This window comes from Bacillus cereus, from assembly GCF_002577405.1.
Classification (GTDB): Bacteria; Bacillota; Bacilli; order Bacillales; family Bacillaceae_G; genus Bacillus_A; species Bacillus_A cereus_AU.
Map to the genome: position 1 here is coordinate 171,589 of NZ_NULR01000009.1, position 50,821 is coordinate 222,409.

The window sequence follows — 50,821 nt, forward strand, 5'->3', positions numbered from 1 at the left end:
AAGAAAAAGAGGCGGACGTATGGTTAAAAAAGAAAATACGGTCGTATTGTTTCCTCAACTATCAGAACGCTATATTGATGAAGGTTTTTTAGCGCTGAAAGAGCGGAAATTCGAAGATGCATTGCGTTGCTTTGAAATATTACGTCAGTATAATGCGGAAACGGAACAAACGGAATTAGCTTCAGTTATTTGTTTGCTAGAATTAAAACGTATGGAAGAAGCGAAAGACAAATGTGAACAGTTGCTTGAAACAGGAGCTGTATTATTTGGTGATATTCTTGAAACGTATGTGACTATTTTAGTTCAAACAAATGATTACGAAGGTGTTATTGAAACTGTTGAAAAGGTTCTGCAAACGAAAGACATAATGCCGGAGCAAAAGGAAAAATTAGCGCAGATCGCTTTATTTGCAGAAGGGATGCTAAATGAGGAAGATGCGTCATTAGTGGATTCTAATTTTGATTTGGATGAGTTTACTAATGGGATTTTTGGTGAAAACTTTGGGCAAAAGTTAAGAGCGATTCAGCAACTTTCGTTAAAAGACTTGGATCTTGCATTACCTGTTTTAAAGAAATTTTTAATAGACGAACAGCAGCACCCTTATTTGAAAACTTCTATTTTGTATAAAATGATAGAAAATCAAGTAGAAGAAGAGATAGAAGTAGAAAAGTTTGGAAATATGATCAAGGTAATTCCAGCATTTACAGGTCATAATGAGGAGCAATCCGATAACATTATACATAAATTATCAAGTCGATTAGAGCAAAATTATCCCGATATATTGGATGCGATGGTTACATATTGGAAAGAATTGCAAATTGCTGTTTTCCCATTCGCTCTATTAATGGATAAAGTAGAGATTTGGGCTGCTGTTTTAGAGAGAATTGGAAGAAAGCGTTTCGGATTGGCTATTGATGAAGAAGAACTTATGACAGCATACAACATTGAATTAGAAGAGTTCCATATTGCCTATCAATGGTTATTACGTGTTGAAAGAGAAGGATATTTGCCCGTATAATTATGAAAAAGAATTGTTCAGTTCTTGAAACGAGCATATTCTATGTTATAATGTAAGGGTTGCAAAAGGCAGAAATCTGCCTGTTTGTAAGAGAAGAGAAGTATAATTCTCTTACTTAATATGTTTCATATTATTCTCGAACAAAATATACCGTAATTGTCTTTTAGACAATTAGTAGATTGGAAAATTATATCTGAAAGCTTTTGCTAGAGGATTATTTGTACATTTGTTATTTCAAAAAAGAGATAATGAATATTTTAATCTATAGAGGTATGTGCATACATTATTATAGTTGGAGGGAAAGAATAAATGTCTACAAAATGGGAAAAATTAGAAGGTAACGTTGGCGTTTTAACAATCGAAGTTGATGCTAAAGAAGTAAACAACTCTATCGACGCTGCGTTCAAAAAAGTAGTAAAAACAATTAACGTACCAGGTTTCCGTAAAGGAAAAATGCCTCGTCCGTTATTCGAACAACGCTTTGGTATTGAATCTTTATACCAAGATGCTTTAGATATCATCTTACCAAAAGCATACGGTGAAGCAATCGATGAAGCTGGTATCTTCCCAGTTGCTCATCCTGAAATCGACATCGAGAAGTTCGAAAAAAATGCTAACCTTATCTTCACTGCAAAAGTTACAGTGAAACCTGAAGTTAAATTAGGTGATTACAAAGGTTTAGCAGTAGAAAAAGTTGAAACAACTGTAACTGACGAAGATGTAGAGAACGAATTAAAAGCTTTACAAGAGCGTCAAGCTGAACTAGTTGTTAAAGAAGAAGGAACTGTTGAAAACGGTGATACAGCTGTAATCGACTTCGAAGGTTTCGTTGATGGCGAAGCATTTGAAGGCGGAAAAGGCGAAAACTACTCTCTTGCAATCGGTTCTGGTACTTTCATCCCAGGTTTCGAAGAGCAAGTAATTGGTCTTAAATCTGGTGAGTCTAAAGACGTTGAAGTATCATTCCCAGAAGAGTACCATGCTGCTGAATTAGCTGGCAAACCAGCTACATTCAAAGTAACAATTCACGAAATCAAAACAAAAGAACTTCCTGAGTTAAACGACGAGTTCGCTAAAGATGCTGACGAAGAAGTTACAACTCTTGATGAATTAAAAGCAAAACTTCGCACAAACTTAGAAGAAGGCAAAAAGCACGAAGCTGAGCACAAAGTACGTGACGAAGTAGTAGAATTAGCTGCTGCTAACGCTGAAATCGACATTCCAGAAGCTATGATCGACACTGAGTTAGATCGTATGGTTCGTGAATTCGAGCAACGTTTAAGCCAACAAGGTATGAACCTTGAGCTTTACTACCAATTCACAGGTACTGACGCTGACAAATTAAAAGAGCAAATGAAAGAGGATGCACAAAAACGTGTAAGAATCAATCTTGTTCTTGAAGCTATCATTGAAGCTGAAAACATCGAAGTTACTGAAGAAGAAGTAACTGCAGAAGTTGAAAAAATGGCTGAAATGTACGGTATGCCAGTAGACGCTATCAAGCAAGCTCTTGGAAGCGTAGACGCTTTAGCTGAAGATATTAAAGTGCGCAAAGCTGTAGACTTCTTAGTAGACAACGCTGCATAATAAAATAACAAGGCGCGATTTTAATCGTGCCTTGTTTTATAAATATAGAAATATATTTATAAAACTTTTAGATGAAGAAGGAAAAGTTCCTTTGTAAGTCGAATATACATATTTCAAAAGTTTTAAAATTTTTTTATTTGTACATAACTAGTCATATTATTTGTATTTCTCGCCACGTAGTGACATAATATGTATTTACATACGATACATTTATCGTGTACATACGAAGGCAAGAGATTAGCACTTTGTAAGGGGTGTGAAAATATGTTTAAATTTAATGATGAAAAAGGTCAATTAAAATGTTCTTTCTGTGGTAAAACACAAACGCAAGTTCGAAAGCTAGTTGCAGGTCCAGGTGTTTACATTTGTGACGAGTGTATCGAACTTTGTACTGAAATTGTACAAGAGGAGCTTGCGAAGGACGAAGAAGTAGAATTCAAAGATGTACCGAAACCGGTAGAAATTCGTGAAATCTTAGATGAGTATGTCATCGGACAAGATAACGCGAAAAAAGCACTAGCGGTAGCGGTATATAACCATTACAAACGCATTAATTCTAACAGCAAAATTGATGATGTAGAATTGGCGAAGAGTAATATTTCACTTATTGGGCCAACTGGTAGTGGTAAAACATTATTGGCACAAACATTAGCGCGTATTTTAAATGTTCCATTTGCAATCGCGGACGCAACATCTTTAACAGAAGCTGGATATGTAGGGGAGGATGTAGAAAACATCTTACTAAAATTAATCCAAGCAGCTGATTATGATGTAGAGAAAGCGGAAAAAGGAATCATTTATATTGATGAGATTGATAAAGTGGCACGTAAGTCCGAAAATCCATCAATTACACGTGATGTATCTGGTGAAGGCGTACAGCAGGCACTTCTGAAAATTTTAGAAGGTACTGTAGCAAGCGTTCCACCTCAAGGTGGTCGTAAGCACCCACATCAAGAGTTTATTCAAATTGATACAACGAACATCCTATTCATTTGTGGTGGAGCGTTTGATGGCATCGAGCCTATTATTAAACGTCGCCTTGGTGAGAAAGTAATTGGATTTGGTGCTGAGAAGAAAAATGCTGATGTAAATGAGAAGCATGTTTTATCTCACGTTTTACCAGAGGATCTTTTAAGATTCGGTTTAATTCCGGAGTTTATCGGTCGTCTTCCAGTTATTGCGAACCTAGAGCCGCTTGATGAAGATGCTCTTGTAGATATTTTAACGAAGCCGAAAAATGCACTTGTTAAGCAATTCCAAAAATTATTGGAGCTTGACGATGTTGAGTTAGAGTTTGAAGAAGGTGCACTAGTTGAGATTGCGAAAAAAGCAATTGAACGTAAAACAGGTGCTCGTGGACTTCGTTCTATTATTGAAGGCTTGATGCTTGATGTAATGTTCGAACTTCCATCTCGCAAAGATATCGAGAAGTGTATTCTTACGAAAGAAACAGTAGCTGATAATGAACCGCCGAAATTGGTGTTACAAGACGGTACTGTACTTGATACAAAAACATCTGCATAATGCGAAGAAGAAACAGCAATTTTTATAATTGCTGTTTTTCTTTATGTTTAGCACGATTCCTCCCAGGAAATACTAAAAGGTAAAACATAGCGGGAGGAAATAAATGATGAGCTGGACAAATATATTTTTAGTTGTTCAACTTGTTTTTGGTGTAATTGTCGGATTGTATTTTTGGCATTTACTTCGAAATCAACGAACACAAAAAGTTTCAATTGATCGAGAATCGAAAAAAGAATTAGAACAACTTCGTAAAATGCGCGAGATTTCTTTAACAGAGCCACTTGCAGAAAAGGTGCGTCCTACATCCTTTTTAGATATTGTAGGGCAAGAGGACGGGATTAGGTCGTTAAAAGCGGCTCTTTGTGGTCCGAACCCGCAACATGTCATCATATATGGCCCGCCAGGTGTTGGAAAAACAGCGGCAGCACGTCTTGTATTAGAAGAAGCGAAACGAAATCCGAAATCTCCATTCCGTACGAATGCAACATTTATCGAACTTGATGCGACAACAGCAAGATTTGATGAACGTGGTATTGCAGACCCTTTAATTGGTTCAGTCCATGATCCGATTTATCAAGGTGCGGGTGCAATGGGGCAAGCGGGTATCCCGCAGCCAAAAAAAGGTGCTGTAACAGATGCGCATGGAGGCATTTTGTTTATTGATGAGATTGGCGAATTACATCCGATTCAAATGAACAAAATGCTAAAGGTGTTAGAAGATCGGAAAGTGTTTTTGGAAAGTGCATACTATAGTGAAGAAAATTCGATGATTCCAACATATATACATGATATTTTTCAAAAAGGTTTACCAGCCGATTTTCGCTTAGTTGGTGCAACGACGCGTTCGCCAGAGGAAATTCCTCCTGCAATTCGGTCGCGTTGTTTAGAGGTGTTCTTCCGTGAGTTAGACACAGAAGAAATTCAAAAAGTAGCGAAGAATGCAGCTGATAAAGTGGAAATGCAGATAGGTGAGAACGGTATTGAAATGATTGGAATGTATGCAAGAAATGGACGAGAAGCAATTAATCTTGTACAAATTTCTGCTGGTATGGCGATAAATGAGGAACGCTCTTTCATTAAAGATGAAGATATAGAGTGGGTTGTTCATTCTAGTCAGCTTACACCGAAATATGAAAAACGTATTTACCCTATTCCAAGAATTGGTCTTGTAAACGGACTTGCTGTATACGGACCGAATACAGGTGCTTTATTAGAAATTGAGGTAACAGCTATTCCTGCAAAAGATAAAGGATCGGTAAATGTTACCGGAATTGTAGAAGAGGAAAGTATTGGTAGTCAAACGAAATCGATTCGCCGTAAAAGTATGGCGAAAGGTTCTGTAGATAATGTATTAACAGTACTTCGTTCTCTAGATGTATTGCCGGAAGGATACGATATACATATTAATTTTCCAGGTGGTATCCCGATTGATGGGCCTTCGGCAGGAATCGCTATGGCAACAGGTGTATATTCAGCGGTGCATCGTACGTATGTGAATAATGAAGTAGCGATGACAGGTGAGATAAGTATACACGGAGAAGTGAAGCCTATTGGCGGTGTGTATGCAAAAATAAAAGCAGCGAAAAAAGCAGGGGCTAAGAAAGTTATTATTCCAGCTGAAAACATGCAACCTTTTTTGTATACAATAAAGGGAATTGAAATCATTCCTGTTCGTAAGTTAAAAGAAGTATTTGAGCTAACGTTTATGCAGGAAAATATGCATCGTGGGCTTGATGTGCATACAGCTGGAGACGAAACAGATGCACAATCAATGTGAGAGTGGATAATAATAAAATTTGCCAGACTTCGTTTAAGTTTGTATGCTTAAGCGGAGTCTTTTTTCTTTTCATAAGGGAGAAAAAACAAGGGATTTACAATTGCTGAGAATCTCTGCAATTGCATCTAGATGTATTGTAATATAAAATAGTTGAACAGGAGTTTAATTTATTATGGAGGTGCTATGTCTAGTATGAATACGAATGAAAGAATCGTACCCCTCCTACCATTAAGAGGCGTTCTCGTATATCCAACGATGGTTCTGCATCTTGATGTAGGACGTGATAAATCGATACAAGCACTAGAGCAGGCGGCAATGGATGAAAATATCATCTTTTTAGCAATGCAAAAAGAAATGAATATCGATGATCCGAAAGAAGATGACATATATAGTGTAGGTACAGTGGCGAAAGTGAAGCAAATGTTAAAATTGCCGAACGGTACGCTTCGTGTCCTTGTAGAAGGTTTACATAGAGCAGAAGTAGTGGAGTTTATTGAAGAAGAAAATGTAGTGCAAGTTGCTATTAATACGGTAATTGAAGAAGTAGAAGATGATTTAGAAGAGAAAGCTCTTATGCGTACGTTACTAGAGCATTTCGAACAATATATTAAAGTTTCGAAAAAAGTTTCAAATGAAACATTTGCAACGGTAGCTGATGTAGAAGAACCAGGAAGACTAGCTGATTTAATCGCTTCTCATTTGCCGATTAAAACGAAGCAGAAACAAGAGATTTTAGAAATTGTATCTGTGAAAGAACGATTACATACACTTATTTCAATTATTCAAGATGAGCAAGAATTACTTAGTTTAGAAAAGAAAATTGGACAAAAAGTGAAACGTTCAATGGAACGCACGCAAAAAGAATACTTCTTACGTGAGCAAATGAAGGCGATTCAAACTGAACTTGGCGATAAAGAAGGCAAGGGCGGGGAAGTTGAAGAACTTCGTGAGAAAATTGAGCAGTCGGGAATGCCTGAAGAAACAACGAAGGCTGCACTGAAAGAATTAGATCGTTATGAAAAGTTACCAGCGAGTTCTGCGGAGAGCGGTGTTATTCGCAATTATATTGATTGGTTACTGGCGCTTCCCTGGACAGAAGCAACAGAAGATATGATTGACCTTGCTCATTCTGAAGAGATTTTAAACAAAGATCATTACGGTCTTGAAAAAGTGAAAGAGCGTGTACTTGAATATTTAGCTGTACAAAAATTGACGAACTCATTAAAAGGACCTATTCTTTGTTTAGTAGGCCCTCCAGGGGTCGGGAAAACTTCATTAGCGCGTTCAATTGCAACATCATTGAATCGTAATTTTGTCCGTGTATCTCTTGGTGGTGTACGTGATGAATCTGAAATTCGTGGTCACCGTCGTACGTACGTTGGAGCAATGCCAGGACGTATTATTCAAGGTATGAAAAAGGCGAAAACAGTTAATCCAGTCTTCTTATTAGATGAGATTGATAAAATGTCTAACGATTTCCGTGGAGATCCATCAGCAGCATTACTTGAAGTGTTAGATCCAGAGCAAAACCATAACTTCAGTGATCATTACATTGAAGAACCATATGATTTATCGAAAGTTATGTTTGTAGCAACTGCTAATACACTTTCAAGTGTTCCAGGACCGCTGCTTGACCGTATGGAAATTATTTCAATTGCTGGCTATACAGAGCTTGAAAAAGTTCACATTGCTCGTGAGCATTTACTGCCGAAACAATTAAAAGAGCATGGCTTACGAAAAGGTAATTTACAAGTACGTGATGAAGCGCTTCTTGAAATTATTCGTTATTATACACGTGAGGCTGGTGTTCGTACGCTAGAGCGCCAAATCGCAAAAGTTTGCCGTAAAGCAGCGAAAATTATCGTAACAGCAGAACGTAAACGTATTGTTGTGACAGAGAAAAATATTGTAGATCTACTTGGTAAACATATATTCCGTTATGGACAAGCAGAGAAAACAGACCAAGTCGGAATGGCAACCGGGTTAGCGTATACAGCAGCAGGTGGCGATACACTTGCGATTGAAGTGTCTGTAGCACCAGGTAAAGGGAAATTAATTTTAACAGGAAAACTTGGGGATGTTATGAAAGAATCCGCACAAGCAGCATTTAGCTATATTCGTTCTCGTGCAGAAGAGCTTCAGATCGATCCAAATTTCCATGAGAAAAATGATATTCATATTCATGTTCCAGAAGGAGCAGTTCCAAAAGATGGACCGTCAGCAGGTATTACGATGGCAACGGCACTTATTTCTGCGCTAACAGGTATTCCTGTAAGTAAAGAAGTTGGTATGACGGGTGAAATTACACTTCGTGGTCGTGTATTACCAATTGGTGGATTGAAAGAAAAAACATTAAGTGCTCATCGCGCAGGCTTAACGAAAATTATTTTGCCAGCAGAGAACGAGAAAGATTTAGATGATATTCCAGAAAGCGTAAAAGAAAATCTTACGTTTGTGCTTGCATCTCATTTAGACGAAGTATTGGAGCACGCATTAGTAGGAGTGAAACAATGAAAGTAACAAAAGCAGATATTGTAATTAGTGCTGTTAAACCAGAACAATATCCAGACAGTGATTTACCAGAAATTGCATTAGCAGGTCGTTCAAATGTCGGGAAGTCTTCCTTTATTAATAAAATTTTAAATCGTAAAAAGTTAGTGCGTATTTCTTCTAAACCAGGGAAAACGCAAACGCTGAACTTTTTCTTAATCAATGAAATGATGCATTTTGTTGACGTTCCAGGTTATGGATATGCGAAAGTATCTAAATCGGAGCGCGCGGCATGGGGCAAAATGATTGAAACGTACTTTACAACACGTGAGCAATTAGACGCAGCTGTATTAGTAGTTGATTTACGTCACCAACCAACAAAAGATGACGTGATGATGTATGATTTCTTAAAGCATTATGAAATCCCAACAATTATTATTGCAACGAAGGCCGATAAAATTCCGAAAGGGAAATGGCAAAAGCATTTAAAAGTTGTAAAAGAAACGCTTGCTGTTGAAATTGGCGATGAAATCGTTCTATTCTCTTCTGAAACAGGACTTGGAAAAGAAGAGGCGTGGAAAGCAATTCATAAAATGACAAAAACAAAAAACGCGTGACGAATGTCGCGCGTTTTTTTTCTTTATATATACTAACGTACGTTTAATGTAACCTCAATATTTCCTCTTGTTGCTTTCGAGTAAGGACATACACCGTGAGCGGCTTCTACAAGTTCTTGTGCTTCGCTATGTGAAACGCCAGCGACATGTACATCAAGTACAGCAGATAGCCCGAAACCACCATCTGTATCTTTTCCGATAGAAACGTGAGCAGTTACTTCTGTACTTTCCACTTTCACACGCTTTGTACGAATGACAAGTTGCAATGCGCTATCAAAACAAGCTGCATAACCAGCAGCAAATAGCTGTTCTGGATTTGTTGCCTCTCCGCCTGCACCACCTAGTGCTTTCGGCATTTTTACATCAAGATTTAATATGCCGTCATCTGAAACTACTTTCCCGTTTCTTCCACCTGTTGCTGTTACTGAAGCAGTATATAATTTATCCATCTTTATTCCCCTTTTCGATCATTAATTATTTTCATTGTTTCAATTAGTTTATTTAATTGAATTAGTAAAGAACGATATTCTTGCTCTGTAATTCCTAAATTTGTAGCCATCGTTGTCGGTAATGAACAAGCCTTTTCCTTTAAATCTTTACCTTGTTCTGTTAATTCGATACAAACTTTTCGCTCGTCTTCTTTGGAACGAACACGTTTTACAAGCTGTAATGATTCCATTCGTTTTAACATAGGTGTTAACGTACCGGAATCTAAAAATAGACGTTCTCCAATTTCTTTTACTGTTAGCCCATCTTGCTCCCATAGTACGAGTAACGTAATGTACTGGGGATACGTAATGCCCATTTCTTCTAAGTACGGTCGATAAAAGCGAGTAACCTCTCTAGAACAAGCGTAAATAGAAAAACAAAGTTGATTATCTAAATGCAAAGGATTTTCCGTCATGAGTAACTCCCTTCTAATTAAGTTGTGCGCAATTTAATTTTGTAAAATCAATATAACGAAAAAGAAATACAATGTCAAATGCATTGTATTGAAAAACTATATTTTGGAACAATCCTACATATTTTCCTTCATAATGAAAGAAGATAGAAAAGATGATGTTATAATTTATATGGAATAGTTTCCATCACTTGATTATGAGGACTTTTTTTGGTAACGTACAAATAGAGTTGTTAATTTATAATCATTATAAAGTAGAAGTTTTTAATTAGTTTTACGGAATCTCCTTCATTACATACGGAGAGTAAATAAAAAAATAATCGGTTGTTCACACGATTGTCAGATTCATAAGAGGAAAGTTGTATTATGATAGTAGATAAAGTGATAAAACGGGTGAAGGGGGACATGCTGCGTGCATATTCTTGTTGTTAGTGTAAATTATCGAACAGCCCCTGTAGAATTTCGTGAGAAACTCACATTTCAGGCAGCAGAGCTAGAGCAAGCAATGACTACATTACAAAATCAAAAGAGCGTGTTAGAGAATGTCATTGTATCAACTTGTAATCGCACTGAGATTTACGCTGTTGTCGATCAATTACACACGGGACGGTATTATATTAAGAAGTTTTTAGCTGATTGGTTTCAGCTTGAAATAGAAGAAGTCGCACCATACTTAACTATTTTTGAACAAGAGGGTGCAATAGATCATTTATTCCGCGTAACGTGCGGTTTAGATTCTATGGTAGTTGGAGAGACACAGATTTTAGGTCAAATAAAAGATAGCTTTTTAGAAGCGCAACAAGTAAAGGCGACAGGTACAATTTTTAATGAATTGTTTAAGCAAGTGGTTACGTTAGCAAAACGTGCGCACTCAGAAACAACCATTGGTGAAAGTGCAATGTCTGTTAGCTATGCTGCTGTTGAGCTCGGAAAGAAAATATTCGGCGAGTTAACAGATTGTCACGTGCTTATTCTTGGTGCTGGTAAAATGGGTGAACTTGCGCTGCAAAACTTATATGGAAGTGGAGCTCGTAAAGTAACAGTTATGAATAGGACGCTTTCAAAAGCAGAAGTAATGGCTGAGAAGTATATGGGACATGCAAAGCCTTTAAGTGAATTGCAATGTGCATTATTAGAAGCGGATATTTTAATTAGTTCAACGGGTGCATCAGAGTACGTCATTACGAAAGAGATGATGACGAAAGTAGAGAAAATGCGCTCTGGTCGTCCGTTATTTATGGTTGATATTGCAGTACCACGTGATATTGATCCTGCGATTGATGAGTTAGAAGGCTCTTTCTTATATGATATTGATGATCTGCAAGGTGTAGTGGAAGCAAACCGTGCTGAGCGTTTGAAAGAAGCAGAGAAAATTCAATTTATGATTGAAGAGGAAATGGTTTTATTTAAAACGTGGTTAAGTACACTTGGTGTTGTGCCATTAATATCGGCTCTTCGTGATAAAGCGCTAGCGATTCAAAGTGACACGATGGAAAGTCTTGAGCGAAAAATACCAAATCTTAGTGACCGTGAGAAAAAAGTAATTAGTAAGCATACGAAAAGTATTATCAATCAATTGTTAAAAGATCCAATTTTAGTAGCGAAGGAAATAGCTGCTGAAGATGGGGCGACGGAAAAACTAGCTTTATTTGCGAAGATTTTTGATTTAGAAATGGAAGAAGTAGAGAGTCGTGCGGAAGAAGTAAAACATAAAAGAGCGTGGACACCATCCGTTCCATCTTTATAATTTGGAAGGATGATCGGATGAGTTTTTTTAATAACAGCATTATTTATCATATTGCAATTATTTTATATGCTTGTAGCATTAGTTTATATTTTATAGATTATTTCCAAAGTAACCGAAAGGCGAACCGATTTGCTTTTTGGTTACTTTCGATTGTATGGGTTCTGCAGTCTATTTTTATGTTGCTTAGGGCTACGGATTCAGAAACGAATCCTATTTTAACTTTATTATCAGGGATTTATTTTTATGTTTGGTTATTGATTACGATGTCATTAGTCATTAACCGATTTATGCGCATTGACTTTTTAGTCTTTTTTACAAATGTTGTAGCATTTGGCGTAAGCGCTTTTTCTATTTTTACACCGCTCGGAAAGATGTCGCCAGTACTTGCGGAGCAATTGGTTTCAGAGCTTGTATACGTGCATGTCGGTATGGCGATTATTTCTTATGCAACGTTTACTGTATCGTTTATTTTTTCTATTATGTATTTATTGCAATATCGGCTATTAAAAAAGAAAAAATGGAATGCGAGATTAAGAAGATTAGGCAATTTGCCGAAGCTTGAATCTATGTCTTACGGATTAAATTTATTTTCTGTTCCGTTTTTCTTATTAGCAATTATATTAGGATGCATATGGGGATATACAAAATTGGATAATTTCCATTGGTATGATACGAAAGTAATCGGGTCTTTTGTCGTTCTATTTGTATATTGCACAGGTTTATATTTACGAGCGGCAGATGTGTTGCAAGGTAAGAAAATTGTGCTGTGGAATATCGGGGCATTTCTCGTAATACTAGTTAACATTTTTCTATTGAGCAGTTTATCCAATTTTCACTTTTGGTATTTATAATGAGGAGAGAGAATTATGCGCAAAATTATTGTAGGTTCACGAAAGAGTAAACTAGCATTAACACAAACAAATTGGTTTATTGATCAGTTAAAAGCGTTAGGTTTACCATATGAATTTGAAGTGAAAGAAATCGTCACAAAAGGTGATGTTATTTTAGATGTTACTCTTTCAAAAGTAGGCGGAAAAGGTTTGTTTGTTAAGGAAATCGAACACGCGTTACTTACGAAAGAAATCGATATGGCAGTACATAGTATGAAAGATATGCCAGCTGTACTTCCAGATGGATTAACGATTGGTTGTACACCAAAGCGCGTTGACCCTCGTGATGCTTTTATTTCAAAAAACGGAGAATCATTTAAAGACTTAGCAGAAGGCGCGATTTTAGGAACGAGTAGTTTGAGACGTAGTGCACAACTACTAGCTGCGAGACCAGATTTACAAGTGAAGTGGATTCGAGGGAATATCGATACACGTTTACGTAAGTTAAAAGATGAAGATTACGATGCAATTATTTTAGCGACAGCTGGATTACAGAGAATGGGCTGGGACGGGGAAGTTATTACTGAACATTTAGATGAAACGTTATGTGTACCAGCTGTAGGACAAGGGGCATTAGCGATTGAATGTCGTGAGGATGATAAGGATTTACTGCAGTTGTTAGCGCATATGAATGATGCCGTAACAGAGAGAACAGTAGCAGCGGAGCGAGTATTTCTTCATAAACTTGAAGGTGGATGCCAAGTTCCAATCGCTGGATACGCAACTCTTACAGAAAACGATGCAATTGAATTAACAGCTCTTGTCGGTTCTATGGACGGTTCTGTTTTATTGAAAGAGACAGTAGTAGGCGCTGATCCAGTGGAAGTAGGACTAGAGGCAGCGGACCGTTTAATTAAACAAGGCGCAAAAGAACTTATTCTTGCTGCAAATAAGGAGCAACAATAGGTATGAACGCTCTCGCTGGTAAAACGGTATTGATTACACGTGCCCAGCATCAAGCGAAACAAATGAGTGTAGCAGTGAAAGAACAGAGCGGAATTCCATTGGAAATTCCGCTTTTGCGTATGGAAGGTATGTCTTCTAGGCAAATTCAACATATAGCAGAGCAACTACATTCGTATGACTGGGTTATTTTTACGAGTAAAAATGGTGTAGCTTTTTTTCTAGATAATTTGAGAACGAAACTCCCTGCAGCAATTAAAATCGCTGCGGTAGGCGTGAAAACAAAATTAGAGTTAGAAAAGCGGGGCTATCACGTACACTTTGTTCCAACTTCATTTGTTGCAGAAGTATTTGCAGAAGAGTTTGTAAAAGAACTAAGAGGGAATGAGCGTATTTTATTTCCGAAAGGGAACTTAGCAAGAGATGTAATCCCAGTTAAACTTAGGGAGTTTGGTGTTTTTCTAGATGAGTTAATCGTATACGGTACGAAAGCAAATGTAGAGAAAAAACAAGAACTGATAACAGCGTTGAAATTAGGGAGAGTAAATATTATTACATTTACGAGCCCTTCAACTGTTACTAGCTTTGTTCGTTTACTTGAGGGCACAAACTGGAGAGAATGGATAAAAAAATGTACAATTGCTTGTATAGGTCCTATTACGGAAAAAGAGGCGAGTCTTTATTTTCCGCATGTTATTGTGCCGAAAGAGTACACTGTAGAAGCATTGCTACAATGCATTTGTGAATCTATAAAATAAAAGAATGGGGATAGAAATCTATGAACTCTTTACAATTTAATCGTCATCGTCGCTTAAGACAAAGCGGTAATATGCGTGCGCTTGTGCGTGAAACGTTTTTACATACAGAAGATTTTATTTACCCTATTTTTGTATTAGAAGGTGAAAATGTTCGTAATGAAGTTCCTTCTATGCCAGGCGTATATCAAATGTCTTTAGATTTATTGCAAGCTGAAATGCAAGAAGTTGTTGATTTAGGTATTCGTTCTGTTATTGTATTTGGTTTACCTGCTGAAAAGGATGAAGTTGGATCATCAGCATATTGTGATCATGGAATTGTACAACGTGCTATTCAACAAATTAAAGGTGATTTCCCTGAGCTAGTAGTAGTTGCGGATACATGTTTATGTCAATTTACAAGCCATGGTCATTGCGGTGTAATTGAAGACGGGATTATTTTAAATGATGAGTCTCTTGCAGTTCTTGCGAAAACAGCTGTAAGTCAAGCAAAAGCAGGAGCAGACATTATTGCGCCATCAAACATGATGGACGGATTCGTAACGGCAATTCGCCATGCATTAGATGAAAATGGTTTTGGACACGTACCAGTGATGTCGTACGCTGTAAAATATTCATCAGCATTTTATGGACCATTCCGTGATGCTGCGCACGGTGCACCGCAGTTCGGTGATCGTAAAACATATCAAATGGATCCAGCAAACCGTATGGAAGCATTCCGTGAAGCAGAATCAGATGTAATGGAAGGGGCAGACTTCTTAATTGTAAAACCAGCTCTTTCTTACTTAGATATCGTCCGTGATGTGAAAAATAACTTTAACTTACCAGTCGTTGCTTACAATGTAAGTGGTGAATATTCTATGATTAAAGCAGCAGCACAAAATGGCTGGATTAACGAAAAAGAAGTTGTATTAGAGAAATTAATAAGCATGAAGCGTGCAGGAGCGGACTTAATTATTACGTATCATGCGAAAGACGCAGCAAGATGGTTACAAGAAGGAGGCGCTAAATAATGAAAAAGTTTGATAAATCGATTGCAGCATTTGAAGAGGCTCAAGATTTAATGCCTGGAGGCGTAAATAGCCCTGTCCGTGCTTTTAAGTCTGTTGGTATGAATCCGCTGTTTATGGAGCGCGGAAAAGGCTCTAAAGTATATGATATCGATGGGAATGAATACATCGATTACGTATTATCATGGGGTCCTTTAATTCATGGACATGCAAATGATCGAGTTGTTGAAGCGTTAAAATCTGTCGCTGAAAGAGGTACAAGCTTCGGTGCACCAACAGAAATTGAAAATAAATTAGCGAAACTTGTTATTGAGCGCGTACCATCGATTGAGATTGTGCGTATGGTTAACTCTGGAACGGAAGCGACAATGAGTGCATTACGTTTAGCTCGTGGTTATACAGGCCGTAACAAAATTTTGAAATTTATTGGTTGTTATCACGGCCATGGTGATTCTTTATTAATTAAAGCAGGTTCTGGTGTAGCGACGCTAGGTTTACCAGATAGCCCTGGTGTACCAGAAGGTGTAGCACAAAATACGATTACAGTAGCGTACAACGATTTAGAAAGTGTAAAATATGCTTTCGAACAATTCGGTGATGACATCGCTTGTGTAATTGTAGAACCAGTGGCAGGAAATATGGGCGTTGTTCCTCCACAGCCAGGATTTTTAGAAGGACTTCGTGAAGTGACAGAGCAAAACGGTTCACTACTTATTTTTGATGAAGTAATGACAGGATTCCGAGTTGCTTACAATTGTGGACAAGGTTACTACGGCGTAACTCCTGACTTAACTTGTTTAGGTAAAGTAATCGGTGGTGGTTTACCAGTAGGAGCATACGGTGGTAAAGCAGAAATTATGCGCCAAGTTGCGCCAAGTGGGCCGATTTATCAAGCTGGTACTTTATCAGGTAACCCACTTGCAATGGCAGCAGGTTATGAAACGTTAGTGCAGTTAACGCCAGAATCATATGTAGAATTTGAGCGTAAAGCAGAAATGTTAGAGGCTGGACTGCGTAAAGCAGCTGAAAAGTATAGTATCCCGCATCACATTAACCGCGCAGGTTCTATGATTGGTATTTTCTTTACAGATGAGCAGGTTATTAATTATGATGCAGCGAAATCCTCGAACTTAGAATTCTTTGCAGCATACTATCGTGAAATGGTAGAACAAGGTGTATTTTTACCACCTTCTCAATTTGAAGGTTTATTCTTATCGACAGCACATAGTGATTCAGATATTGAAGCAACGATCGCGGCGGCTGAAATTGCAATGTCAAAATTAAAAGCATAGTGTATGAAAGAAAGTCGCTCTCCATAAGGGGAGCGATTTTTTTATTCATAAAGTAGGCTGTAGAAACATAAATCTGTAATGACATATAGTTTGGGAGGGGGAAAAGAAGTGGCACTAGATCATTCATTACGATTTTCATTAAAAGAATCTGTTTGGTTCCAAAAAGGACAGGAAGTCGAAGAACTTTTGTCAATTTCGTTAGATCCAGACGTTGAGATAGAAGAGCTCGATCATGAAGTAATTGTGAGAGGGCAGTTAGATTTAACGGGAGAGTATGTTGCAAGGCAAGAGGATTCAGCTTATTCGTTAAGAGAGTTATCACCAGCAAAGTCAATTGATTATGTAGAAACAAGGGAAGATGGGGTTAATGAACTTGTTCATTCCTTTCCGCTTGAAATATCAATTCCGAGAAATCGGGTGAAAGTAATTGAAGAATTATATGTATCAATTGAGGAATTTGATTATGAATTAAAGGAAAATGGTTGCTTACAATTACTGGCGGATATATCTATTACAGGTTTATGTGATGAGGAAAGAATCGAGGATGAAGAGGAAGAGGAAGAAACGGCGGATGCTGAGTTAGAAGGTGATTCAGCGGAAGAAGAGGAAAATAGACCTGCATCGCATGTGGAAGAACCAGCCTATAAGGAATCGGATGAGTGGGAAGATTATGCATTTGAACCGTTCCAACTAGAGGAAAGAAAAGAGCAGGAATTAGAGGAAGAGGAAATAGAAGAACATGAATTTGTGGAGCGTGAAGAGGAGAAAGAACCAACGCCACAGTTTGAATTTTTCGGACGGAAAGATTTCAAGAAAGAAAAAGCGAAAAAGCAGGAAGAACAAGAAGAAGTGTACTCACAGCGAGATGAAAATGCGCTTTATTTAACGAAATTATTTACGAAAGAACCGGAAGAAGAATTTACAAAGTTAAGAATGTATTTCGTGCAAGAAGGGGATACAATCGAATCTGTTGCAGAACGTTATGAAACATCTATACAAAACTTATACCGTGTAAATCAAACAGAAGATATATATTTAACTACAGGGCAAATTATTTATATTCCCGTTTCAAGAGCAAAAGCGAAATAAGGGAGTGAGTGTCTACACTCCCTTATTTTCCTAGAGGATATGTTTTGAATAGAAAGGGTTATTCGTATGGATATTGAATTACGAAATCGTTATGAACCCATTGTAAGGCAATATAGATTGGATACGCAGCATATGGAAGAGCACGGAAGTGTAACGAAAATTTACACGAATCAAGGTCCATATGCGCTCAAGAAAATAGAAGATAGAAAATTAGAGCGAAATAATTTTCTGCATCATATTCAATATTTGAAAGAGAAAGGTTTTTCAAATTATGTACCTATATACCATGCGACGGATGGGAATTATATTTTAAGTGACGGGACGTATAATTATTATTTAATGCCTTGGTTAGAGCGTGCGGAAGGAAACGGCGAGGATAATGATCAATACCATAAAATGTTTCAGACACTTGGAACGTTGCATCAAAAAACGGTAAAAGAAGAAACGTATACAGAAGAGGATTTAGAAAAGCATTATACGAATATATCCGAGCGTTGGGAAAATGATGGTGAGATGCTAGAAGAGTTTCTTGTAGAGTCTGAAGCGAAGTGGTATATGTCTCCGTTTGAATTACAATATTGTACGTACTATCATCATGTAATGAGGGCGCGGGAATTTGCAACGAAGCAATTAAATGAGTGGAACGATGCGATGAAAGAAAAAGAAAAAACACGCATTACGTTTGTACATGGTAACGTGTCACTGAATCATTTTTTATTTGACTATGAGCGGAATGGCTATTTTATTAGTTTAGAAAAATCAAAGTTTGCAACGCCTGTGCAAGATATTGTAGGCTTTTATTCTCGGTCTTTAAACACATACCCAATTGCGCGAAGTGATCGGTTTGAATGGTATCAAATGTATCAAAAGAATTTTCCATTTACGAAAGAAGAGCAACTTCTCATGTTTGCTTATATGACATATCCATCGCAATTTATCAGGCAAATCCAATCTTATAAAAAAAGAAGAGAGAATCGCAATGAGGAAAATGAAATGCGCGGAGTAAAGAGTTTGCAACAATCGCATTGGCTCGTTAGCAATATAGAATATTTCCTGTCACAATTACAAGCTGCCCAGCAAGGGAACGGATAAAGTGAAGCTTTAATCAGTAGGGGCCTTACTGCCCGCAAATAGCGGGATAAAGAAGATAAGTAGAGGATGCTACTTATCTTCTTTTGTATTCGCCCGAAAAGTTGTAGTCTTAAATTTATCTTGACGAATAAGGTTTCGTTTTTTACACTATTGTATATAATAATTAACAATCATATAAATGCATTGAAGGGGAAGAGTATAACATGAAACGTCTTCAGAGAGGAGAATCATTAGCTGGGAGATTCTCTAGATAGTTATGTTAGAAGGTAGCCCTGGAGCATCTTTTCTGAACGGAACAGTTCTCATTAGGAAAAGACGGATTTGTCCGTTATCAAATTAAGAGTATAAGCAAATTCTGAATTTGTTTGTAAATAAAGGTGGTACCGCGATGTCCCTCGTCCTTTTTTGGATGAGGGGCATTTTTTATTTTAAGGAGGGAAAATAATGTCAAACACGGAAAAGAATTTACCAACTAAATATGATCATATGTCCGTTGAAGAAGGCCTTTATCAATGGTGGCTTGAGGGCAAGTATTTCGAAGCAACAGGAGACGAGAAGAAACAACCGTATACGATTGTAATTCCACCTCCGAACGTAACTGGTAAGTTACACTTAGGTCATGCTTGGGATACAACTCTTCAAGATATTTTAACTCGTACAAAGCGTATGCAAGGTTATGATGTATTATGGCTTCCAGGAATGGACCATGCTGGTATCGCAACACAAGCGAAAGTAGAAGGGAAACTTCGTGAAGAAGGTATTTCACGTTACGATCTTGGCCGTGAGAAATTCCTTGAAAAGGCTTGGGAATGGAAAGAAGAATATGCTTCTCACATTCGTCAACAATGGGGGAAAGTTGGTTTAGGACTAGACTATTCTCGCGAACGTTTTACATTAGACGAAGGTTTATCTGATGCGGTTAATAAAGTATTCGTTCAATTATACGAAAAAGGCTTAATTTACCGCGGTGAATATATTATCAACTGGGATCCAGCAACACGCACAGCTCTTTCTGATATTGAAGTAATTCATAAAGAAGTTCAAGGTGCATTCTACCATATGAACTACCCGTTAACAGACGGATCTGGTCACATTCGCCTTGCTACTACTCGTCCAGAAACGATGCTTGGTGATACAGCGGTAGCAGTTCATCCAGAAGATGATCGTTACAAACATTTAATCGGAAAAACAGTTACACTTCCAATCGTAGGCCGTGAGATTCCGATTATTGCTGATGAGTACGTAGAAAAAGACTTCGGAACAGGCGTTGTAAAAATTACACCAGCTCATGATCCGAATGACTTTGAAGTAGGTAACCGTCATGACTTACCACGCATCTTAGTAATGAACGAAGATGGAACGATGAACGAAAAAGCTGGTAAGTATAACGGTATGGATCGTTTCGAATGCCGTAAAGCGTTAGTGAAAGACTTACAAGAGGCTGGCGTATTAGTAGAAATCGAGCCTCATATGCATTCAGTAGGGCATAGTGAGCGTAGCGGAGCGGTTGTTGAGCCTTACTTATCAACACAATGGTTCGTAAAAATGGCTCCACTTGCAGAAAAAGCAGTAGAACTTCAACAAAAAGAAGAAGAAAAAGTAACGTTCGTACCAGATCGTTTTGAAAACACATACTTACGCTGGATGGAAAACATTCATGACTGGTGTATTTCTCGTCAATTATGGTGGGGACACCGCATCCCAGCTTGGTATCATAAAGAAACTGGTGAAGTATACGTAGGTACAGAAGAGCCAGCAGATATTGAAAACTGGAATCAAGATAATGACGTACTTGATACATGGTTCAGTTCAGCTTTATGGCCGTTCTCAACACTTGGTTGGCCAAACGAAGATTCAGCAGACTTTAAACGTTACTATTCAACAGATGCATTAGTAACTGGTTATGACATCATCTTCTTCTGGGTATCTCGTATGATTTTCCAAGGTTTAGAGTTTACAGGCGAGCGTCCATTTAAAGATGTATTAATTCACGGTTTAGTTCGTGATGAGCAAGGACGTAAAATGAGTAAATCTCTTGGTAACGGTATCGACCCAATGGATGTTATCGAGAAGTACGGTGCAGATGCAATGCGCTATTTCTTATCAACAGGAAGTGCACCAGGTCAAGATTTACGTTTCAGCATGGAAAAAGTAGAATCTACTTGGAACTTCATTAATAAAATTTGGAACGCATCACGTTTCGTATTAATGAACATGGATGACATGAAGTATGAAGAAATCGATTTAACTGGTGAAAAATCAGTTGCAGATAAGTGGATTTTAACTCGCTTAAACGAAACAATCGAAAGCGTAACACGTAACATGGATAAATATGAGTTCGGTGAAGCTGGCCGTTCATTATACAACTTCATTTGGGATGATTTCTGTGACTGGTACATCGAAATGGCGAAACTTCCACTATACGGTGAAGATGAAGCAGCTAAGAAAACAACTCGTTCTATTTTAGCTTACGTATTAGACCAAACAATGCGTCTATTACACCCATTCATGCCATTCGTAACAGAGAAAATTTGGCAGCATTTACCACATGAAGGTGAGTCTATTACAGTAGCGGCATGGCCAACAGTTCGCGAAGATTTACAAGATACAGAAGCGGCAGCAGAAATGCACCTTCTAGTTGATATCATTCGCTCTGTTCGTAACATTCGTGCAGAAGTAAATACGCCAATGAGCAAAAAAGTTCAAATGCAAATTAAAGCAAAAGATGAGGCTGTACTTGCTCAACTTACGAAAAATAGCTCTTACATTGAGCGTTTCTGTAATCCAAGTGAATTAACAATTAAAACAGATTTACAAGCGCCAGAAAAATCGATGACTGCAATCGTATCAGGTGCAGAGTTATTCTTACCGTTAGCTGATCTTATCAATCTTGATGAAGAGAGAGCGCGTCTTGAAAAAGAATTTGAGAAGTTCGATAAAGAAGTAGAACGTGTACAGAAGAAACTTTCAAACCAAGGTTTCGTAGCGAAAGCTCCTGCAGCAGTTATTGAGGGAGAGCGTGCGAAAGAGCAAGATTACCTAGAAAAACGCGAAGCAGTTCGTCAACGTCTAGCAGATCTTGAAAAATAAAATATTTTTCAGAGACTCACTATATTGGTGAGTCTCTTTTCTTTGCGTATAATAGAATGATGAAGGTTTTTTTGAAAGGGGAAAAGCATACGTGATACATACATACGAAGAAGCGATAGGGTGGATTCATAGCCGATTGAAGTTTGGTATTAAACCAGGATTAGAAAGAATGAGCTGGATGCTAGAAGAACTCGGGAATCCAGAGCGCCATATAAAATGCGTTCATCTTGCTGGTACAAATGGAAAAGGTTCAACTTTAACATATATGCGCTATATCCTAGAAGGCGCGAAATATAAGGTAGGAACGTTTACTTCTCCTTATATTGAAACATTTAATGAACGTATTAGTGTGAACGGAACGCCAATTGCAGATGAAGAGATTACTGAACTTGTAAAGATGGTAAAGCCAGTCGTTGAAAAACTAGACGAGACGGATTTAGGGGAAGCGACTGAGTTTGAAATTATTACTGTTATGGCAATTTGTTATTTCGGTAAAGTCAATTTCTGTGATGTTGTTTTATTTGAAACAGGGCTTGGGGGTCGTTTTGACTCTACGAATGTTATTCATCCTGTTCTTACAATTATTACGAATATCGGTCATGATCATATGCATATTTTAGGGAATACACTAGGAGAAATCGCATACGAAAAGGCAGGGATTATTAAGTCAGGTGTTCCGGTAGTTACTGGTGTACAAGATGAGGAAGCGTTGCAAGTCATTCAAAAGGTTGCGAAGGAAAATAATGCAAACTTATATGAAGTGGGTAAGCAGTTTACAGCGCTACATAAACAGTCTAACGAAGATGGAGAACAGTTTGATTTTACTTGTCCTTTCGCCGCATTTGAAGATGTGCAAATCGCAATGAAAGGTATTCACCAAGTAGGAAATGCAGCATTAGCACTTATGGCAGTGATGTACCTGAAAACATATGTATCATTTTTAATTGAGGACGAAGAAATAAGAGCTGGATTACAGGAAGCATACTGGATTGGAAGATTTGAAAAATTACAAAGTAATCCGGACATTGTTATTGATGGTGCTCATAATCCAGAAGGCATTGAAAGTCTTGTAAAAACAGTAGAGGCACATTATAAAGATAAAAATGTAATAGTTTTATTTACAGCTCTTGGTGATAAACAACTGCATAATATGGTAGGTCAATTAGAAACTATTGCAGATGAAATTATTTTTACAACATTCGCCTTTGATCGTGCTATTTCTGCTGACAAGCTTGCATCATATTCACAAAAAGAGTCAAAATTAGTTTTCGAGAATTGGAAAGAGGCAATTGATACGAAGATTGAAATGATAGGAGAAAATGATGTGTTTATCATAACAGGTTCTCTTTATTTCATTTCTGAAGTTCGAAAGTATATCCGCGAAAAAAACTAGATAGTATTTACTATCTAGTTTTTTTGTTCTACAAATGAAGTCAAATGCATACATATAAGATAATTATATAGGATAATTTGGCGAATTCCTCTGACAAATATCTCGTTTTTTTGTGAAATGAATATGATATGATGCGGACAACGATAAGAGGTGAGGTGTGAGTGTATGGACAAGCAATCACGAACGATCTCAGTGAAAGTGAATGGAACAGAAGCGAAGTATGAGGAAAAGAAGAAAGATGAATTTGACTGGATGGTAGTAGAAAGTGAGAGACCGAAAAACGTCGTTCCGTTTCAAAAAGCGAAATCAGTGTCTATGGAAAAATACCGAAAGAAGTGGAGTAATACAATAATTGCAATCGTTGCAACTGCAATTATTATTGGTACGGCGTTGGGAATGGGAATGCTTCATGTCACTGGACAAGGGACGACAGGGGGAAGCGAAGTAACAGCTTCTAAGCAGACTCCGAATGAAGAATCAACGGTGGGTGGAACGGCAGAACAAACACCAGCACCAAAAGAGGAAAACCAAAAAGCACAGGTAGGAACGCCATTAGATCCGCTGAAATTCTTTTTTGTTCAAGGAGGGATTTATTCTTCTGAAGAAAAGGGACAGGCTGCTCTTGAAGAGTGGAAAGGTAATGGAAGAATTGCAGCTTTGAAACCGAGCGGTGATAAGTATGCATTAGTTGTTGGTATTTCTAGCGATGAACAGGCCATAAATCAATTAATGACGCAGTATAAAAATGACGGTGTCTCCGTTTTGAAAAAGAACTGGGATATAACAGATAAAGCGTTACTTAAAGATAATAAAGAAGTGGGAGCATTTTTAACAAAAATACAGCCATTATATACTCATTTAGCAAAATATGTTTCCAGCGTACAGGCTAGTGGAAAAAGTAATGAAAAAGATATAGGAGCGATTGAAAAAGAATGGAAAGCAATTGAAAAAGAAGGGAAAAGTATGAAGCAGGAAGAAGCGAAGAAACTGTATATGTATACGTCAGTAGCTGTACAAACAGTGAAAGAAGGGAAAGGTGATAAGGAATCTTTGATGAAATTAAATCAAGTTATTATTGATGGCATACTTTCGTATGAAAAAATTGTTTCACAAAAAGTGAAATGATAGGATAATGAAATGGCGAAGGAAGAAGTATAGGTGCTTCTTTCTTTTCTTTTGAATTTAGAGCAAAGTGCTTTCTCTATGGCAGGAATATAATCGTATTTAATAAAGAAATATTATTTTGTTTAGGGAAAATAATATTTCTTTCATTTGTGGACAAACTATTCCTTTGATACGATTGATGTAAATTGTTCTGCTTCATGTGAGAAAGGAAGGAGAAAATATGAGAAAAATTATTTTAGCTTCAGGATCACCTCGGAGGAAGGAACTGCTTGAATTAGCTGGTGTGCCATTTGAAATCGTTGTAAGTGAAGTAGAAGAGACGATTGGTGCGTATTCATCACCTTCTGATATTGTTATGTCTCTTGCTCTGCAAAAAGCATCTGCGGTGGCAGAAACTAATAGTGATTACATTGTGTTAGGTGCAGACACAATTGTTACATATGAGTCGCGTATTCTTGGAAAGCCTTCTAGTGAGGCTGAGGCGAAAGAAATGTTACAATTATTATCAGGGAAAGCACATGAAGTGTATACTGGTGTTGCAATTATAGCAAAAGAAAAAACGACCACTTTTTATGAGCGTACAGAAGTTACGTTTTGGGAATTAACAGAAGAGGAAATTGATGCATACGTTGCATCGAAGGAACCTCTTGATAAAGCGGGAAGTTATGGGATTCAAGGTAAAGGGTCTATTTTTGTTCAACATATTCAAGGAGATTACTACAGTGTAGTCGGCTTACCAATTGCACGTCTTGTTCGGGAATTGAAACAATTTGATATTGATGTAACCCATGCGTAAAAGTGCATGGGGTTTTCTTTGAGAGAACAAATAAAGGGGTGGAGAGATGAACGGTATTCGTGATGTTGTCAGAGAAGAACAGCCACGGGAGCGTTTATTGTTAGAAGGAGCTGGAAGTTTATCAAATAGGGAGCTCCTTGCAGTGTTACTTAGAACAGGTTCTAAAGAAGAGACGGTTTTAAAGTTGTCAGATAAGATTTTGCATCACTTTGATGGCTTACGTATGTTGAAAGATGCAACATTAGAAGAGCTGATCAGTATACATGGTGTTGGAATTGCAAAGGCATCTCAGCTTATGGCTGCTTTTGAACTAGGGAGAAGAATGGTGCGTTTAGAATATCAAAATAGATATAGCATTCGAAGCCCAGAAGATTGTGCGAGATATATGATGGAAGAAATGCGCTTCCTGCAGCAGGAGCATTTTGTGTGCTTATATCTGAACACAAAAAATCAAGTTATACATAGGCAAACGGTTTTTATTGGAAGTTTAAACACATCAATTGTGCACCCAAGGGAAGTTTTTAAAGAAGCGTTTCGCCGTGCAGCAGCCTCTATCATATGCCTTCATAACCATCCCTCAGGAGACCCAACGCCGAGCCGAGAAGATATTGAAGTAACAAAACGTTTGGTAGAATGCGGTCGAATTATCGGAATTGAAGTGTTGGATCATATTATAATAGGTGACCATAAATTCGTGAGTTTAAAGGAAAAAGGTCATATTTAAGACTATGCTTTTTACTTATTTTGTTTTATAATGTGATTTATGAGTTTTTTGTAGAAAATTATCTACAAAAAGGATACAGATATAAAAAACGTACTGTTTTTATCATATAAAGTAAGAAAAATGAGTCCGTGAAAACAAGAAAGGAAGATAAATAATATGTTTGGATTTGGTGGCTTTACTCGCGATCTTGGAATAGATTTAGGAACTGCGAACACGCTTGTATATGTAAAAGGAAAAGGTGTAGTTTTACGTGAACCTTCAGTAGTAGCGTTACAAACTGATACGAAACAAATCGTTGCTGTAGGTAGCGACGCAAAACAAATGATTGGTCGTACACCAGGAAACGTTGTGGCACTTCGCCCGATGAAAGACGGTGTAATTGCTGATTACGAAACAACAGCAACAATGATGAAATATTACATTCAACAAGCTCAAAAATCAAATGGATTCTTTTCTCGTAAACCATACGTAATGGTATGTGTACCATCTGGTATTACAGCTGTAGAAAGACGTGCAGTAATCGATGCAACTCGTCAAGCGGGTGCTCGTGATGCATATCCTATCGAAGAGCCATTTGCAGCAGCAATTGGTGCGAACTTACCTGTTTGGGAACCAACTGGTAGTATGGTTGTTGATATCGGTGGCGGTACAACAGAAGTTGCAATTATTTCTTTAGGTGGTATTGTAACAAGTCAATCAGTTCGTGTTGCTGGTGATGATATGGACGATTCAATTATTCAGTACATTAAGAAAAGCTATAACTTAATGATCGGTGAAAGAACAGCTGAAGCATTAAAATTAGAAATTGGTTCTGCAGGCGAGCCAGAAGGTATCGAGCCTATGGAAATTCGCGGTCGTGATTTAGTAAGTGGTTTACCAAAAACAGTACTAATTCAACCAGAAGAAATTGCAGATGCATTAAAAGATACAGTAGATGCGATTGTAGAATCGGTTAAAAATACGTTAGAGAAAACTCCGCCTGAATTAGCGGCAGATATTATGGACCGCGGTATCGTATTAACTGGTGGCGGGGCATTACTACGTAACTTAGATAAAGTTATTAGTGAAGAAACAAATATGCCAGTTCTTGTTGCAGAAGACCCATTAGATTGCGTAGCAATTGGAACGGGTAAAGCATTAGACAATATCGATCTTTTCAAAACTGCTGCTCGATAATATTGCAAAATAAAAATCAGTAAAATTAAGAGGGTGTGAACGTGCCACAGTTTTTCTTAAACAAAAGATTAATTGTTTTGTTAGTTAGTATTATTCTTCTCGTGGCATTGATTGGAATTTCATTGAAAGAACGGAACAGTTTAACATGGCCAGAGCAGTTTATAAAAGATACTGTCGGTGTTGTAGAACGTGTATTCCAAAAGCCTGCGAATTATGTTGCCGGATTCTTCGAAAACGTAGAAGATGTAAAGCGCACGTATGAAGAGAATAAAGAATTAAAAGCAAAATTAGATAACTATGCAAAGTTATCAGGTGACGTAAAGCAATTAGAAGATGACAAAAAGAAATTACAAGAGTTAACTGGTAAAACACAGTTGAATAGCGATTATACTGAAATTCCAGCTACTGTCGTTTCTCGTAATCCAGATAAATGGTACGATTTAGTTGGGATTGATAAAGGGGCACAGCAAGGAATTAAAAAAGATATGGCTGTAATCACTTCACAAGGTTTAGTTGGACGAGTGAAAAGTGTATCTCAGTTTACATCATCAGTAGAGTTGTTAAGTTCTATGAGCCGAACAAATCGTGTTTCTGCTATCGTACAAGGGCAAGAGAAAATCTTTGGATTGATTGAAGGTTACGATAAAGAAAAACAATTACTTCTTTTCACAAAGATTGGCTCTGAGGCACCAGTAGAAAAAGATCAACTAGTTGTAACATCAGGACTTGGTGATATTTTCCCGAAAGGGCTTGTCATCGGAAAAATCGTTGATGTTCAGCCAGATCCATATGGCTTAACAAAAACAGCTTATGTAAAACCTGCCGCTGATTTAAATGACGTAGAGCATATTATAGTTGCTAAACGTGAAATGCCTTCAGCGCCATTAGAATAGGAGGAGAAGAAGAGATGATGAAGATTTTGAAAAGAGCAGCTCTTCCTCTTTTGCTCCTTTTTGTTTTTCTATTTGAAAATATGTTTGCTACAGTTGTTCCAACAGCGGTTTTTTGGAAAGACAGTATAGCAGCACCACATTTTTTTATAATTGTGTTATGTTTTATTACAGTGTATTATAGTCCGGTCCAAGGGATTTATTACGGACTATTATTTGGTTTCTTATTTGATACCGTATACACAGAACTTGTCGGTGTATACATATTTGCTTATCCGATTTTAGCTTATTTAGTCTATAGTGTGATGAAGATATTACAATTGAATTTATTTATTGTTGTTTCTATTGTATTAGCTAGCATTGCAGCGTTAGAGTATTATGTGTATGGATTTTTAACTTTGTTAGGACGTACTCATATGTCAGCGTACGTCTTTTTCACAGATCGTCTCCTAGCTACTTTATTGCTAAATGGAATTTTTCTATTAATAGTTTGTTTCCCACTGAGACGATATTTAACGCGTCTTTCAAAAGCGATGGAAGAAAAAGAAAAAAGGATTTTCTAATTTTATGTCGAATTGAATCGGTGGGGTGAACTTTAGTGGAAGAAAAAAAGCAACAAAATGTAACGATAAAAGGGACAAAAGATGGGATAACGCTTCATTTAGATGATTGTTGTTCATTCTCTGAATTGCTGAGTGAATTGGACGAAAAGCTTTCTACGCATTACTATGGTGGCGACGGGCACTCTTTAATTGAAGTGCACGTGAAAGTAGGCAATCGTTATTTAACAGAAGTCCAACAAGAAGAGATTCGTACGTTAATTCGTAATAAGAAGAATCTCGTTGTGGATTCAATTGAAAGTGATGTTATAACTAAAGCGGAAGCAATAGCTTGGAAAGAAGAAACAGAAATTGTCCCTATTTCCAAAATTGTTCGCTCTGGACAAGTTTTACATGTAAAAGGAAATTTATTGTTAATTGGAGATGTTAATCCAGGCGGAACGGTTATCGCTGGGGGGAATATTTTTGTCGTGGGATCATTAAGAGGGATTGCACACGCGGGTTATGATGGAGATGCAGAAGCTGTTATTGCTGCATCTATTATGAACCCGATGCAACTTCGAATTAGTGACGTGGCAATGCGGGCTCCGGAAGAGAAAGAAGACGGAGCGGAGACGGCAGAATGTGCGTATATTAATGAGAACAATCACATTGTTGTCGATCGCCTGCAACTTCTCACTCATCTTAGACCTAATTTAACAAAGTTAGAAAGGGGAATTGTATAGCTGTGGGAGAGGCAATAGTAATTACATCTGGAAAGGGCGGAGTAGGTAAAACTACAACGTCTGCGAACATTGGTACAGCCCTAGCGTTATCTGGAAAGAAAGTGTGCTTAATTGACACAGATATCGGTCTTCGAAACTTAGACGTAGTAATGGGGCTGGAAAACCGTATTGTATTTGATCTTGTTGATGTCGTTGAAGGGCGTTGCCGTTTACCTCAGGCTCTTATTAAAGATAAGCGTTTTGATGATCTTTATTTATTACCTGCAGCACAAACGAGTGATAAATCAGCGGTAACACCTGAACAAATGGATGAATTAATACAAGTATTACGTCAAGATTATGATTACATATTAATTGATTGTCCTGCGGGGATTGAGCAGGGATTTAAAAATGCGGTAGCTGGTGCGGATAAAGCAATCGTCGTTACGACGCCAGAAGTATCCTCAATGCGCGATGCGGATCGTATTATCGGGCTTTTAGAAAAAGAGGATATTGAACCACCGAAACTTGTTATTAACCGTGTGCGTAGTCATATGCTTCATGAACAGGATATGTTAGATGTTGATGAAATCGTACGTACATTGTCAATCGAGCTTCTTGGGGTTGTCGAAGATGATGATGAAGTTATTCGAGCTACAAATACAGGTGAACCTGTAGCGCTGCAACCGAGCGGAAAAGCAGCGATAGCTTATCGTAATATTGCAAGACGCTTGTTAGGTGAGAATGTACCATTACAAGCATTTGAACAAGAAAAAGTATCGGTATTTGCAAAGGTGAAAAACTTCTTTGGAATCCGTTAAGAGCACTTCGCACATATGCGAAGTGCTTTCTTTTTTCTTCACACGAATATCTTTCTTTCTTAGCTCATACATATGTACAAACTGTATACAACTGTTTCTATTTAAATTAGCTTGCCGAAAGAAAGGAGACAGTATGAAGAATAGACGTGTAGAAGAAATTAAAAAACGGATTGCAAAAAGGAAGGCCGAGCAAGAAAGGATGGAGGAAGAGCAATATTTTGCCGGAGGAAATTTTGATAGCGAAACGGTATTTATTGAAGAAGGAGAAAAGGAAATTCACCCTTTATTTCGAAAAGAAATATTTTTCTTCAAAGTTTTATTATCAGCAATATTAGTTCTTTCGGTTGCTATTTTATATAAGAATGCTCCTTCTTCCTTCGATGGGGCTAAAGCTGTTACAGAAAAAGTGATGAAAGAGGAATTTCAGTTTGCTACTATAGCGAAGTGGTATGAAAAGCAGTTTGGGAAACCTCTCGTATTCTATTCACCTAATGAGAAAAAGGAAGGAACTATTCAGCAAAAAGATTATGCAATGCCTGCTTCTGGAAAGGTGATGCAAGGGTTTCAAAAAAATGGCCAAGGTGTATTTGTCCAAACAGCTACAAATGCAACGGTTGAGTCAGTGAATGAAGGGCTAGTCGTTTTTGCAGGCAAGAAAGAGGAACTTGGAAATACAGTTCAAATTCAACATGCAGATGGCACGGAGTCATGGTATGCAAACTTAAACGACATGTCAGTAAATTTATATGATTACGTTTCAAAGAAACAAAAAATTGGTACGGTGAATAATGATGAAAATAATAAGAATGGTAAGTTTTATTTCGCGATAAAAAAGAATGAAAAATTTATTGACCCGATTCAGGTGATTTCATTTGATTAAATATAGGGATGTCTTAACGAAGATTTCAGTGCATCCATTGTTTTGGGTTATTATTGTCATTGGTATTTTTACGGCACGTTTTAAAGAGTTACTATTATTATTTTGCATTGTTCTCATTCATGAACTTGGGCATGCTTTTGCAGCAGCATATTATAATTGGCGCATTAAAAGGATTCAGCTTTTACCGTTTGGCGGTGTAGCTGAGCTTGAGGAACATGGAAATAAGTCATTAAAAGAGGAACTTGTTGTCGTAATTGCAGGACCTATTCAACATCTTTGGATGATGCTGGTTGGTTATGCATTGTTTGAAGCAGGTTGGCTGAATGCGGAGTTGTATTATTTCTTTATGTGGAACAATATAGTGATTTTAGCATTTAATTTATTACCTATTTGGCCGCTTGATGGTGGGAAAGTACTGTTTAATGTATTATCATATCGTTTTCCTTATTTACAAGCACATGGAAAGATGATGAAATTGTCATGTGTTTTTTTTGGTGTAATATTAGGATGGCAGTTACTTTGGAATAGCAACAATATTATGATGTGGGTACTACTCATATTTTTGGCAGTATCGTTATATCAAGAATGGAAACAAAGACGATATGCGTTTATGCGTTTCTTATTAGAACGTTATTATGGGAATAAAAGGGGAATTGAAAAGATTGCACCTATTGAGGTGCAAACAGAAGATCGTTTATATACGATCTTCACAAAATTTCGTAGAGGATATAAGCACTCTATTATCGTCCGTGGAAAATATAAAGAGAATTACACATTGGATGAGAATGAATTGCTCTATGCGTATTTTACTGAAAAACGAACAACTTCATCTGTTGAAGAATTAATCGGTTAGTGTTGACGATAGCACTAACCTTTTATTATTGTAAAAGCAAAGAAGATTATAAAGTGAGGAAATAATTTTGAAGACGTTATATATGAATTACGCTGGATCGGAAAAGAGAGTAGCAATTGAAGAGAAGAAAAAAATTGTTGAATTTTTATGGAAACGTAATGAAGAGCAAGAAATTGTCGGACATATTTATGTTGGACGTATCGTAAGAACAATAGCTGGAATGAGTGCAGCTTTTGTTAACATCGGTTTAGAAAAACATGCGTACCTTTCGTATGATGATGTACCACCTTCCTATCGTATACATGAAGGGCAAGCGGTGCTCGTACAAGTTGTGAAAGAGGCAATTGATACGAAAGGCCCTAAATTGACAGCGAATATAGAATTTACAGGGAAATATGTTGTTTATATGCCGTTTGATGAGATGCGCGCTGTTTCTCGGAAAATAAAAAATAATAAAAGAAGACAAGAGTTACTCCAAATTGAAGTGGAAGGAACGGGAGGATACATTTTCCGCTCTGCTTCTGAAAGAGGAGCAATTGAAGAAATACAGGCTGAAATGCAAGGGTTACAACAGTTATATGAAGAGTTAAAAAGAAAAGAGGGCCAAGGAAAGGCACCGTTATTACTTCATCGACCGGCGACCTTTTTAGATCGTGTATTTCAAGAGAACCCAATTGAAACAATTGAAAAAGTAGTTGTAGATACAAGAAGTATAGTAAAAGAATTAGAAGATAAGATTGGGAAAGAAAAAGTATCTTTTTATAATGAAAAGTCTTCTATGTTCAGTCATTTTGGTATAAATCGTGAAATCGAGAAAGCACTTCAAAAAATTGTTTGGCTCCCAAATGGTGCATATTTAATTGTAGAACAAATGGAGACGATGACTGTAATTGATGTGAATACGGGCAAGTTTACTGGAAAACAAAATTTACAAGATACAGTACTTCGCACAAATGAGATGGCGGCTGAAGAAATTGCACGCCAATTAAGACTTCGTGATATTGGTGGTATGATATTAATTGATTTCATTAATATGAAAAAAAGAGAAGATAAAGAAAAAGTAAGAGAATGTCTCATAGCTGCTATGAAAGATGATCGTACTTATACAAGAGTACTTGGATTTACTGAGTTAGGGATTTTGGAGATGACACGCAAACGCAAAAAACATTCTTTACGTGACGTATTACTAGAAGAGTGTGTATCTTGCAAAGCGACGGGTTATGTTTTGTCACATGAAACAATTGCGTATGAGCTAGAGAGAGAACTAATCACATATGGAAATATAGAAGATGAGGCAGTATTAATTGCAGCGTCTACAGAACTGCAAAAACAATTTTTACAAAAAGAATTACAAAAAAATATTCCATTTGAAATTTATTTCAAAGATGATATTATCGAAAAGTATGCTATTATCCGTTTTGGAAGTAAGAAAGAAATTGTAGAACGGAAAAAATAGTTAGCAGAACATTTATTGACAATAGTCTATGATTCATGATAACATCTTTATGTTATAGTTTATAGCACCTAAACGGCTATATGCTACAACCGCACAAGACAGGTTCCCTAAAGACATTTATGTCTACCTCGTTTTTGGCGAGTCTTAGTAATTAAGAGGAGGTGCAAGTATGTACGCAATTATCGAAACAGGTGGAAAACAAATTAAAGTTGAAGCTGGTCAAGCAATCTACATTGAAAAATTAGATGTTGAAGCTGGTGAAACTGTTACTTTTGACAAAGTTCTTTTCGTTGGTGGCGAAAACGTTAAAGTTGGTAGCCCAGTTGTAGAAGGTGCAACAGTTACTGCGAAAGTTGAAAAACAAGGTCGCGCTAAGAAAATCATCGTTTTCAAATACAAAGCGAAAAAGAACAATCGTAAGAAACAAGGTCATCGTCAACCTTACACTAAGCTAGTTGTTGAAGCTATCAACGCTTAATTCTGGTTAACATGATTAAAATTACGATAAGTCGCACGAAATTAGGAAGTATCCAATCATTTAAAATGACTGGACATGCCAATTATGCGCCACATGGACAAGACCTTGTCTGTGCTGGAACTACAGCGGTTGTGTTTGGTTCTATAAATGCAGTGGAAGAACTTTGTAATGTGCAGGCAACTATTGAACTCGGAAGTGATGGCGGATTCTTGACGTATGAATTGCCTAATGATTTAGACGTTCATGCAGCAGAAAAAGCACAAATACTTTTAGAAGGATTGGTTGTTTCGCTTAAGACGATCGAACTTGATTACGGAAAGTATATCCGTTTAATAGAAAAAGTGCAGGAGGTGTAACGTATGTTAAGATTAGATCTTCAGTTTTTCGCATCTAAGAAAGGTGTAGGTAGTACAAAGAACGGTCGTGACTCTCAGTCAAAACGTCTTGGTGCTAAACGCGCAGATGGTCAAACGGTTTCAGGTGGTTCAATTCTTTACCGTCAACGCGGTACAAAAATTTATCCAGGTGTTAACGTTGGTCGTGGTGGCGATGACACTTTATACGCGAAAGTTGACGGCGTAGTACGCTTTGAGCGTCTTGGCCGTGACCGCAAACAAGTGAGCGTATATCCTGTTGCTCAAGAAGCATAAGAACTCACGGAAAACTCTAACCTGAGTGCAGGTTAGAGTTTTTCTATATTAAGGGGTATCTAAATGAATGAAAAATGGACAATTATAGATGCGTTGCGTCATTCAAGACATGATTGGCTCAATCGTATGCAGATGGTTAAAGGAAACCTTTCCCTTGGAAAAGTGGAAGAGATTCATCGGCTCATCGATCGTTTTGTCCAAGAAGCGAGACAAGAATCCAATCTGATGGGGCTATCCATGCCTTTATTTTCAGAGTGGATTTTAACATATAATTGGAAACAGCAGCCGTGCTTATTGGAGTACGAAGTATTAGGGAAATTACATAACTTATCTCACTTAGATGAGACTGTATGTACATGGACGAATCAATTTTTCTCAATACTTCAGCATAGTTTAGACGTATATGTTGAAAATTATGTTTGTATCACAATTGAATGTGACGCGGAGAATGCTCGTTTCTTTTTTGATTTTCGTGGTAAGCTAACGAGTGTAGAAGAACTACAGAATTGGCTTGCGAACCAAAACAATAAATGGTATTCCATTTCTTATACAGTACGAGACGAAGAAGTCTCAGTTATATTACAACCAATCGAAAAAAGTGTGGTGAAATAATGTTTGTAGATCAGGTCAAGATATATGTAAAAGGCGGCGACGGTGGTAACGGAATGGTTGCGTATCGTCGTGAGAAGTATGTACCTAAAGGTGGCCCAGCAGGTGGCGACGGTGGTAAAGGCGCAGATGTTGTTTTCGTTGTTGAGGAAGGCTTACGTACATTAATGGACTTCCGCTACCAACGTCATTTCAAAGCTGATCGTGGTCAGCACGGAATGAGTAAAGGGCAGCACGGTCGTAAATCTGAGGATTTAATCGTTAAGGTTCCACCAGGAACAGTAGTAAAAGATGAAAAAACAGGTCAAATTCTTGCTGATTTAGTAACGCATGAGCAAACAGCTGTAATCGCAAGAGGTGGCCGTGGTGGCCGTGGTAACTCACGTTTCGCAACAGCAACGAACCCAGCGCCAGAAATCGCTGAGAACGGGGAACCAGGTCAAGAGCGTGATGTCATTCTAGAACTTAAAGTACTAGCAGACGTTGGACTTGTTGGATTCCCAAGTGTAGGTAAATCTACATTATTATCTGTTGTATCATCAGCACGTCCGAAAATTGCAGAGTATCACTTTACAACAATCGTTCCGAATCTTGGTGTTGTTGAAACTGGTGATAACCGCAGCTTCGTAATGGCTGACCTTCCTGGACTAATTGAAGGCGCACATGCTGGCGTTGGACTTGGACACCAATTCTTACGTCATATCGAGCGTACACGTGTAATCGTGCATGTTATTGATATGTCTGGTTTAGAAGGCCGTGATCCATATGAAGATTACGTAACGATTAATAATGAATTAAAAGAATACAATCTGCGTTTAACTGAGCGTCCACAAGTTGTTGTTGCAAACAAAATGGATATGCCAGATGCAGAAGAAAACTTACAAGCATTTAAAGAGAAAGTGGGAGACGAAGTAAAAATCTTCCCAATCTCAGCTGTAACGAAACAAGGTGTTCGTGACTTACTATTTGAAGTAGCGAATTTATTAGAAACAACACCAGAATTCCCAATGCATGATGTTGTCGATGAGTCTGACGCAAGTGTAATGTACAAATTTGATACTGAAGGTGTTAAATTTGAAATTACACGTGAAAGTGACGGCACGTTTGTTATTTCTGGTTACGATATCGAGAAGACATTCAAAATGACGGACTTCTCACGTGATGAATCTATACGTCGTTTCGCTCGTCAAATGCGCGGAATGGGTATTGATGAAGCGCTTCGTGCACGTGGTGCAAAAGACGGAGATATTGTAAAAATTCTTGAATATGAATTTGAATTTATCGATTAAGACTGCCGAAAGATGGCGGTCTTTTTTTTATCCGTAAAAGTCAGATTGATATAGGAAAAAATCCCCACTGGTTAAATTTTCATTTTATAATGGGAAAAGGAGTGATTTTAGAACTATATTTTACGGGGAGAAAAAGAATATGTATAAAATATTAATTGTAGAAGACGATGAAAAAATCGCGGGGATATTAGAGGAGCATTTAGAAAGGTATGGCTACCAGTCATTTAGAGCAAGTAATTTACGTCATATAAAAGATGAGTTCGTAAAAGTGAATCCACATCTCGTATTACTGGATATTAATTTACCGTACTTTGACGGTTTCTATTGGTGTCGTCAAATTCGAAGTGTATCGAATGCGCCGATTATTTTTGTTTCTGCAAGAACAGGGGAAATGGATCAAGTAATGGCAATTGAAAATGGCGGAGATGATTACATTACGAAGCCATTCCATTTAGATATTGTAATGGCTAAGGTGAAAAGTGCACTTCGTCGTGGGTATGGTGAGTACGCTTCTGCGGCGGAGAGCGATTGCTTAGGTGTTAATGGACTGTTGTTATTCCCGTCTCAACACGTTGTTGAGTGGCAAGGGCAACAAACAGAACTGACAAAAAATGAATTTTACTTGTTAGAGTGTTTAATGAAACAGGCGAATCAATATGTAACGCGCGAAGAACTGTTAGAAGCTTTGTGGGATGAAGTAGCATTTGTTGATGATAATACATTAACCGTAAATGTGAAACGTGTAAGGAAGAAACTAGAGGAGCTAGGCATTAAAAATGCAATTGTAACGAAACGTGGATACGGTTATGCGCTTCTTACAGAGTGGGGCGCAGGGAATGAAGGTTAAAAATTATCTCATAGACCGATTTTCTTTACTTCTTTCTTATATTGTTAGTCTTTGTTTATTTGGGCTCGTATTGCAGTTGCAAAACCTTTTAGAAAAGCGATCTATTGATTGGAGTACGTGGTTATACGGACTTTTATTAGGGACAGTTGTGTTTACTGTATACCTCATTTACGATTACCGAAAACGGAGTGTGTTTTTAAAGAGAATCGAAAAATATGTTGCTGGTGGAAATACATTACATGACTCGTTACTTATTGATACTTCTTATACGTCAGAGCAAGAGTTGATCGTAGAATCATTTACTTTGTTAAGACAGCAATATATGAATGAAGTTCATAAACAACATACGAAAGAGCAACAGCAAATGATATTTATGAACCAGTGGATTCATCAAATGAAAACACCAGTATCTGTTATTGAATTAGTATTGCAGAAGTTTGGTAAAGAGCATCGTGAAGCGAGAGAAACAGTTGAAAGTATTCGTGAAGAAAATAACCGCATACTAAATGGTTTAGATTTAGCGTTACATATGGCAAGACTAGAGCAGTTTGCGAAAGATTATAAAGTAGAAGTAGTAAATGTGATAGATGTCATTCGAGGCATTATCAATGAAAATAGAAAGTCTTTCATTCAATCTTCTGTATTTCCGAAAGTGATGTTTGAAGAAGATACTTGTATGGTTGCATCTGATAGAAAATGGCTGAGTATTGCTATCGGTCAAATTGTTGTAAACGCAATTAAGTATACAAAAATCTCAGAAGCAGAGAAAAAAGAAATTCAATTTCAAATTGAAGAGAAAGATCAAAAGGTGTTATTACATATTAGGGATAATGGAATTGGTATTCCAGAGCAAGATGTAAAGCGTATATTTGATCCATTCTTTACGGGGGTAAATGGCCGTAAAACGAGAGAAGCGACTGGGATGGGGTTATATATTACAAAGGAAATTTGTGATAATTTACATCATGGAATTTATGTGCAATCGGCTGAAGGAGAGGGAACGACATTCACGTTCCAATTTGCAAAAGATGAAGAATATCATACATTAATGAGAAAAATGACAAAACTGTAAGATAACAAAACGTTTTGTAAGGAAAATCACTCGTTTCTTTTTCTTATTTTTCTTATAGTAAATGTAAGAAGAAAACACATAGGGGGATTAGAAATGAGTGTTCTTGAAGTGAAAGGGTTAACGAAGGTATACCAATCAAAAGGTTCAGTAGCGACGACTGCTTTAAACGATATAAATTTTAAAATTGAAGAAGGCGAATTTGTAGGAATTATGGGTCCTTCAGGGAGCGGGAAAACAACGCTTTTAAATTTATTAGCGACAATTGATAAGCAAACTTCAGGTCATGTGCTTGTAAATGGAGAAGAAATTAATCAAATGCGTGCTGCAAAATTAGCGGAGTTTCGCCGCACACATTTAGGATTCATCTTCCAAGATTTCAACTTACTTGATACGTTATCGATTAAAGAAAATATCATTTTACCGCTTGTAATGGCGAAGAAATCTGTAAATGAAATTGATACGAAAGTACTGGAAATTGCGAAGTTTTTAAACATCGAAGAAATTTTAAATAAGAAAGTATATGAAGTATCAGGCGGACAACAACAACGTGCAGCCGCAGCGAGAGCAATTATTCATGAACCGACGTTAATTTTAGCTGATGAGCCAACTGGAAACTTAGATTCAAAGTCGGCGAAATCATTAATGGGAGCGCTGCAAGATTTACATGAGCAAAAGAAAGTGACAATTGCAATGGTAACGCATGACCCAGTGGCGGCGAGTTATTGCGAACGTATCCTCTTCATTCGCGACGGAGAAATTTTCTCGGAAATTCATAAGGGAAGAACGAAGCAAGCCTTTTTCCAAGAAATTCTGGACGTACTTGCGATGCTAGGAGGAGAATATCATGAACTTTCGCCAGCTCGCGCTTAATAATGTAAAAGGAAATTGGCGTAATTATAAAGCGTTTCTGATTAGTAGTTGTCTATCGATTGTCGTATTTTTCATGTATGCTTCCTTCATTTATCATCCAGATGTCGTAAGCGGTAATATTAGTATGAGGGAGATGATTTCAACAGGGTTAGAATCGATGAACTATATTGTAGTCATCTTCTCAGCACTCTTTATTTTATATGCAAACTCAACGTTTTTACGAGCAAGAAAAAAAGAATTTGGTCTATTAACATTAATAGGTGGAACGAAGTCTCAACTTGGCAGAATAATTATACTAGAACAACTTATGTTAGGTAGCATTGCAATTGTAGTAGGTATTGGGATTGGCATGCTTTGCTCAAAACTGTTTTTCCAAGCATTAAGCGTATTACTAAAAGTTGATAAAACACTCCCGCTCGTATGGAATGGTAAAGCCGTTTTGATTACAGCTGGTGTATACTTTATTCTCTTTTTAATCTTATCATTGTTTAGTGTTTGGACAGTAGGACGCTTGCAAATTATTGATTTATTAAGAGAAGCAAGAAAACAGAAAGTAGAACCTTTTGCATTTACATGGTTATGTGTAGCGGGTATAGGATGTATTATTGTTGCATATGTACTTAGCTTCCAAGTGACATTTATGAATTTTATCATGCTGTTTTTACCGATTGTAGGGCTGACGATAGGCGGAACTTATTTGCTGTTTACACAAGGTAGTACAGTCGTATTAAAGGCGTTACAAAAACGAAAAAAATCTTTTTATACATATCCAAATATGTTCGTACTTAGCAATCTTATTTATAAAATGAAAGATAATGCTCGTTTTTTATTTGTTATTTCTATCATTACGGCCGTTGTATCTTCAGCAGTTGGTACACTGTACGTATTCTTTGAGGATATGAGTTATAAGACAGTAACTAGTACCCCACATGCTATTTCGTATGAGGAAAAAGGAATCAATTCGCATAATGTCATCAAAGAAGGAAAAACAAAAGAATTAATAAAAAAACACGGATTTGAAGAAAAAGCGCGAGAAGTAACGCACGTAAAACTTCCTGGAACTCAAAAAATCACGATGTTTAACAGTGAACATGAAGTGCCAATGGCGATTGTTTCAGAAAAAGAATATAACGCTGAAGTACGTAAACAAAAGAGAGAGCAAGTTAGAGAAGTTCATAATGCACCAGGTAGTGCAACGATGGTCATAATGGATATGGCGAAAGATATGATGAAGGTAGATCTTTCGAAACCGTATGAATTTAAAATTAACGGACAAACGCACTCTGTTCAATTAAATGAGCCAACTTCATTTTCTGTTTTTAATGATAGTGAATATCTCATTGTGAATGATCAAGATTTTGAGAAATACGCAAAGCTCGTACCAGATGAAGAAAAGACGAAATATTACGGTTATTATATAGAAGATTGGAAAAGTACTGAAGACCTTGTGTTAGATTTGAAAAAGGAAATTGCGCCAGATAAGCAAGCGGAATTAAATAACTCGGTGCTCGCTTATAAAAATATAAGGGAATCAGGAGCAATTACAATGTTTATCGGTTTCTTCGTAGCAGTACTATTCTTCTTCTTCGCTTGTAGTATGACGTACTTTAAATGGTTTAACGATAAAGAACAAGATCGTATTCAATTTAAATCGTTAAAGAGAATCGGTATGACAGATAAAGAGATTCGTAAAATTGCAATTCGACAAATGGGCGTTATCTTCTTTATCCCGATATTAATCGGTTCCATTCATAGTGGATTTGCACTTCATACGTTAGGGAAAATGCTTTATATCGATTTATGGAAATCAGGTGCGCTTGTAATTGGGGCATACTTTGTAGCTTCTGCGATTTACTTTATGATCGCGCAAAGAGGATATTTAAAACACGTGCAAAGCTAGAGAAACCTCTAGCTTTTTGCCTATGTAGTAAGTTATAGGAGGACGATAGATGAATATTAGGCAACTAGCACTGCAAAATATAAAGGGGAATTGGCGTAATTATAAAGTATTTTTCTTAAGTAGTTGTTTTGCAATATTTGCGTCTTTCGCATACATGTCTGTTATTGTACATCCGTATATGCAAGAGACGATGTGGTATCAAAACGTACGCTGGGGACTTATCGTATGTAATGTTATCATTATTTCTTTTTTCGTCATATTTATTTTGTATTCTACTTCTATTTTCATAGAAGCACGTAAGAAAGAATTAGGATTATATATGTTAATGGGAGCAACGAAGTCTAACGTAATAGGAGTGATTATGACCGAACAAATGTTGATCGGGATATTTGCTAATATTTTCGGTATTGGACTTGGCATGATTTTTTTGAAACTCTTTTTTATGGTGTTTAGCATGCTAATGCGTCTTCCGAAAGAACTCCCTGTCATATTTGACGTGAAAGCGATTGGGGTAACGTTTATTACATATATGGTTGTTTTTATTCTGTTATCTTTTATAAGTGCTTTACGTATATGGAACATAAAAATCATTCGGTTATTGAAAGAATTTCGAACGGATAAAAAAGAGAAGAAAACATCAATATGGCTTTGTATATTCGGCTTTATTTGTTTAGGGATAGGATATATGTTAGCGCTACAAGTGACGATGGCAACGATAGGATTATATTTTTTCCCTGTGTCTATACTTGTCTTTTTCGGAACGTACTTTTCTTTTACACACGGTACAATCCAATTGTTAGAAATGATTAAACGAAATAAAAAGATTATGTATACATATCCGTATTTATTTATAGTGAATCAATTGTCACATCGAATGAAGGAAAATGGTCGCTTTTTCTTTATGCTTTCTATGGCAACGACATTTGTAGTTACGGCAACAGGTACGGTGTTTTTATATTTTTCCAGCATGCAAGATATGTGGCGGGATGGGGGCGCGCACTCATTTTCATACATAGAAAAAGGTGTTTCTACCCATGAAGTCTTTGAAGAAGGTACGGTTGAAAAATTACTGCATCAATATGGATATGATGATTTTCAATTTATGAGTTTTGTTGGAGTGTATGCATCTTTCCAGTCTAATAAGGGAGAAATCGAAGTTGCACCGCTTATAAAGGAAAGTGAATACAATCAAGAAGCGAGAAAACAAAAAAAGAAAACGTATCATCCGAAAAAAGGAACAGTTACACTTGTTTATTATAATAAAAGTAATTATCCGAATGTATATAATCAAAAAGAGATTCAATTACAAGTAATGAATCAAACGTATCCATTCGTATTTAACGGTCAGAAAGAAGGCGCGCGATTTAATTATCATCTCGCGCACATTAACGGTTTGTTTTTCGTCATGAATGATGAAGATTTTGACAGTATAGCAAATAAGGTTCCGGATTCTGAAAAAATGATATATCGAGGATACACATTACCCAATATCGAAAATACGAAAAAATTAAATGGAGATTTACGGAAACATATGAAACAAGATGATAATAATGCATTTCGAAGTAATATGGAGTTATATGTGAATATGAAAGAGTTCGGCGATATTACTCTATTTGTTGGCTCGTTCATTAGTATATTATTCTTTCTTACTTCATGTAGTATTGTATATTTTAAATGGTTTCATAATATTGCATCGGATCGAAAGCAATACGGGGCACTTTCTAAACTTGGAATGACGAAGGAAGAAGTGTGGAAGGTTTCTCGTTGGCAATTATGTATGCTATTTTTTGCGCCTATTATAGTAGGAAGTATGCATAGTGCAGTTGCGTTATATACGTTTCATAATACTGTCTTTATGGACGGATCATTAAGAAAAGTAGGCTTATTCATTTTGTTTTACATCGCTGCATGTATCATTTATTTCTTCTTCGCCCAAAGAGAATATAGGAAACATTTAGACTAGCGAACGCTAGTCTTTTTTAAATATTCGAAATTTACATAGAAGAATATAAAAAAGTATGGTATAACAGTAAGAAAACGAAAAAGAGAGGGAAAAGACGATGATTCGAGTAGGATATTTAGGACCAGAAGCAACATTTACAAATATGGCGGTGAGTCGTTTTTTTCCGGAAGCAGAGCATGTACCGTATCGAACGATTCCAGATTGTATAGATGCAGCTGCAAATGAAAATGTAGATTTCGCAGTTGTACCGCTAGAAAATGCGATTGAAGGTTCGGTAAATATAACGGTTGATTACCTTGTACATGAGCAGCCGCTTTCTATTGTAGGGGAAATTACAGTACCGATTCAGCAACATTTACTTGTACATCCGCAGTATGCAGAAGTGTGGGAAGAAGTATATGCAGTGCATTCTCATCCGCATGCTATCGCGCAGTGTCATAAGTTTTTAAATGAAGAATTAAAAGGGGTAACCGTTCGAGATATGACATCAACAAGTGCTGCAGCACAATATGTGAAAGAACATCCTGAAGAAAAAATCGCCGCTATTGCAAACGAAGCAGCAGCAGAAAAATACGGATTAGCAATTGTAAGAAGTGGTATTCATACGCATAAAAACAATCATACACGTTTCCTTGTTCTCCATAAGAAAAAGAAAGCAGTACTTCCAAATAACGGAGAAAATCGCGGAGAGAAAACGACGCTTATGATAACGTTACCTGCAGATTATGCAGGAGCGCTATATCAAGTGTTATCAGCTTTCGCATGGAGAAAATTAAACTTATCTAAAATTGAATCTCGCCCGATGAAAACAGGTCTTGGAAATTACTTTTTCTTAATTGATGTTGATAAAGCATATGATGACGTATTATTGCCGGGCGTAACGATGGAACTTGAAGCACTTGGTTTTTCTGTTACGGTGCTTGGGAGTTATTCTTCTTATTGGTTGTAGTAATTAATAGAATCCCACCTGCAGAAGGTGGGATTTTTTATTTTAACTTCGCAAGACGATCCTCTAACTGACCACGCCAAATATCGGCTAGTTCTGGAACAGCAAGAATCTTTTCAATACCATCTTTATCTTTTCTATTATGAAAATAAATTTCGTTAGAGAACAAAACAGAAACATTGCTCGGATGCCGCTCTAATAATGTAATTTTAGAATTTTTACGTACAGTACCTTCTTGAAGAACGCGGCATAGGTAGCCAGTAAATCCAGTTGCTACAATGCGCGGCAGTATGCCAGGAATACCGAGGCGTTTTGAAATAGTGCTACAAGGTACGCGAGCTTGTGTCACTTGAATGATTGCTTCACCTAGTTGATATGTATCTCCGATGAAAACATCACGCTCTAACATATTTGTTACGGTAATGTTTTCACCAAATGTGGAAGCGGGGAGCGTAGTTTGAAATTCTTCTTCCCATAGTGCGTAATGCTCATATGGGTATACACAAACAGCGCGATCAGGCCCACCATGATGTTTTAAATCTGCTACGTCATCACCAAGGAATCCATCTTTTGAGAGAAAGGCCTCTTCTGTAGGATCTTTACATATACCTGTTATCATTTCTTTATCTTCGCCATATTTCATTTGTTTCGGTTTACCAGTGCTAAAGTGAACGAGTTCAATCCCCATATTCGATCTCCTTTACAATTGATTACAATATTATATCACTTACAAAATAAAAGCACAGAGAATTATAAAAACTCTGTGCTTTACATTAATAAACGAGAAATCCAGCTTTATCTAGTGCATCGCAAGCGGCATCTAACTTTTCTTTTGAATCTGCTTCAATTGTATGTAAGTGAATACCATCTGTTAGCTGAGATAGGTAAGAAGCATTTGTGTTTTCGATTTTCTGTAAATATTGCTCTACATCAAAGCGATTGCTTACCATAATGGATGCTGTTAAGTCACCGTACACTGGATGCTCAACCTTTACGTCTTTAATCGTAACGCCGTGGTCAACAAGCATTGTAAGCTCTTGACGTACTTCTGCTGGTTTATGTTGGCATACGATTACGCGTTCAAAAGTTTGTTGTTTCGCTTGTGGTTTTAAATATAAATACCCTTGAGCAGTTGCAATAATTGGTTCATTTCTTGCTTTAAGCAAGGAAATATCTTGCACGATAACTTGTCTACTTACGTTCGTCTTTTTAGATAGTTCACTTCCCGATAATGGTTCATTTGCAGCGAGAAGCCACTGAAGGATAAGTTGTCGTCTTTCTTCACCTAAAATTTTTTTTTGTTCATTTTGTTTCATTATGATTTAACACCTCTATAAAATTGATTTCCAATTGTGTGTAGTGCATGAATAGTAGTATCAATTTGATCTTTCGTTGTTTGTTGTCCGAAAGAGAAGCGGACATATTGTTTTGCCTCTTCATACGTTTTTCCAATTGCAAGCATTGTTTTCGAAGGTTCTTGTTTACCGACTTGGCATGCACTGCCAGTGGAAATGGCAATACCGCGGCGATTACATTCTAGCATTGTATATTGACCTTCTATTCCTTTTATTGTAACCCCAATAATATGTGGTAAACAAGAAGTAGAATGACCTTCTACTTCAATTTCTAGCGAAAGTGTTTGTAATTGTTCTAAAAAGTAGGATCGTAACCCTTTAAAACGCAAGCTCTCTTCCATTTGATTTTTTAATATATTCTCAGCCGCTGTTAAAAAAGCTGCGATGCCAGGAACGTTCACTGTACCAGGGCGAAATCCTTTTTCGTGAGAAGTTCCTGGAAATATTTGTTCCCAGCGAACTTGCGGGTTTATATAGCAAGCGCCGACACCCTTTGGTCCGTATATTTTATGTGCCGAAACAGAAAGACTATCAATTCCCATCTCAAAAACATGGATAGGAAGTTTACCAAACGTTTGCACACAATCCGTATGAAATAAAACATTGTGTTTTTTTAAAAGTATCCCAATCTCTGCTATATTTTGAACGGTTCCGATTTCAGAATTTCCGTGCTGTATACTTGCTAGAACGGTATCTTCTGTAATAGCTGCTTCTAAATCTATTAAATTAATAAGCCCACCTTTATTAACAGGGATTTCTGTAATCATATAGCCCTTCGTTTTTAAAGATTGAAAATAACTTCGAATGGATGCGTGTTCCATAGGAGTTGTAACGATATGTTTTCCACTTTTCGCATTTAGAAGGGATTGAATGGCGAGATAGTTCGATTCTGATCCGCCGCTTGTGAAGAATACCCCTTGTTCTTTTCCGCCAATCATTTCTGCAAATGTTTTTCTGCAAACTTGTAATAAAGAAGAGGCTGTTCCTCCAATATCATGTAAACTTTGTTCGTTTCCAAAGTATTGCGACGCTGCTTTCATATATGTTTGTAACGCTTCTTCGCTCATAGGTGTAGTAGCTGCATAGTCAAGATATATCATCGTGTAAGTTCCTCTCTCTAGTAAGAGTTACATTTCTTGTATTTTTTAAATGGTAGTGAAAATAAGAATTATAAAAAAACTCTTGTCATTATTTTAAAACTATGTAAATATAGGTGTCAAGACAGTTGAAAAGTGTAAAGTAGGGGGCAACAATTATGCCAAGTGCAGATGTCTTAATTATTGGAAGTGGCATTGCGGCACTTCGTGTTGCAAAAGAGATTTGTCACGAAAAGAATGTGATTATTATCACAAAGGGGACGGAACGTAATAATAATACACATTTAGCCCAAGGTGGAATTGCGGCAGCTGTTGCTACATATGACGATCCTCATGATCACTTTGAAGATACGTTAGTAGCAGGATGTCATTATAACGATGAAGAAGTGGTTCGTTATTTAGTCGAGGAAGGACTGGAAGAAATAAATAATCTCATTGACGATGGAATGAAATTTGATGGAGATGAAACGGGTCCTCATCTTGGAAAAGAAGGAGCACATCGAAAACGCCGTATTTTACATGCAGGTGGCGATGCAACAGGAAAGAATTTATTAGAGCATTTCATTCAAGAAGTAGCTCCGTACGTTACGGTAGTAGAACAGGAAATGGTGCTCGATTTTATTATAGAAAATGATAAATGTACTGGAGTTTTAACACGAAATAGTGAAGGAGAACTGAAGCGTTACGATGCAAATTATACGGTGTTAGCAACAGGAGGAATTGGCGGTTTATACGCCTTCACTTCTAATGATAAGACAATTACTGGTGATGGACTTGCAATGGTATACCGCGCGGGCGGGAAGCTTGTAGATTTAGAGTTTATACAATTTCACCCGACGATGTTATACGCGGGTGGGCGATGCTATGGCCTCGTTTCTGAAGCGGTCCGCGGCGAAGGAGCTGTCCTTATTAATGGAAAAGGGCAGCGTTTTATGATGGATATACATCCTGAACAGGATCTAGCGCCTCGTGATGTAGTGGCAAGGGCTATTCATGAGCAGCTACTTGCGGGTGAAAAAGTGTACTTAAACATCGAAATGATTCAAGACTTTGAACAACGTTTTCCGACCGTATCATCAATATGTAAAACGAATGGTGTCGATATAAATAAAAAACTTATACCAGTCGTGCCTGGTGCTCATTTTCATATGGGCGGCGTGAAAACGAACTGTGATGGAGAAACATCCATTTCGAACTTATACGCAGTTGGTGAAGTAGCTTGTAATGGTGTTCATGGCGCAAATAGGTTAGCAAGTAATTCATTATTAGAAGGTCTTGTGTTTGGAAAAAGAATCGGAAAACACATTTTATCTAAATCGGCAAAAGAAAGATTAAACGTATTGACTGAGAAGGAAGAAAAATTTATCGTTCTCAAGGATTTACCGGCGAAAGAAGAAATACAAGAATGCATGATGAAATATGTTGGGATTGTACGAACAGAGCAAAGTTTATCTTATGCAAGGAGATGGCTTAGTAAGTATGGTGTTCGCAATATGATATTGCAGCATAATGCTCTTACAAATGAAGAGATAACGCTTATAAATATGTTAACGGTTTGTGAGCTCATAGTCATTTCAGCTCTGCAAAGAGAAGAAAGCATTGGTGGGCATTATCGAAGTGATTATCCAGATAGAAATACAGTAAAGAAAGAGATCGTTCGAGTAAAAAGAAAACTACAATTTGTGTGATGAGGGGAAGAGGGGTTTTATGAACACGATAAAAGTTAAAGAAGCATTAAATCGATTTTTTCTAGAAGATATAGGAGAAAGAGATGTAACATCTCAGCTTATTTTTCCAGATAACTTGCTTTCGAAAGGAACGTTTCTTGCGAAGGATACAGGGGTCTTTGCAGGACGTTTAGTAATTGAAACGGGATTTAAATTAATTGATGAGAGAATTGAAGTTGAGCTTCATAAAAAAGATGGGGATCTTGTAGAAAAAGGCGAAATAATAGCAACTGCGCAAGGCCCAATCGCGTCGTTATTAACAGCAGAGCGCGTTATATTAAACGTTATTCAGCGAATGAGCGGGATAGCGACGATGACACGTAAAGCTGTTCTTGCTTTAGATAGCAGTCATACACGCATTTGCGATACACGAAAAACGATGCCAGGACTACGTATGTTTGATAAGTATGCAGTCGTGTGCGGAGGTGGATTTAACCATCGCTTCGGTTTATATGATGGTGTCATGATTAAAGACAATCACATTGCTTTTGCTGGATCGATTACAAAAGCTGTTACATCGGTGAAAGAAAAATTAGGACATATGGTGAAAGTAGAAGTAGAAACAGAAACTGAGGAACAAGTGAGAGAGGCTGTAGCTGCTGGTGCGGATATTATTATGTTCGATAATCGTACGCCAGATGAGATTCGGGAGTTTTCAAAGATTGTGCCAAGCGCCATCGTTACGGAAGCTTCAGGAGGCATTACAATTGAAGATTTATCGAAATACGGAAAAACAGGGGTAGATTATATTTCACTTGGAGCGTTAACGCATTCAGTGAAAGCATTTGATATTAGTTTCAATATTGAGGAGTAAGGAAAGTGGCTTAGAGGGGGAGAACGGTATATGAGTATTTTAGAAAAAGTACAGCCGATTGAAACGATGTTACCAGAGCGTTATTACACGATGTCAACAGAAGATATGGAAAAGCGTGTTCGTGAAATTAAAGAAAAAATGGGGGAAACGTTATTTATTCCAGGGCATCATTATCAAAAAGATGAAGTTGTACAATTTTCAGATGCAGCAGGGGATTCACTGCAACTTGCACAAGTTGCAGCGAGTAATAAAGAGGCAAAATATATTGTGTTTTGTGGCGTTCACTTTATGGCAGAAACAGCAGATATGTTAACGACAGATGAACAAGTTGTCATCTTACCAGATATGCGCGCAGGTTGTTCGATGGCAGATATGGCAGACATTGAACAAACAGAAAGAGCATGGAAAGAGCTCATGAAATTATTTGGAGATACGATGATTCCGTTAACGTATGTAAACTCTACAGCCGCGATTAAAGCATTTTGTGGTCGTAACGGAGGAGCAACAGTAACTTCTTCAAATGCAAAACAAATGGTATCTTGGGCGTTTACACAAAAAGAACGTCTCGTCTTTTTACCAGACCAACATTTAGGAAGAAATACAGCGTACGATTTAGGTATCCCGTTAGATAAGATGGCAGTATGGGATCCACATACAGATTCATTAGAGTACGATGGAGATATAGAAGAAATTCAAGTGGTTTTATGGAAAGGGCATTGTTCTGTTCATCAAAACTTTACTGTGAAAAACATTGAGAACGTACGAAAAAATCATCCGGATATGAATATTATTGTACATCCGGAATGTTGCTATGAAGTTGTAGCTGCTTCGGATTATGCGGGTTCAACGAAATATATTATTGATATGATTGAAGCAGCTCCATCTGGAAGCAAATGGGCAATTGGTACAGAAATGAATTTGGTGAACCGAATTATTCAGCAACATCCAGATAAAGAAATTGTTTCACTTAATCCATTTATGTGTCCGTGCCTAACGATGAACCGAATTGACTTGCCACACTTATTATGGGTGCTTGAAACGGTAGAAAGAGGAGAAGAAATTAACGTTATTAGCGTAGATAAACAAGTCACGGAAGAAGCAATTCTCGCATTAAATCGTATGTTAGAGCGTGTGTGAAGCAGCGGGATTCCCGTTGCTTTTTTTCATGCATATAATCATAACGAGAACGAAATGGGCATACATTGTTTTGAAGAAATCATTGTGATTTTTTTTATGCTTATTCCACTTCAAACTATATTGAAAATAGATGAAGTGATAACAGTGAGAAGAAGTTAATGTTATTTAGAAAGGGTTACTTCATGAGATTTGTTACTTATAGATAAGTTATACAGGAGGGGGAAAATTTGAAAATTCATATCGTGCAAAAAGGGGATACCCTTTGGAAAATTGCGAAAAAGTACGGAGTGGATTTTGATACGTTGAAACAAACAAATACACAACTTAGTAATCCAGATTTAATCATGCCAGGTATGAAAATTAAAGTACCATCAAACAGCGTTCATGTGAAACAACATGCTGGGGCAGGCTCAGCACATCCAAAACAATACGTAAAAGAAGTGCAGCAAAAAGAATTTGCAGCAACACCAACTCCACTTGGAATAGAAGATGAGGAAGAAGTTACGTATCAAACAGCACCAATTACACAGCAGCCTGCTATGCAACAAACACAAAAAGAAGTACAGGTAAAACCACAGAAGGAAATGCAAGTGAAGCCGCAAAAAGAAGTACAGGTACCGATTCAAAAAGAACAACCAGTCGAAAAACCGTCTGTCATTCAAAAACCACCTGTTATAGAAAAACAAAAACCAGTGGAAAAAGAAAACACAAAGTTTTCGATAAATGTATTACCACAGCCGCCACAACCACCAATAAAACCGAAAAAAGAATATAAAATTTCAGATGTAATTAAAAAAGGAAGTGAGTTAATAGCTCCTCAAATTACTAAAATGAAACCTAACAATATTATTTCTCCGCAAACGAAAAAAGATAATATAGTATCACCACAAGTGAAGAAAGAAAATGT

At 37.2% G+C, this 50,821-nt stretch carries 46 protein-coding genes, 1 pseudogene and 2 other annotated features; of the genes and pseudogenes, 42 read left to right on the plus strand and 5 right to left on the minus strand.

The features are described from left to right. Positions 1 to 19 precede the first annotated feature (19 nt). The 6 genes from COC96_RS13075 (at position 20) to ysxC (ending at position 9,013) form a co-directional block, all read left to right on the plus strand. A complete protein-coding gene (locus COC96_RS13075; protein WP_098266217.1) occupies positions 20 to 1,018 on the plus strand; it encodes a hypothetical protein in 999 nt (332 codons plus the stop codon). A gap of 309 nt (positions 1,019 to 1,327) precedes the next feature. Next, positions 1,328 to 2,605 (plus strand): trigger factor, encoded by a 1,278-nt coding sequence (gene tig, locus COC96_RS13080; RefSeq protein ID WP_098266218.1) that lies wholly within the window; start codon positions 1,328 to 1,330, stop codon positions 2,603 to 2,605. Between the two features lie 264 nt (positions 2,606 to 2,869). Beyond that, the gene (gene clpX, locus COC96_RS13085) at positions 2,870 to 4,129 is read left to right on the plus strand and encodes an ATP-dependent protease ATP-binding subunit ClpX (RefSeq protein WP_000472285.1); all 1,260 of its coding nucleotides are present in this window, start codon (positions 2,870 to 2,872) and stop codon (positions 4,127 to 4,129) included. 106 nt (positions 4,130 to 4,235) lie between these two features. Then, on the plus strand, positions 4,236 to 5,906 hold the full coding sequence (lonB, locus tag COC96_RS13090) for an ATP-dependent protease LonB (RefSeq protein ID WP_141436543.1): 1,671 nt from the start codon (positions 4,236 to 4,238) through the stop codon (positions 5,904 to 5,906). A gap of 183 nt (positions 5,907 to 6,089) precedes the next feature. Continuing rightward, positions 6,090 to 8,420, plus strand: a complete 2,331-nt coding sequence (gene lon, locus COC96_RS13095) for an endopeptidase La (protein ID WP_098768911.1) — start codon at positions 6,090 to 6,092, stop codon at positions 8,418 to 8,420. Further along, on the plus strand, positions 8,417 to 9,013 hold the full coding sequence (gene ysxC / locus COC96_RS13100; RefSeq protein WP_048372976.1) for a ribosome biogenesis GTP-binding protein YsxC: 597 nt from the start codon (positions 8,417 to 8,419) through the stop codon (positions 9,011 to 9,013). The genes lon and ysxC overlap by 4 nt, the downstream gene beginning before the upstream one ends. 32 nt (positions 9,014 to 9,045) lie before the next feature. Here ysxC and COC96_RS13105 read toward each other — a convergent pair whose 3' ends face one another. Both COC96_RS13105 and COC96_RS13110 read right to left on the minus strand, forming a co-directional pair. Then, complete coding sequence (locus tag COC96_RS13105) at positions 9,046 to 9,462, minus strand: organic hydroperoxide resistance protein (RefSeq protein WP_000359781.1); 417 nt, start codon at positions 9,460 to 9,462, stop codon at positions 9,046 to 9,048. Positions 9,463 to 9,464: 2 nt separating this feature from the next. Beyond that, the gene (locus COC96_RS13110) at positions 9,465 to 9,917 is read right to left on the minus strand and encodes a MarR family winged helix-turn-helix transcriptional regulator (RefSeq protein ID WP_098768912.1); all 453 of its coding nucleotides are present in this window, start codon (positions 9,915 to 9,917) and stop codon (positions 9,465 to 9,467) included. Between the two features lie 409 nt (positions 9,918 to 10,326). Here COC96_RS13110 and hemA point away from each other — a divergent pair, with 409 nt between their 5' ends. From hemA to pheA, 32 genes are all read left to right on the plus strand, one after another. After that, positions 10,327 to 11,661, plus strand: coding sequence for a glutamyl-tRNA reductase (gene hemA, locus COC96_RS13115; protein WP_098266221.1), 1,335 nt, complete (start codon positions 10,327 to 10,329; stop codon positions 11,659 to 11,661). A gap of 17 nt (positions 11,662 to 11,678) precedes the next feature. Then, the gene (locus COC96_RS13120; protein WP_097905976.1) at positions 11,679 to 12,512 is read left to right on the plus strand and encodes a cytochrome c biogenesis protein; all 834 of its coding nucleotides are present in this window, start codon (positions 11,679 to 11,681) and stop codon (positions 12,510 to 12,512) included. A 15-nt stretch (positions 12,513 to 12,527) separates the two neighbouring features. Continuing rightward, positions 12,528 to 13,457 carry a hydroxymethylbilane synthase gene (gene hemC, locus COC96_RS13125; RefSeq protein ID WP_098266222.1) on the plus strand — a complete coding sequence of 310 codons (930 nt, stop codon included), beginning with the start codon at positions 12,528 to 12,530 and terminating at the stop codon, positions 13,455 to 13,457. 2 nt (positions 13,458 to 13,459) lie between these two features. After that, on the plus strand, positions 13,460 to 14,212 hold the full coding sequence (gene hemD / locus COC96_RS13130; protein WP_098266223.1) for a uroporphyrinogen-III synthase: 753 nt from the start codon (positions 13,460 to 13,462) through the stop codon (positions 14,210 to 14,212). A 20-nt stretch (positions 14,213 to 14,232) separates the two neighbouring features. Next, the gene (hemB, locus tag COC96_RS13135; protein WP_098266224.1) at positions 14,233 to 15,222 is read left to right on the plus strand and encodes a porphobilinogen synthase; all 990 of its coding nucleotides are present in this window, start codon (positions 14,233 to 14,235) and stop codon (positions 15,220 to 15,222) included. Continuing rightward, entirely contained in the window at positions 15,222 to 16,511 is a 1,290-nt protein-coding gene (hemL, locus tag COC96_RS13140; RefSeq protein ID WP_098266225.1) for a glutamate-1-semialdehyde 2,1-aminomutase, read from the plus strand. The genes hemB and hemL overlap by 1 nt, the downstream gene beginning before the upstream one ends. 78 nt (positions 16,512 to 16,589) lie before the next feature. Then, entirely contained in the window at positions 16,590 to 17,600 is a 1,011-nt protein-coding gene (spoVID, locus tag COC96_RS13145) for a stage VI sporulation protein D (RefSeq protein WP_098266226.1), read from the plus strand. A gap of 66 nt (positions 17,601 to 17,666) precedes the next feature. After that, complete coding sequence (ysxE, locus tag COC96_RS13150) at positions 17,667 to 18,692, plus strand: spore coat protein YsxE (RefSeq protein WP_098266227.1); 1,026 nt, start codon at positions 17,667 to 17,669, stop codon at positions 18,690 to 18,692. 174 nt (positions 18,693 to 18,866) lie between these two features. Continuing rightward, positions 18,867 to 19,098, plus strand: a binding site (T-box leader). 38 nt (positions 19,099 to 19,136) lie between these two features. Then, positions 19,137 to 21,782 (plus strand): valine--tRNA ligase, encoded by a 2,646-nt coding sequence (locus COC96_RS13155; protein WP_097905982.1) that lies wholly within the window; start codon positions 19,137 to 19,139, stop codon positions 21,780 to 21,782. Positions 21,783 to 21,873: 91 nt separating this feature from the next. Beyond that, a complete protein-coding gene (locus COC96_RS13160; protein ID WP_098768913.1) occupies positions 21,874 to 23,175 on the plus strand; it encodes a bifunctional folylpolyglutamate synthase/dihydrofolate synthase in 1,302 nt (433 codons plus the stop codon). 165 nt (positions 23,176 to 23,340) lie between these two features. Next, on the plus strand, positions 23,341 to 24,300 hold the full coding sequence (locus COC96_RS13165; RefSeq protein WP_098768914.1) for a stage II sporulation protein B: 960 nt from the start codon (positions 23,341 to 23,343) through the stop codon (positions 24,298 to 24,300). Between the two features lie 220 nt (positions 24,301 to 24,520). Further along, a complete protein-coding gene (locus COC96_RS13175; protein WP_098266230.1) occupies positions 24,521 to 25,096 on the plus strand; it encodes a Maf family protein in 576 nt (191 codons plus the stop codon). Between the two features lie 46 nt (positions 25,097 to 25,142). Further along, positions 25,143 to 25,820 carry a DNA repair protein RadC gene (gene radC, locus COC96_RS13180; protein ID WP_098266231.1) on the plus strand — a complete coding sequence of 226 codons (678 nt, stop codon included), beginning with the start codon at positions 25,143 to 25,145 and terminating at the stop codon, positions 25,818 to 25,820. Between the two features lie 156 nt (positions 25,821 to 25,976). Then, positions 25,977 to 26,996 carry a cell shape-determining protein MreB gene (mreB, locus tag COC96_RS13185; protein ID WP_000466737.1) on the plus strand — a complete coding sequence of 340 codons (1,020 nt, stop codon included), beginning with the start codon at positions 25,977 to 25,979 and terminating at the stop codon, positions 26,994 to 26,996. A gap of 41 nt (positions 26,997 to 27,037) precedes the next feature. Beyond that, complete coding sequence (mreC, locus tag COC96_RS13190) at positions 27,038 to 27,889, plus strand: rod shape-determining protein MreC (RefSeq protein WP_098266232.1); 852 nt, start codon at positions 27,038 to 27,040, stop codon at positions 27,887 to 27,889. Between the two features lie 14 nt (positions 27,890 to 27,903). Next, positions 27,904 to 28,449, plus strand: a complete 546-nt coding sequence (mreD, locus tag COC96_RS13195; RefSeq protein ID WP_098266233.1) for a rod shape-determining protein MreD — start codon at positions 27,904 to 27,906, stop codon at positions 28,447 to 28,449. A 35-nt stretch (positions 28,450 to 28,484) separates the two neighbouring features. Next, on the plus strand, positions 28,485 to 29,171 hold the full coding sequence (gene minC, locus COC96_RS13200) for a septum site-determining protein MinC (RefSeq protein WP_097905988.1): 687 nt from the start codon (positions 28,485 to 28,487) through the stop codon (positions 29,169 to 29,171). A gap of 2 nt (positions 29,172 to 29,173) precedes the next feature. Further along, the gene (gene minD / locus COC96_RS13205) at positions 29,174 to 29,971 is read left to right on the plus strand and encodes a septum site-determining protein MinD (protein WP_097905989.1); all 798 of its coding nucleotides are present in this window, start codon (positions 29,174 to 29,176) and stop codon (positions 29,969 to 29,971) included. A 133-nt stretch (positions 29,972 to 30,104) separates the two neighbouring features. Continuing rightward, positions 30,105 to 30,851 (plus strand): stage IV sporulation protein SpoIVFA, encoded by a 747-nt coding sequence (spoIVFA, locus tag COC96_RS13210; protein WP_097905990.1) that lies wholly within the window; start codon positions 30,105 to 30,107, stop codon positions 30,849 to 30,851. Then, positions 30,844 to 31,704, plus strand: coding sequence for a stage IV sporulation intramembrane metalloprotease SpoIVFB (gene spoIVFB / locus COC96_RS13215; protein WP_098768915.1), 861 nt, complete (start codon positions 30,844 to 30,846; stop codon positions 31,702 to 31,704). The genes spoIVFA and spoIVFB overlap by 8 nt, the downstream gene beginning before the upstream one ends. Positions 31,705 to 31,771: 67 nt before the next feature. After that, the gene (locus COC96_RS13220; RefSeq protein ID WP_098266235.1) at positions 31,772 to 33,160 is read left to right on the plus strand and encodes an Rne/Rng family ribonuclease; all 1,389 of its coding nucleotides are present in this window, start codon (positions 31,772 to 31,774) and stop codon (positions 33,158 to 33,160) included. Positions 33,161 to 33,237: 77 nt separating this feature from the next. After that, positions 33,238 to 33,315, plus strand: a sequence feature (ribosomal protein L21 leader region). A 14-nt stretch (positions 33,316 to 33,329) separates the two neighbouring features. Further along, positions 33,330 to 33,638, plus strand: a complete 309-nt coding sequence (gene rplU, locus COC96_RS13225) for a 50S ribosomal protein L21 (protein ID WP_000270907.1) — start codon at positions 33,330 to 33,332, stop codon at positions 33,636 to 33,638. A gap of 11 nt (positions 33,639 to 33,649) precedes the next feature. Further along, positions 33,650 to 33,994, plus strand: coding sequence for a ribosomal-processing cysteine protease Prp (locus COC96_RS13230; protein ID WP_002112038.1), 345 nt, complete (start codon positions 33,650 to 33,652; stop codon positions 33,992 to 33,994). Between the two features lie 3 nt (positions 33,995 to 33,997). Then, positions 33,998 to 34,288, plus strand: coding sequence for a 50S ribosomal protein L27 (gene rpmA / locus COC96_RS13235; protein ID WP_000944957.1), 291 nt, complete (start codon positions 33,998 to 34,000; stop codon positions 34,286 to 34,288). Positions 34,289 to 34,351: 63 nt separating this feature from the next. Then, a complete protein-coding gene (locus tag COC96_RS13240) occupies positions 34,352 to 34,900 on the plus strand; it encodes a sporulation initiation phosphotransferase B (protein WP_098266236.1) in 549 nt (182 codons plus the stop codon). Then, a complete protein-coding gene (obgE, locus tag COC96_RS13245; protein WP_098266237.1) occupies positions 34,900 to 36,186 on the plus strand; it encodes a GTPase ObgE in 1,287 nt (428 codons plus the stop codon). Before COC96_RS13240 ends, obgE begins: the two co-directional genes overlap by 1 nt. Positions 36,187 to 36,325: 139 nt before the next feature. After that, positions 36,326 to 37,033 (plus strand): response regulator transcription factor, encoded by a 708-nt coding sequence (locus COC96_RS13250; protein WP_088230694.1) that lies wholly within the window; start codon positions 36,326 to 36,328, stop codon positions 37,031 to 37,033. Next, positions 37,023 to 38,105 carry a HAMP domain-containing histidine kinase gene (locus COC96_RS13255; protein ID WP_098266238.1) on the plus strand — a complete coding sequence of 361 codons (1,083 nt, stop codon included), beginning with the start codon at positions 37,023 to 37,025 and terminating at the stop codon, positions 38,103 to 38,105. Before COC96_RS13250 ends, COC96_RS13255 begins: the two co-directional genes overlap by 11 nt. 93 nt (positions 38,106 to 38,198) lie before the next feature. Further along, complete coding sequence (locus tag COC96_RS13260; protein WP_088230692.1) at positions 38,199 to 38,975, plus strand: ABC transporter ATP-binding protein; 777 nt, start codon at positions 38,199 to 38,201, stop codon at positions 38,973 to 38,975. Continuing rightward, positions 38,950 to 40,875 (plus strand): ABC transporter permease, encoded by a 1,926-nt coding sequence (locus tag COC96_RS13265; RefSeq protein WP_098266239.1) that lies wholly within the window; start codon positions 38,950 to 38,952, stop codon positions 40,873 to 40,875. The genes COC96_RS13260 and COC96_RS13265 overlap by 26 nt, the downstream gene beginning before the upstream one ends. A gap of 49 nt (positions 40,876 to 40,924) precedes the next feature. Next, on the plus strand, positions 40,925 to 42,838 hold the full coding sequence (locus COC96_RS13270; protein ID WP_098768916.1) for an ABC transporter permease: 1,914 nt from the start codon (positions 40,925 to 40,927) through the stop codon (positions 42,836 to 42,838). Between the two features lie 97 nt (positions 42,839 to 42,935). After that, positions 42,936 to 43,787: a prephenate dehydratase gene (pheA, locus tag COC96_RS13275; protein WP_016086147.1), complete on the plus strand. Its 852-nt coding sequence runs from the start codon at positions 42,936 to 42,938 to the stop codon at positions 43,785 to 43,787. A gap of 37 nt (positions 43,788 to 43,824) precedes the next feature. Here pheA and COC96_RS13280 read toward each other — a convergent pair whose 3' ends face one another. From COC96_RS13280 to COC96_RS13290, 3 genes are all read right to left on the minus strand, one after another. After that, positions 43,825 to 44,472 (minus strand): MOSC domain-containing protein, encoded by a 648-nt coding sequence (locus tag COC96_RS13280; protein ID WP_098266241.1) that lies wholly within the window; start codon positions 44,470 to 44,472, stop codon positions 43,825 to 43,827. A gap of 85 nt (positions 44,473 to 44,557) precedes the next feature. Then, complete coding sequence (locus COC96_RS13285) at positions 44,558 to 45,100, minus strand: transcription repressor NadR (RefSeq protein ID WP_097906001.1); 543 nt, start codon at positions 45,098 to 45,100, stop codon at positions 44,558 to 44,560. Beyond that, the gene (locus COC96_RS13290; protein WP_098266242.1) at positions 45,100 to 46,239 is read right to left on the minus strand and encodes an IscS subfamily cysteine desulfurase; all 1,140 of its coding nucleotides are present in this window, start codon (positions 46,237 to 46,239) and stop codon (positions 45,100 to 45,102) included. Before COC96_RS13290 ends, COC96_RS13285 begins: the two co-directional genes overlap by 1 nt. Before the next feature lie 155 nt (positions 46,240 to 46,394). Here COC96_RS13290 and nadB point away from each other — a divergent pair, with 155 nt between their 5' ends. From nadB to exsA, 4 genes and pseudogenes are all read left to right on the plus strand, one after another. Beyond that, complete coding sequence (gene nadB / locus COC96_RS13295) at positions 46,395 to 47,924, plus strand: L-aspartate oxidase (RefSeq protein WP_098768917.1); 1,530 nt, start codon at positions 46,395 to 46,397, stop codon at positions 47,922 to 47,924. 19 nt (positions 47,925 to 47,943) lie between these two features. Beyond that, a complete protein-coding gene (gene nadC / locus COC96_RS13300; RefSeq protein ID WP_098768918.1) occupies positions 47,944 to 48,777 on the plus strand; it encodes a carboxylating nicotinate-nucleotide diphosphorylase in 834 nt (277 codons plus the stop codon). A gap of 30 nt (positions 48,778 to 48,807) precedes the next feature. Next, entirely contained in the window at positions 48,808 to 49,914 is a 1,107-nt protein-coding gene (gene nadA / locus COC96_RS13305; protein ID WP_098768919.1) for a quinolinate synthase NadA, read from the plus strand. Between the two features lie 227 nt (positions 49,915 to 50,141). Further along, positions 50,142 to 50,821: pseudogene (exsA, locus tag COC96_RS13310) on the plus strand (spore coat assembly protein ExsA); the annotation flags it as partial.

Coding starts and splice junctions, on each gene's coding strand:
- COC96_RS13075 (WP_098266217.1), top strand. CDS start 20: ATGGTTAAAAAAGAAAATACGGTCGTATTGTTTCCTCAACTATCAGAA.
- tig (WP_098266218.1), top strand. CDS start 1,328: ATGTCTACAAAATGGGAAAAATTAGAAGGTAACGTTGGCGTTTTAACA.
- clpX (WP_000472285.1), top strand. CDS start 2,870: ATGTTTAAATTTAATGATGAAAAAGGTCAATTAAAATGTTCTTTCTGT.
- lonB (WP_141436543.1), top strand. CDS start 4,236: ATGAGCTGGACAAATATATTTTTAGTTGTTCAACTTGTTTTTGGTGTA.
- lon (WP_098768911.1), top strand. CDS start 6,090: ATGTCTAGTATGAATACGAATGAAAGAATCGTACCCCTCCTACCATTA.
- ysxC (WP_048372976.1), top strand. CDS start 8,417: ATGAAAGTAACAAAAGCAGATATTGTAATTAGTGCTGTTAAACCAGAA.
- COC96_RS13105 (WP_000359781.1), bottom strand. CDS start 9,462: ATGGATAAATTATATACTGCTTCAGTAACAGCAACAGGTGGAAGAAAC.
- COC96_RS13110 (WP_098768912.1), bottom strand. CDS start 9,917: ATGACGGAAAATCCTTTGCATTTAGATAATCAACTTTGTTTTTCTATT.
- COC96_RS13120 (WP_097905976.1), top strand. CDS start 11,679: ATGAGTTTTTTTAATAACAGCATTATTTATCATATTGCAATTATTTTA.
- hemC (WP_098266222.1), top strand. CDS start 12,528: ATGCGCAAAATTATTGTAGGTTCACGAAAGAGTAAACTAGCATTAACA.
- hemD (WP_098266223.1), top strand. CDS start 13,460: ATGAACGCTCTCGCTGGTAAAACGGTATTGATTACACGTGCCCAGCAT.
- hemB (WP_098266224.1), top strand. CDS start 14,233: ATGAACTCTTTACAATTTAATCGTCATCGTCGCTTAAGACAAAGCGGT.
- hemL (WP_098266225.1), top strand. CDS start 15,222: ATGAAAAAGTTTGATAAATCGATTGCAGCATTTGAAGAGGCTCAAGAT.
- spoVID (WP_098266226.1), top strand. CDS start 16,590: ATGACATATAGTTTGGGAGGGGGAAAAGAAGTGGCACTAGATCATTCA.
- ysxE (WP_098266227.1), top strand. CDS start 17,667: ATGGATATTGAATTACGAAATCGTTATGAACCCATTGTAAGGCAATAT.
- COC96_RS13155 (WP_097905982.1), top strand. CDS start 19,137: ATGTCAAACACGGAAAAGAATTTACCAACTAAATATGATCATATGTCC.
- COC96_RS13165 (WP_098768914.1), top strand. CDS start 23,341: ATGGACAAGCAATCACGAACGATCTCAGTGAAAGTGAATGGAACAGAA.
- COC96_RS13175 (WP_098266230.1), top strand. CDS start 24,521: ATGAGAAAAATTATTTTAGCTTCAGGATCACCTCGGAGGAAGGAACTG.
- radC (WP_098266231.1), top strand. CDS start 25,143: ATGAACGGTATTCGTGATGTTGTCAGAGAAGAACAGCCACGGGAGCGT.
- mreB (WP_000466737.1), top strand. CDS start 25,977: ATGTTTGGATTTGGTGGCTTTACTCGCGATCTTGGAATAGATTTAGGA.
- mreD (WP_098266233.1), top strand. CDS start 27,904: ATGATGAAGATTTTGAAAAGAGCAGCTCTTCCTCTTTTGCTCCTTTTT.
- spoIVFA (WP_097905990.1), top strand. CDS start 30,105: ATGAAGAATAGACGTGTAGAAGAAATTAAAAAACGGATTGCAAAAAGG.
- rplU (WP_000270907.1), top strand. CDS start 33,330: ATGTACGCAATTATCGAAACAGGTGGAAAACAAATTAAAGTTGAAGCT.
- COC96_RS13230 (WP_002112038.1), top strand. CDS start 33,650: ATGATTAAAATTACGATAAGTCGCACGAAATTAGGAAGTATCCAATCA.
- rpmA (WP_000944957.1), top strand. CDS start 33,998: ATGTTAAGATTAGATCTTCAGTTTTTCGCATCTAAGAAAGGTGTAGGT.
- COC96_RS13240 (WP_098266236.1), top strand. CDS start 34,352: ATGAATGAAAAATGGACAATTATAGATGCGTTGCGTCATTCAAGACAT.
- obgE (WP_098266237.1), top strand. CDS start 34,900: ATGTTTGTAGATCAGGTCAAGATATATGTAAAAGGCGGCGACGGTGGT.
- COC96_RS13250 (WP_088230694.1), top strand. CDS start 36,326: ATGTATAAAATATTAATTGTAGAAGACGATGAAAAAATCGCGGGGATA.
- COC96_RS13255 (WP_098266238.1), top strand. CDS start 37,023: ATGAAGGTTAAAAATTATCTCATAGACCGATTTTCTTTACTTCTTTCT.
- COC96_RS13260 (WP_088230692.1), top strand. CDS start 38,199: ATGAGTGTTCTTGAAGTGAAAGGGTTAACGAAGGTATACCAATCAAAA.
- COC96_RS13265 (WP_098266239.1), top strand. CDS start 38,950: ATGAACTTTCGCCAGCTCGCGCTTAATAATGTAAAAGGAAATTGGCGT.
- COC96_RS13270 (WP_098768916.1), top strand. CDS start 40,925: ATGAATATTAGGCAACTAGCACTGCAAAATATAAAGGGGAATTGGCGT.
- pheA (WP_016086147.1), top strand. CDS start 42,936: ATGATTCGAGTAGGATATTTAGGACCAGAAGCAACATTTACAAATATG.
- COC96_RS13280 (WP_098266241.1), bottom strand. CDS start 44,472: ATGGGGATTGAACTCGTTCACTTTAGCACTGGTAAACCGAAACAAATG.
- COC96_RS13285 (WP_097906001.1), bottom strand. CDS start 45,100: ATGAAACAAAATGAACAAAAAAAAATTTTAGGTGAAGAAAGACGACAA.
- COC96_RS13290 (WP_098266242.1), bottom strand. CDS start 46,239: ATGATATATCTTGACTATGCAGCTACTACACCTATGAGCGAAGAAGCG.
- nadB (WP_098768917.1), top strand. CDS start 46,395: ATGCCAAGTGCAGATGTCTTAATTATTGGAAGTGGCATTGCGGCACTT.
- nadC (WP_098768918.1), top strand. CDS start 47,944: ATGAACACGATAAAAGTTAAAGAAGCATTAAATCGATTTTTTCTAGAA.
- nadA (WP_098768919.1), top strand. CDS start 48,808: ATGAGTATTTTAGAAAAAGTACAGCCGATTGAAACGATGTTACCAGAG.